Source organism: Algiphilus sp., from assembly GCF_965216485.1.
GTDB lineage: Bacteria > Pseudomonadota > Gammaproteobacteria > Nevskiales > Nevskiaceae > Algiphilus.
The window spans coordinates 2,800,309-2,857,979 of record NZ_OZ244162.1 but is presented as its reverse complement, the minus strand read 5'-3'; the positions used below and the strand labels follow the sequence as shown (position 1 = coordinate 2,857,979).

41 protein-coding genes and 4 tRNA genes (2 of these 45 only partly in view) are annotated in these 57,671 nt (G+C 62.5%); 23 read left to right on the top strand and 22 right to left on the bottom strand.

Annotation, left to right across the window (positions count from 1 at the left end):
- Together ACOOFO_RS13170 and xseA are read right to left on the bottom strand one after the other, a co-directional pair.
- Positions 1 to 212, bottom strand: the 5' portion of a protein-coding gene (locus ACOOFO_RS13170) for an NAD(P)H-binding protein (protein ID WP_420427209.1). 652 nt of this gene lie to the left of the window's left edge; only the first 212 of its 864 coding nucleotides appear in the window; it begins with the start codon at positions 210 to 212; its stop codon lies off the left edge, out of view.
- A complete protein-coding gene (xseA, locus tag ACOOFO_RS13165; protein ID WP_420427208.1) occupies positions 209 to 1,789 on the bottom strand; it encodes an exodeoxyribonuclease VII large subunit in 1,581 nt (526 codons plus the stop codon). The genes ACOOFO_RS13170 and xseA overlap by 4 nt, the downstream gene beginning before the upstream one ends.
- Before the next feature lie 60 nt (positions 1,790 to 1,849).
- Here xseA and guaB point away from each other — a divergent pair, with 60 nt between their 5' ends.
- Positions 1,850 to 3,328 (top strand): IMP dehydrogenase, encoded by a 1,479-nt coding sequence (gene guaB, locus ACOOFO_RS13160; protein ID WP_420427207.1) that lies wholly within the window; start codon positions 1,850 to 1,852, stop codon positions 3,326 to 3,328.
- A gap of 45 nt (positions 3,329 to 3,373) precedes the next feature.
- Here guaB and ACOOFO_RS13155 read toward each other — a convergent pair whose 3' ends face one another.
- Both ACOOFO_RS13155 and ACOOFO_RS13150 read right to left on the bottom strand, forming a co-directional pair.
- Positions 3,374 to 3,637, bottom strand: coding sequence for a type II toxin-antitoxin system RelE family toxin (locus ACOOFO_RS13155; protein ID WP_420427206.1), 264 nt, complete (start codon positions 3,635 to 3,637; stop codon positions 3,374 to 3,376).
- Positions 3,624 to 3,857, bottom strand: coding sequence for a CopG family transcriptional regulator (locus ACOOFO_RS13150; protein WP_420427205.1), 234 nt, complete (start codon positions 3,855 to 3,857; stop codon positions 3,624 to 3,626). The genes ACOOFO_RS13155 and ACOOFO_RS13150 overlap by 14 nt, the downstream gene beginning before the upstream one ends.
- Positions 3,858 to 4,239: 382 nt before the next feature.
- Between ACOOFO_RS13150 and guaA the strand changes: the two genes are divergently transcribed.
- The 11 genes from guaA (at position 4,240) to ACOOFO_RS13095 (ending at position 18,493) form a co-directional block, all read left to right on the top strand.
- Positions 4,240 to 5,814, top strand: a complete 1,575-nt coding sequence (gene guaA, locus ACOOFO_RS13145) for a glutamine-hydrolyzing GMP synthase (protein WP_420427204.1) — start codon at positions 4,240 to 4,242, stop codon at positions 5,812 to 5,814.
- A 339-nt stretch (positions 5,815 to 6,153) separates the two neighbouring features.
- Entirely contained in the window at positions 6,154 to 6,603 is a 450-nt protein-coding gene (locus ACOOFO_RS13140) for a pilin (RefSeq protein ID WP_420427203.1), read from the top strand.
- 125 nt (positions 6,604 to 6,728) lie between these two features.
- The gene (locus ACOOFO_RS13135) at positions 6,729 to 8,618 is read left to right on the top strand and encodes a tetratricopeptide repeat protein (protein ID WP_420427202.1); all 1,890 of its coding nucleotides are present in this window, start codon (positions 6,729 to 6,731) and stop codon (positions 8,616 to 8,618) included.
- A gap of 43 nt (positions 8,619 to 8,661) precedes the next feature.
- Positions 8,662 to 9,555, top strand: a complete 894-nt coding sequence (locus ACOOFO_RS13130) for a glycosyltransferase family 2 protein (RefSeq protein WP_420427201.1) — start codon at positions 8,662 to 8,664, stop codon at positions 9,553 to 9,555.
- Between the two features lie 117 nt (positions 9,556 to 9,672).
- Positions 9,673 to 10,824 (top strand): glycosyltransferase family 4 protein, encoded by a 1,152-nt coding sequence (locus ACOOFO_RS13125; RefSeq protein WP_420427200.1) that lies wholly within the window; start codon positions 9,673 to 9,675, stop codon positions 10,822 to 10,824.
- A gap of 1 nt (position 10,825) precedes the next feature.
- Positions 10,826 to 12,691, top strand: a complete 1,866-nt coding sequence (asnB, locus tag ACOOFO_RS13120; protein ID WP_420427199.1) for an asparagine synthase (glutamine-hydrolyzing) — start codon at positions 10,826 to 10,828, stop codon at positions 12,689 to 12,691.
- Positions 12,692 to 12,897: 206 nt separating this feature from the next.
- Positions 12,898 to 13,797 (top strand): glycosyltransferase family 4 protein, encoded by a 900-nt coding sequence (locus tag ACOOFO_RS13115; RefSeq protein ID WP_420427198.1) that lies wholly within the window; start codon positions 12,898 to 12,900, stop codon positions 13,795 to 13,797.
- Positions 13,798 to 13,923: 126 nt separating this feature from the next.
- Positions 13,924 to 15,258, top strand: a complete 1,335-nt coding sequence (locus ACOOFO_RS13110; RefSeq protein ID WP_420427197.1) for a lipopolysaccharide biosynthesis protein — start codon at positions 13,924 to 13,926, stop codon at positions 15,256 to 15,258.
- Positions 15,258 to 16,265 carry a hypothetical protein gene (locus ACOOFO_RS13105; RefSeq protein WP_420427196.1) on the top strand — a complete coding sequence of 336 codons (1,008 nt, stop codon included), beginning with the start codon at positions 15,258 to 15,260 and terminating at the stop codon, positions 16,263 to 16,265. The genes ACOOFO_RS13110 and ACOOFO_RS13105 overlap by 1 nt, the downstream gene beginning before the upstream one ends.
- Complete coding sequence (locus ACOOFO_RS13100) at positions 16,265 to 17,563, top strand: alpha/beta hydrolase (protein WP_420427195.1); 1,299 nt, start codon at positions 16,265 to 16,267, stop codon at positions 17,561 to 17,563. Before ACOOFO_RS13105 ends, ACOOFO_RS13100 begins: the two co-directional genes overlap by 1 nt.
- A gap of 90 nt (positions 17,564 to 17,653) precedes the next feature.
- Positions 17,654 to 18,493 carry a class I SAM-dependent methyltransferase gene (locus ACOOFO_RS13095; protein ID WP_420429780.1) on the top strand — a complete coding sequence of 280 codons (840 nt, stop codon included), beginning with the start codon at positions 17,654 to 17,656 and terminating at the stop codon, positions 18,491 to 18,493.
- 31 nt (positions 18,494 to 18,524) lie between these two features.
- Here the strand turns inward: ACOOFO_RS13095 and ACOOFO_RS13090 are convergent, their stop codons facing one another.
- The 4 genes from ACOOFO_RS13090 to ACOOFO_RS13075 form a co-directional block, all read right to left on the bottom strand.
- On the bottom strand, positions 18,525 to 19,241 hold the full coding sequence (locus ACOOFO_RS13090) for a class I SAM-dependent methyltransferase (protein ID WP_420427194.1): 717 nt from the start codon (positions 19,239 to 19,241) through the stop codon (positions 18,525 to 18,527).
- A 38-nt stretch (positions 19,242 to 19,279) separates the two neighbouring features.
- Positions 19,280 to 20,254, bottom strand: coding sequence for a class I SAM-dependent methyltransferase (locus ACOOFO_RS13085; protein WP_420427193.1), 975 nt, complete (start codon positions 20,252 to 20,254; stop codon positions 19,280 to 19,282).
- Positions 20,217 to 21,317, bottom strand: coding sequence for a glycosyltransferase family 4 protein (locus ACOOFO_RS13080; RefSeq protein ID WP_420427192.1), 1,101 nt, complete (start codon positions 21,315 to 21,317; stop codon positions 20,217 to 20,219). Before ACOOFO_RS13080 ends, ACOOFO_RS13085 begins: the two co-directional genes overlap by 38 nt.
- A 328-nt stretch (positions 21,318 to 21,645) precedes the next feature.
- Positions 21,646 to 23,583 (bottom strand): hypothetical protein, encoded by a 1,938-nt coding sequence (locus ACOOFO_RS13075; protein ID WP_420427191.1) that lies wholly within the window; start codon positions 23,581 to 23,583, stop codon positions 21,646 to 21,648.
- Between the two features lie 407 nt (positions 23,584 to 23,990).
- Between ACOOFO_RS13075 and ACOOFO_RS13070 the strand changes: the two genes are divergently transcribed.
- Positions 23,991 to 26,462, top strand: a complete 2,472-nt coding sequence (locus tag ACOOFO_RS13070; RefSeq protein ID WP_420427190.1) for an efflux RND transporter permease subunit — start codon at positions 23,991 to 23,993, stop codon at positions 26,460 to 26,462.
- 6 nt (positions 26,463 to 26,468) lie between these two features.
- Here ACOOFO_RS13070 and ACOOFO_RS13065 read toward each other — a convergent pair whose 3' ends face one another.
- Positions 26,469 to 27,071 (bottom strand): 2-hydroxychromene-2-carboxylate isomerase, encoded by a 603-nt coding sequence (locus tag ACOOFO_RS13065; RefSeq protein WP_420427189.1) that lies wholly within the window; start codon positions 27,069 to 27,071, stop codon positions 26,469 to 26,471.
- 29 nt (positions 27,072 to 27,100) lie between these two features.
- Entirely contained in the window at positions 27,101 to 29,197 is a 2,097-nt protein-coding gene (locus ACOOFO_RS13060; protein ID WP_420427188.1) for a beta-propeller domain-containing protein, read from the bottom strand.
- A gap of 359 nt (positions 29,198 to 29,556) precedes the next feature.
- On the opposite strand from ACOOFO_RS13060, the gene ACOOFO_RS13055 reads away from it, so the two are divergent.
- Genes ACOOFO_RS13055 through ACOOFO_RS13045 form a run of 3 tightly spaced genes read left to right on the top strand, consistent with a single transcriptional unit; the run spans position 29,557 to position 36,174 of the window.
- Positions 29,557 to 32,880, top strand: a complete 3,324-nt coding sequence (locus tag ACOOFO_RS13055; protein ID WP_420427187.1) for a DUF2126 domain-containing protein — start codon at positions 29,557 to 29,559, stop codon at positions 32,878 to 32,880.
- Positions 32,881 to 32,883: 3 nt separating this feature from the next.
- The gene (locus ACOOFO_RS13050) at positions 32,884 to 35,286 is read left to right on the top strand and encodes a circularly permuted type 2 ATP-grasp protein (RefSeq protein WP_420427186.1); all 2,403 of its coding nucleotides are present in this window, start codon (positions 32,884 to 32,886) and stop codon (positions 35,284 to 35,286) included.
- A 6-nt stretch (positions 35,287 to 35,292) separates the two neighbouring features.
- Positions 35,293 to 36,174, top strand: a complete 882-nt coding sequence (locus ACOOFO_RS13045) for a transglutaminase family protein (protein WP_420427185.1) — start codon at positions 35,293 to 35,295, stop codon at positions 36,172 to 36,174.
- A gap of 199 nt (positions 36,175 to 36,373) precedes the next feature.
- Here the strand turns inward: ACOOFO_RS13045 and ACOOFO_RS13040 are convergent.
- Together ACOOFO_RS13040 and ACOOFO_RS13035 are read right to left on the bottom strand one after the other, a co-directional pair.
- Positions 36,374 to 36,448: transfer RNA gene (locus tag ACOOFO_RS13040), tRNA-Lys, on the bottom strand.
- A 15-nt stretch (positions 36,449 to 36,463) separates the two neighbouring features.
- Positions 36,464 to 36,539: transfer RNA gene (locus tag ACOOFO_RS13035), tRNA-His, on the bottom strand.
- Between the two features lie 214 nt (positions 36,540 to 36,753).
- Here ACOOFO_RS13035 and ACOOFO_RS13030 point away from each other — a divergent pair.
- From ACOOFO_RS13030 to folD, 5 genes are all read left to right on the top strand, one after another.
- Positions 36,754 to 36,830 (top strand) — tRNA-Pro (locus tag ACOOFO_RS13030).
- A 522-nt stretch (positions 36,831 to 37,352) separates the two neighbouring features.
- Positions 37,353 to 38,411 (top strand): OmpA family protein, encoded by a 1,059-nt coding sequence (locus ACOOFO_RS13025; RefSeq protein ID WP_420427184.1) that lies wholly within the window; start codon positions 37,353 to 37,355, stop codon positions 38,409 to 38,411.
- Between the two features lie 42 nt (positions 38,412 to 38,453).
- Entirely contained in the window at positions 38,454 to 40,805 is a 2,352-nt protein-coding gene (locus ACOOFO_RS13020; RefSeq protein ID WP_420427183.1) for a thrombospondin type 3 repeat-containing protein, read from the top strand.
- A 232-nt stretch (positions 40,806 to 41,037) separates the two neighbouring features.
- Positions 41,038 to 41,114, top strand: a tRNA-Arg gene (locus tag ACOOFO_RS13015).
- A 51-nt stretch (positions 41,115 to 41,165) separates the two neighbouring features.
- Positions 41,166 to 42,032: a bifunctional methylenetetrahydrofolate dehydrogenase/methenyltetrahydrofolate cyclohydrolase FolD gene (gene folD / locus ACOOFO_RS13010; protein ID WP_420427182.1), complete on the top strand. Its 867-nt coding sequence runs from the start codon at positions 41,166 to 41,168 to the stop codon at positions 42,030 to 42,032.
- A gap of 42 nt (positions 42,033 to 42,074) precedes the next feature.
- On the opposite strand, the gene ACOOFO_RS13005 is transcribed toward folD, so the two are convergent.
- Positions 42,075 to 43,757, bottom strand: coding sequence for an AMP-binding protein (locus ACOOFO_RS13005; RefSeq protein ID WP_420427181.1), 1,683 nt, complete (start codon positions 43,755 to 43,757; stop codon positions 42,075 to 42,077).
- 95 nt (positions 43,758 to 43,852) lie between these two features.
- Between ACOOFO_RS13005 and ACOOFO_RS13000 the strand changes: the two genes are divergently transcribed.
- Entirely contained in the window at positions 43,853 to 44,998 is a 1,146-nt protein-coding gene (locus tag ACOOFO_RS13000) for an acyl-CoA dehydrogenase family protein (RefSeq protein WP_420427180.1), read from the top strand.
- Between the two features lie 69 nt (positions 44,999 to 45,067).
- On the opposite strand, the gene ACOOFO_RS12995 is transcribed toward ACOOFO_RS13000, so the two are convergent.
- A complete protein-coding gene (locus tag ACOOFO_RS12995) occupies positions 45,068 to 47,578 on the bottom strand; it encodes a hypothetical protein (protein ID WP_420427179.1) in 2,511 nt (836 codons plus the stop codon).
- Between the two features lie 427 nt (positions 47,579 to 48,005).
- Between ACOOFO_RS12995 and ACOOFO_RS12990 the strand changes: the two genes are divergently transcribed.
- Positions 48,006 to 49,460: an OmpA family protein gene (locus ACOOFO_RS12990; RefSeq protein ID WP_420429778.1), complete on the top strand. Its 1,455-nt coding sequence runs from the start codon at positions 48,006 to 48,008 to the stop codon at positions 49,458 to 49,460.
- 382 nt (positions 49,461 to 49,842) lie between these two features.
- Here the strand turns inward: ACOOFO_RS12990 and ACOOFO_RS12985 are convergent, their stop codons facing one another.
- The 8 genes from ACOOFO_RS12985 to ACOOFO_RS12950 all read right to left on the bottom strand — a co-directional run.
- Positions 49,843 to 50,820 carry an alpha/beta hydrolase gene (locus ACOOFO_RS12985; protein ID WP_420427178.1) on the bottom strand — a complete coding sequence of 326 codons (978 nt, stop codon included), beginning with the start codon at positions 50,818 to 50,820 and terminating at the stop codon, positions 49,843 to 49,845.
- 11 nt (positions 50,821 to 50,831) lie between these two features.
- On the bottom strand, positions 50,832 to 52,439 hold the full coding sequence (locus tag ACOOFO_RS12980) for an acyl-CoA carboxylase subunit beta (protein WP_420427177.1): 1,608 nt from the start codon (positions 52,437 to 52,439) through the stop codon (positions 50,832 to 50,834).
- Positions 52,436 to 52,933: an acetyl-CoA carboxylase biotin carboxyl carrier protein subunit gene (locus tag ACOOFO_RS12975; protein ID WP_420427176.1), complete on the bottom strand. Its 498-nt coding sequence runs from the start codon at positions 52,931 to 52,933 to the stop codon at positions 52,436 to 52,438. The genes ACOOFO_RS12980 and ACOOFO_RS12975 overlap by 4 nt, the downstream gene beginning before the upstream one ends.
- Positions 52,934 to 53,027: 94 nt before the next feature.
- Positions 53,028 to 54,509, bottom strand: coding sequence for an acetyl-CoA carboxylase biotin carboxylase subunit (locus tag ACOOFO_RS12970; RefSeq protein ID WP_420429776.1), 1,482 nt, complete (start codon positions 54,507 to 54,509; stop codon positions 53,028 to 53,030).
- Positions 54,510 to 54,546: 37 nt separating this feature from the next.
- Positions 54,547 to 55,146, bottom strand: coding sequence for a TetR/AcrR family transcriptional regulator (locus ACOOFO_RS12965; RefSeq protein ID WP_420427175.1), 600 nt, complete (start codon positions 55,144 to 55,146; stop codon positions 54,547 to 54,549).
- A 26-nt stretch (positions 55,147 to 55,172) separates the two neighbouring features.
- On the bottom strand, positions 55,173 to 55,952 hold the full coding sequence (locus ACOOFO_RS12960) for an enoyl-CoA hydratase-related protein (protein ID WP_420427174.1): 780 nt from the start codon (positions 55,950 to 55,952) through the stop codon (positions 55,173 to 55,175).
- Between the two features lie 110 nt (positions 55,953 to 56,062).
- On the bottom strand, positions 56,063 to 56,869 hold the full coding sequence (locus ACOOFO_RS12955) for an SDR family NAD(P)-dependent oxidoreductase (protein ID WP_420427173.1): 807 nt from the start codon (positions 56,867 to 56,869) through the stop codon (positions 56,063 to 56,065).
- An 82-nt stretch (positions 56,870 to 56,951) separates the two neighbouring features.
- A protein-coding gene (locus ACOOFO_RS12950; protein WP_420427172.1) for an ABC transporter permease crosses the window boundary here: on the bottom strand, positions 56,952 to 57,671 show its 3' portion. 42 nt of this gene lie beyond the right edge of the window; the window shows 720 of its 762 coding nt (coding positions 43-762); its start codon lies beyond the right edge, outside the window — the gene reads right to left on this strand; the stop codon is at positions 56,952 to 56,954.

Genomic DNA, 57,671 nt, shown 5'->3' with positions numbered 1-57,671 from the left:
GTCAGCAGGAAGAGCCGGTCGATGTCCTCCATGGCGGCGCGGAGGGTCTGCGGCCGTGCGAGATCGACTTCCACCGCATCCATATCCTCTTCCAGGGCCGCTTCGAGCTTCTCCAACGAATAATACGCAGCGCGAAACTCCACGTCGCGCGCTTCCAGCTCGCGGCACAGATGGCCACCCACGGTACCGCCTGCCCCTAGAACGAGAATCATGCGTTGGTATCGCCTCCCTCGGGCTCTTGTTTGTCCGTTATGGCTTGCAGACTGCCCTGCGCGAGCTGGAGGCGCAATCGGTCGCCATGCTGCGTCTGGGATGGATCGCGGAGGATGACACCGTCGCTGCGCTGCACGATGGCATAGCCGCGCGCCAGTGTGGCCGGGGGCCCGAGGTGGGTGAGATGCTCCTGTACCCGTTGCAGCGCCTGTTGATGGCCGGCCAGAGCCACGCGGGTGGCGTGATGCAGGCGGCGTTTCAGTTGGATCAAGCCCTGCTGCTCGTGGTGCAAGCGGCGCAATGGCGCCTGGGCTCGCCAGCGCTGCTCGCGATCATGCGCGCGGTACTGCGCCTGCGCCAGCGTGGACTGGACCGTGCGGGCCATGGCGCTACGCAGCCGCTGGAGCTGTGCAGGGGCGTCGATAGCGATGCGCTTGTGCGGATGCTGCGCGCGCAGGAGGCTGCGCTGGGTCTGCAGTCGTCGGCTTTCGTGCTCCAGTGCGGCGCGCGCAGCGCGCGCAAGCCGGGCGCGCTGTTGTGTGACCGCCTGCCACGCAGGCCCTTGCGGCGCCAGCAGGCGGCGGGCCATCCCACTCAGACGTGTCTGCAGTTCGTCGTTGCGCTGTGTCAGGGTTTCGATGCGTTGCGATGGAGACACGCGCTGCAGTCTGCGCTGCAGCGCATCCAGCTGTTGCAGTCGCGCCTGCTGCACGGCGGACTCGGCACGGGACAGCCGCTCGCGCAGCTCGGCAAGCCGCTGTGCGACGGCCGCCTGGTCCGGCGCAACACGCTCGGCAGCCCCAGTAGGCGTGGGCGCGCGCAGGTCTGCCGCAAAGTCGGCGATGGTGGTATCGGATTCGTGCCCGACGCCCGTGATGACCGGAACGGTACAGGCGCGGATGGCGCGCGCGACGATTTCTTCGTTGAAGGCCCAGAGATCTTCGATCGAGCCCCCGCCGCGGGCGAGAACGATGACCTCGACATCAGGTGCGCGCTGCGGGAGCTGGCGCAGCGCTTCCGCAATCTGTGGCGCGGCCTGATCGCCTTGCACCAGGACTGGCAGAAGGTAGATCGGCGGCATGGGCCAGCGCCGTTCCAGCGTGGTCAGAATATCGCGCAGGGCTGCGGCATCGCTGGAGGTGACGAGGCCGATGGCCCGCGGGAAGCGGGGCAGGGGGCGTTTCAGCGCTTCGTCGAACAGGCCTTCGCCCGCCAGCTTCTTCTTGAGCTGTTCGAAGGCGGCCAGCAAACGGCCTTCTCCGGCGCGCTGCATCAGTCGGCACTTCAGCTGCAGCTTGCCGCCGGGCACGTAGTAGTCAAGCTGGCCGGTGATCTCGACCTCGTCACCGTCCGCGGGCGCGAAGGCCACGCCGCGCGCATCGGCGGCGAACATGGCGCACTCGATCTGCGCCTTGTCGTCCTTCAGGCGGAAATACCAGTGGCCCGAGCGGGCCCGGAAGAAATTCGAGATTTCCCCGACCACGCGCATGGTGGGAAAGGTGCTGCGCAGGGTGTCCGACAGCAGCTGGGCCACTTCGCTGACGGTATAGCTGCGTGATTGACGCGTGCTGCTCACGATGCGGCGGAGTCCGGGGTGGAGCCGTTATACTACGTCACGCTCAGTCAGCCGCTAGAAATGACTCAGGACGATCGCTCGCGCATCCTGCTGGAAGCCCTTACCTTTGACGATGTGCTGTTGGTCCCGGCCTATTCGCGCATTCTGCCGCGCAAGGCCGACATCAGCACCCGCCTCACGCGTGACATAGAGCTCCGCGTGCCGCTGCTCTCCGCGGCCATGGACACCGTCACGGAATCCCGCCTGGCCATCGCCATCGCGCAGGAAGGCGGCGTCGGCATCGTGCACAAGAACCTGTCGATCGAGGCGCAGGCCAGTGAGGTGCGCCGGGTCAAGAAATACGAGTCCGGCATCATCGTCGACCCGATCACAGTATCGCCCGAGCTCACCATTGGCGAAGTGCTCGAGCTGACGCGCAAGCATCAGATTTCCGGCGTGCCGGTGGTCGACGGCGAGGAGCTGGTCGGCATCGTCACCAGCCGCGATCTGCGCTTCGAGACCCGCTTCTCCGAGCCGGTGTCGGTGGTCATGACGCCCAAGGAGCGGCTGGTCACGGTGCGCGAGGACGCTTCGCGCGAAGAGATCATGCACAAGCTGCACGAGCACCGCATCGAGAAGGTGCTGGTGGTGGGTGACGGCTTCGCGCTGCGCGGCCTGGTCACCGTCAAGGACATCCAGAAGTCCACTGACTTCCCCTTTGCCTGCAAGGATGAGCATGGCCGCCTGCGCGTCGGCGCAGCCGTCGGCACGGCGGGGGATACCGAGGACCGTGTCGCCGCCCTGGTCGAGGCTGGCGCGGACGTGGTGGTGGTGGATACCGCCCATGGCCATAGCGCCGGCGTGCTGGAGCGCGTCGCCTGGGTCAAGAAGGCCTATCCCTCCGTGCAGGTCATCGGCGGCAATATCGCGACGGCCGAGGCTGCCACGGCACTGGTCGAAGCCGGTGCCGATGCCGTCAAGGTGGGCATCGGGCCCGGTTCCATCTGCACGACGCGCGTCGTTGCCGGCGTTGGCGTGCCGCAGGTGACGGCCATCATGCAGGTGGCCTCCGCGCTCAAGGGCAGTGATGTGCCGCTCATCGCCGACGGGGGTATCCGCTATTCCGGTGATCTTGCCAAGGCCATTGCCGCCGGCGCGCACTCGGTGATGATCGGCTCGATGCTCGCCGGCACGGAGGAGGCCCCGGGTGAGGTGGAGCTCTATCAGGGCCGCTCCTACAAGTCCTATCGCGGCATGGGCTCCATGGGCGCCATGGCCCAGGGCAGCAAGGACCGCTACTTCCAGGACACCACGGTCGACCCCGACAAGCTGGTGCCCGAGGGTATCGAAGGCCGCGTGCCCTACAAGGGCCCGATGGCGGCCATCGTGCACCAGCTCGTGGGCGGCCTGCGCAGTTCCATGGGCTATACCGGCTGCCACGACATCGAGTGCATGCGGACGCAGACCCGCTTTGTGAAGATCAGCGCCGCGGGCATGCGCGAGAGCCATGTGCACGATGTGTCCATCGTCAAGGAAGCGCCGAACTATCGGGTGGAGTGAAGACCATTCCCGCGCCTGCGCCGAAGCAGGTTCTGTAGCGTGTCTTCAGAGGCGGCGGTACACGTTTCGGCGGTGAGCGATTCGCACGATCGTTACGATGAGCTTGTCATCGGTAACTTCGTAGACGATCCGGTACGCGCCTTGCCGTACTCGGTATAGGTCGTATCCAGTCAGCTTCTCGGCTTCGGCGGGGCGGAGATTGCCGATAAGGCCCTCAATTCGCCTCAGGATGCGTTGAAGATCAACTTTTGGGACACGGCGAAGCTCCTTGGAAGCCGACTTCCGAAAGACCAGCTCATAAGCGGCCATGCGCCTTCAGGTCCGCGAGCAGTTGTTCGTAGCTTAGGGTTGACTCCGAAGCGCGCGCTCTGGCGGTGTCAATGTCCTCGTGATCCTCCGCCAATGCAGCACGAACCGCATCGTTGACCAGTTCAGAAAGGCTGCGGTCGTCCTGTGCGGCTTTGAGGCGCAGTGCGGCGTGAAGTTGGGGCTCGAAATAGATGGTGGATCGTTTGGCAGGTTCGGACATGGTGCAGTCCTGATGAGAGCGTTAAGTCATCATAACGCCAAAACGTTTTGATGCTTGAGATGTACCGGTGGTATCGCCGTATTCGTCGTGGCTGGCCGTGTTGAGGTACCTTGCGCATCCCGCCGTGATCCGAGCCTAGCGACTGCGGCCGTTGATGGCGCGACTGATCTATTGCAGCGATCGAAACTATGACTGATATTCACGCCCACCGCATCCTCATTCTTGACTTTGGGCGAGCCGTGACCGACATGCCGGTGGCATGTCGCAGCGCGGGGAGCGCCCGGACATGGAAGTCCGGGCCGGGTCACTTGGTGAGGCAGGAGCCGAGCCTAGTGACTGCGGCCGTTGATGGCGCGACTGATCTATTGCAGCGATCGAAACTATGACTGATATTCACGCCCACCGCATCCTCATTCTTGACTTTGGTTCCCAATACACCCAGCTGATCGCACGACGCGTGCGCGAGGCGGGGGTGTACTGCGAACTGCACCCCTGGGATACGACGGCCGAGGAGATTTGCGCCTTCGCACCCAGCGGCATCATTCTCTCGGGCGGTCCGGAGACGGTGGCGGCTGAGAATGCGCCACGCGCCGGTGAGGCGGTCTGGGGACTGGGTGTGCCGGTCCTCGGCATCTGCTACGGCATGCAGACCATGGCCGCCGAACTAGGCGGCAAAGTGGCGCCCGGCGCGGTGCAGGAATTCGGCTATGCCCGCGTGCGGCAAGTCGGCGAAACCACGCTGCTGCGCGATATCGACGACGCCATCGACGACGACGGAACGCCGCTGCTGGATGTCTGGATGAGTCACGGTGACCAGGTCACCAAGCTGCCGGATGGTTTCACGCGGGTTGCTGCCACCGACGATGTACCGGTCGCCGCCATCGCCGATACCGCGCGCCGCTACTACGGACTCCAGTTCCACCCCGAGGTTACGCACACCCCGCAGGGCAAGCGCATCCTGGAGCGCTTCGTGCACGACATCTGCGGCTGTGGGCGCGACTGGACGCCGGCCAATATCGTTGAGGACCTCACTGCACGCGTGAAGGCCCAGGTCGGTGATCGCCACGTGCTCCTGGGGCTTTCCGGTGGGGTGGACTCCTCGGTGGTCGCGGCGCTGCTGCACAAGGCCATCGGAGACCAACTCACCTGTGTCTTTGTCGATAACGGCCTGCTGCGCCTGCACGAGGGCGACCAGGTCATGAAGGTCTTTGAGCAGCATCTGGGCGTGCGCGTGATTCGCGTCGATGCCGAGGCGCGCTTTCTGGAGGCCCTGTCCGACGAGGCCGATCCCGAGGCCAAGCGCAAGATCATCGGCCGCACCTTCATCGAGGTCTTCGACGAGGAGGCGGCGAAGCTCACGGACGTGGAGTTCCTCGCGCAGGGGACGATCTACCCCGACGTGATCGAGTCCGCCGGCGGCAAGACCGGCAAGGCGCATGTCATCAAGTCGCACCACAACGTGGGCGGCTTGCCGGAGCACATGAAGCTGAAGCTGGTCGAGCCGCTGCGCGAGCTGTTCAAGGACGAAGTCCGCGCCATCGGGCTCGAACTCGGTCTGCCGCGCGAGATGATCATGCGTCACCCCTTCCCGGGGCCGGGCCTGGGCGTTCGCATTCTCGGCGCGGTCAGCAAGGCCGCCGCCGATACCTTGCGCCGCGCCGATGCCATCTTCATCGAGGAGCTCTGGAAGGCCGAGTGGTACGACCGCGTCAGCCAGGCCTTTGCCGTGTTCATCCCAGTGAACAGTGTGGGCGTCACCGGCGATGGCCGGCGCTACGCCCCCATCATTGGCTTGCGTGCCGTTCAGACGGTGGATTTCATGACCGCGCGCTGGGCGCCGCTGCCGTCCGAACTGCTAGACACCTGCGCCCGCCGCATCGTCAACGAGGTGCCCAACGTCTCGCGCGTGGTCTACGACATCTCCGGCAAACCGCCTGCGACCATCGAGTGGGAGTAGCGCGCAGCGGCTCGGGGCGCAGGCCTTTGCGCACCCCCTTGGAACGCCTTTTGCAGGAAGGGGTTAAGCCCCGCGCAAGTGGATCAACGCTCGCTACAAGCAGGACACGGTCGCCGAATGACGGCTAGCCGGACGGCAGGAACTGACAATTTGCGTCACTTATTGACAGCTGTCTGCGAAGAATTGTCAGCGCAAGGGCGTCGGACACCGACAAATGGCCGCAGAAGCCCCTGCGAACGGCTCTTCTGCAACTGGCACATGCCTTGCACAATGGAGTTCGGTCGACCGGACCATCACTGCCGGCTTCCTCAATGCATTGAAGTACACAAGGAGATTCCTATGACACATGTGAAGAAGGGCCAACAGGGCTTTACCCTGATCGAGCTGATGATCGTGGTTGCGATCATCGGTATTCTCGCCGCGATCGCGATCCCGGCCTATCAGGACTACACGATCCGTTCGAAGGTGAGCGAGGTCTTGGTTCTCGCTAGCGCTGCTCGCACAAATGTAGGCGAGTACTATCTATCGACAGGTAGCATGCCCGCCACCACTAATGAAGCTGGTATCAATACTGATGCGGGTCAGAGCGAATATGTCAAGTCTATTGCGTTTGCTACCAGCAGCACCGGCACTTTGTTGACCTACACGCTCACCAATCTTGGAACTGATGTTGAGGATGATACTTTCGAGTATTTGGTAGAAGGTGACGGTAACGGCGTCCGTGTAATTTGTACGGGTGGAACGCTGGACGACAAGTATCGCCCGGCTAATTGTCGCGGCGGCAATTAAATCGCAGTGTCCGATTGCCTAAAGGCCCCCGCTACGGGGGCCTTTGTTTTTGCTTACCTATTTCCACAGCCAAAGCTTTGAATCGCTTGCCGCAATTTTTTAGCAGCACATCACTGTGGTCTAGTGTGGGCCTGGCACTTGCGCTGATCGGCACATGGCTGGCCTATCAGCCAGCAATTCCTGGATTCTTCCTTCTCGACGATTTCGACAATCTATCGGCGTTAAAAGGGGGCGTCACAGACTGGGGCGAGTACACCCAGTACCTTCGCACCGGCAACGCAGGGCCACTGGGCCGGCCGGTGGCGAAGACGAGTTTCCTCATCAATGATTTTGCGTGGCCTTCGAATCCAGGAGGATTCAAGCACGTGAATCTGATGATTCACCTGCTCTGCGGGCTGTTGGCGTTCCTGTTGGCTCGCCTTCTCCTGCGGCAGCGCTGTTCCGAAGCGGCAGCCAACGGGATGGCCCTCTTCGTTGCCGCACTATGGCTACTGCATCCGGCGCAGGTTTCCACGGTCATGTACGTGGTCCAACGGATGACGCAGCTCTCCGCACTCTTTGTATTGATGGGTGTTGCAGTCCATGTCGCTCTGAGGCTGAACCGATCATTGAGCGAGGGGCGGCGTCTTGCGCTGATGAGTCTCTCGCTGCTGCTGTTCGCTGCCCTCGCCAGCTACAGCAAGGAGTCTGGCATTCTCCTGCCGGTCTATCTTCTCGTGACCGAGGTGACGCTATTGGCGGCTGTTCCGGCCAGCCGTTCTCTCCATTTCTGGAAGTGGGTGGCGCTGCATCTGCCTACGTTCTGTCTGCTGGCTTACCTGGCCTATATTCCCAGGTGGGCGCCCTCCTATGAGTCTCGGGACTTCACGCTCTACGAGCGCCTGCTGACGCAGCCGGTTGCGCTCTTCGACTATCTGTGGAATTTGGTATCGATGCAGGTCCATGGGATGGGTCTGTTTCACGACGATTTCCCCATCTATTCATCGCTGCTCAACCCGGTCGCAGCATTGGCGATGATAGGGGTGCTGGCCGCAGCAGCAATCGCGCTAATCTACCGTCGACGCTGCCCAGTACTCGCCTTTTCGGTACTGTGGTTTCTCGGTGGGCACTTGCTGGAATCCACCACGGTGGCGCTGGAGCTTTATTTCGAGCACCGCAACTATCTGCCCTTTGTCGGTCCCATTTTCGGCTTCGTCGTGCTTGGGCATGGGCTACTGGTGCGCGTGGGGGAAGATCTCAGGAAGTTCGGTCCCATCTTCGGCGTCCTACTTGCTTTGATATCCGGGACCATTACTTACGGCCATGCGCACGAGTGGGGGGACAGGGGGCGTCTGATTCCGATTTGGGCCGCTGAGCATCCGGACTCACCGCGCGCGCAACGGACGTACGCGCAATTTCTGGCAGGGGAGGGATTGCCGTTGGTGGCGCTGGAAGAGCTGAACCAGGCGTACGAGCGTTTTCCCCGCGATCTCAGTATCCCGGTGATGTCGATCGATATCGCCTGTAGCTTCGGGTTGCAACCCCGTTTCGAGATACCAGAGCTGGTCCGGCGGATATCCGAGCACAGCTGGACCGATGGGTTGCGGCCGGCAATGGAGAGCCTGGTCGGACGTCTGCTTTCCACAGAGTGCGTGCAGCATGCCGATGCGGTTCACGACCTGATCCGTGCGATACCTGAGCTCGGCAATAGTGAGCATCACAAGAATGGCGTTGCCTCCATGTTCGTTCTTGATGGAGAGCTTTATCTGAAGCAGGGGAAGCCTCTTGGTGCCCTGGAATCCTTTCAGAAGGTCGACAATATGAAGCCTTCGGCGAGTTCCGCACTGCGGCTCAGCAATCTCTTCCTGATTACTGGCAACTTCGACATTGCGCGGCGCGCGCTCGAGGTGGCGAAGGAACGAGACACGACGGATGATGGTCTGCTCGGCGGCGAGAGAGAGGCTCTCTACGAAGAGAAGTTCCGTCTCATCGATGACCTGAAGCAACGGTCGGCAACGCGTTCCGCCGAAGAGTGACGTGTTGAATCGGCACCATGATGACGTCGAAGTGGGAGTACCAGTGACGTACGAGCGTGTTTCCGTAATCATCCCGGCGAAGAACGAAGCCCTCGGCTTGCAGTCGTTGCTGCCGGCCTTGCGTGCCCAGCTCCCGAATGCGCAAATCCTTGTTGTGGATGACGGCTCGACGGATGACACGGCTCGCATTGCGCGGGCGGAGGGGGCCGATGTCATTCGTCATCCTTATTCCAAAGGCAATGGCGCGGCGATCAAGACCGGCGCACGCTCGGCAAAAGGCACTCTTCTGGTTCTCATGGATGCCGATGGCCAGCACCAGCCCTCGGAGATTCCCAAGCTCCTCGAGCAGCTTCACGCAGGTTACGACCTTGTGGTGGGCGCCCGGGGCAAAGATGCCCAAGCGAGCTGGGGCCGATGGCTTGCCAACGCGGTCTACAACCGCTTTGCCAGTCTCTTCGTCGGGCAGCCGGTTGCTGATCTGACGTCCGGCTTTCGGGCTGTGCGTGCCGAGTTGTTTCGCGAATTCCTGCACATGCTGCCCAACGGTTTCTCGTATCCGACAACCAGCACCATGGCCTTTTTCCGCGCTGGATATAGTGTGGGCTTCGTCCCAGTCGACGTTGCAGCGCGTAAGGCTGGGGGAAAAAGCCATATCCGGGTCCTGCGCGACGGGGCGCGCTTTCTGCTCATCATTTTTCGTGTTGGGACCCTGTATTCACCGCTGAAGCTGTTTCTGCCGATCAGTGCATTGTTCTTTGCGGGCGGTGTCGGTTATTACCTCTATACCTTTTCCACTGTGGGGCGCTTTACCAACGGGACGGGGTTACTGCTCATCACCTCGGTACTGGTTTTTCTCATTGGGCTCGTTTCAGAACAAATCACGAATCTGCTGTACGCAACACGACGGTCACAGGATGGCAGCGGTCGTTCTGAATGATCGGCTCGCGGGACGCATCCTTGGCTTGAGTCGAAGCGATATGCGCGCCATCACTTTGGCAGTGGTCCAACCTCTGTCTTGCGGCCGGGATTCTGAGCCCACACAGGAACGAGCTCATTGCGCATCCTCAGCGTGACAACGTCGTACCCGTTGACGAGGGACAGCGCAAGCGGAATCTTTGTTGCGCGCTTGCTACGTGAGCTCGCGCGGCAGCACGAGGTCACCGTGGTAACGCCAGCCGCGACCTTGCCTGCTGAAGTGTTGGGACCGGAGCATGTCGTTACCGTCCGCTACGCGCCAATGTCCTTGCAGGTGCTGGCCCACAAGCCTGGCGGCATACCGGTACAGCTGCGGCAGTCTCCGGCGGCTTGGCTATTGGTGCCACTGCTGCTAGGCGGGCTTGTATGGAAGTTGCTTCAGCAGGGCCGCCGGGCGGATGTCCTTCACGCAAACTGGGCCATTGCGGCCCTGCCGGCTGCTTTTGCCGGTCGGTTGTGGGGGCTCCCAGTTGTGACCACGTTGCGCGGCGATGATGTGACGGGTGCAGCACAACGCCGGATTTCGCGCTGGATTATGGCGATGGCATTGAAGGTCAGCAAAAAGGTGGTCGTGGTCAGCGCATCAATGCAGGAGCAGTTGACCGCGACTTTCCCTGATGTACGGAACAAGCTGGTATTCATTCCCAATGGGGTGGCCGTCACGCGCCAAACGGAATCAAGTCGGCTGCACGGCCGGCGCCTGCTCGCCGTCGGTAGCCTGATTGAGCGCAAACAGATCGACGTGATCTTGCGCGCCCTGGTCCAATTGCCGGAGGGGTACACACTGACCGTCGTCGGAGAAGGTCCGGAAGAAGTGGCGCTGCTTCGACTGGCTGATCGCCTGGGAGTTACAGCGCGCATCACGTGGACGGGTTCCCGCGCGCCCGAGAGCATGGGCGAACTCTATGCGGGGCACGATCTTCTCGTGCACGCCGCTCGCTCTGAGGGACGTCCGAATGTGGTGGTCGAGGCGTTGGCAGCAGGTGTTCCCGTCGCGGGTTCCGATATTCCCGGAGTGCGAGAGATTCTTGAACATTCAGCTGGGGGCGTGCTCTTCCCAGTGGGGAATGAAAAAGAGCTGGCGGCTTCCATTCGTGACCTGCTCGAATCTCCCGAGAAGTGGAAAGCCTGTTCCGCAGCCGGTCCACGCTGGGTCGAGCGGGAGCGGCTGAGCTGGAGTGGCTGTGCGCAGCGATACACCGCGTTGTTCGAGATGGTGAGGGCGCACTGAGATGTGTGGTGTGGGCTTTCTCCATGCACCGGCGCTGGAGCCTGCTGAACAGTGCCGGCGTATCAAGGCGGGTATGAACGCACTGCAGCATCGTGGGCCGGACGGCGAAGGCGTGCAGTCAGTCGATGGGGCCGTTTTGGGACATCGCCGTCTCTCGATCATCGACCTTGCTGGTAGCCCACAGCCGATGGCTAGCACGGATGGCCGCTATCACCTGACGTATAACGGTGAGATCTACAACTACCGCGAGCTCCGCAGGCAGCTTGCAGATCATTGGGCTTTCCGGAGCGACGGCGATACCGAGGTTCTGCTCGCGGGACTGGTGCTTCATGGGGCGGCCTTCCTTCATCGCATGGAAGGCATGTGGGGGTTTTGCTTCTGGGACGCATCCGAAGGGCGATTGTTGGCTGCGCGTGACCGGATGGGGAAGAAACCCCTGTTCTACACACAATGGGGCGACGTCTTCGCTGCGGCCTCCGAACTCAGTGCATTGGAGCAAATTGCGCCGGATGCCGACTGGTCGGAGGATCTTGACAGCACGGCGGACTACTTTCGCTACGGCTTCACGCTACCAGGCTGGACCTTCTACCGCGGGATTCGAGAAATCCCTCCGGGACACTTTCTGGAATGGCACAGCGGCGACCACACACCTAGCGTGCGGCAATGGTGGACCTTGAAGGTCGGTGGCTGGTCTGGCTCTATTTCGCATGCGCGCGATCAGATCGCGAACACCTTCAATGAAGCCGTCGACCGTCGCCTGGTGGCAGATGTGGAGGTCGGCGCCTTCCTGTCCGGCGGCGTGGACTCCTCGCTCGTCTGTGCGTCCGCGAGCCAGCGTCATGGAGGTGCGCTCAAGTCCTTCACGATAGCCTTCTCCGATCCTCGCTATGATGAAAGCGGCTATGCCGCGAGCGTCGCGGGTGCGTTGGGCACGGATCACCACTGCCAAGAGTTCCCCGGCTGGGATCTCCAGACATTGACAGCGCTGGTGTTGGGGCATGTCGGCCAGCCCTTTGCGGACCCGTCGCTGTTGCCCACAGGACTCGTGTCGCAGGTCGCTGCTGAGTACGTCAAAGTCGCGTTGTCAGGGGACGGTGGCGACGAATTGTTCTGTGGTTATGAGCGCTATCACGCGCGTACGTTGCTGCGGTGGTACACATCCCTCCCTGCCACAGCGCGCCGCGGTGTGGGCCGGGTGATACGTTCGCTTCCAGAACCCATGACACATCACAGTCGCAGTCTGCTCAAAAAGGCACATCTCTTCCAGGACGTCGTCGACAGGCACGGCGCCGAAACGCCCTACATCGCCAACCACCTCTTTCCACCTGCACACGCGCGACGACTCTTCCCGCAATTGCAGGATCATGGCCACAAGCCTCCACCTTTCGAGCGCGCAGCCTGTGCTGATGATCTGCTCGAACTGATGTACGCCGATGCGCTCGTCTACCTGCCGCAGGACATCCTCGTGAAGGTCGACCGTACGTCAATGGCCCATTCCCTCGAGGTACGCTGTCCTTTCTTGGATAGTCATCTCGTCGAGATGGCTTTTTCCGTACCCGCAACCTGGCACCGTCGAGGCATGAAAGGTAAGCAGCTGCTGCGGGCTGCGCTGGGAAGCACGATTCCTCCGTCGATCTGGGAGAGACGCAAGCAGGGGTTCGGCGTACCGATTCACGAATGGTTTCGATCCGACTTGGGAGCCCATTTGAGCGATCTACTGAGCACGTGTGACGCGCCGGTCGAGTCGGCTGGCTTCGACGCATATCTTCGAGATCATCGATCGGGCAAGCGCGATCACGGGTTCCGCCTCTGGAACGTCTACAACTACCTGCTGTGGAAGAGCAACGGCGCCCGCCCGCGGTCCTGACCGCCTATTACATGCCCAAGCCCGGCGGCTTGTGCAAGCGGCTGTTTCGGGCCATCGAGGCTTTGCTGGCGCGCGGCTGCACCGTGCACTATGCCGCCGTGCGTCGCTTTCCCATCGAGCACCCCAACTGTCATTGGCATCGCTTCTGGTGGCCTGAGAACTGGCCTGAACGAGGCGCTCTCTTCTGGGCATGGCTGCACTTGGCCATGCCTTGGCAATTGCTCTATCTGGGGCTTCGCTACCGGGTGACGCACGCCTTTGCCTTCAGCATCAACTACGGCGCCATGTTGCTGCCGCTTCGACTGATCCTTCGCCTGCCTTATACGCTGTTTCTGCGAGCGGATACTCGGCGCAACAATCAGATCAACGGTGTGCCGTCACTGGTGCTGAGACTGGAGCGGGTGCTGGAGAGTGCTGCTCTGTGGCACGGGCGTGCTGTCGCAGTCTCAGAGACACTGCTGGGTCAGGTTCTTGCACGGAACCAGTGTGTGCGCCCGAGATTTGCCCTGGTCATGCCCAACGAGCCGCCACCGCAGAGTGTTGAGGGAGCCCCTTACTCGGGCGGCGCGATGGTGCTGGCGGTGGTTGGCGTCTTGGAAAGCCGCAAGCGCGTCGATCTTGCGGTCGAAGCCGTGCGATTGCTCCGTGATGCAGACCTTCGACTGAGGATTTTTGGTGCCGGTCCTAGCGAGGAGGCGCTTCGTTGCAAGGCGGCAGATCTGGTGGCATCCGGTCAGGTCGAGTTTGCGGGATGGTGTCCACCTGAAGCCATATGGAGCAGCGTCCACCTGCTGCTACACCCCTCGGAGCATGAAGGCCATTCGAACGCCATGCTCGAAGCCTTGAGCGCCGGACTGCCGCTGCTTGCCAGCGACCTTCCCGAGCATCGGGAATGGTTGCCCGACGAGTTTCTCGTAAAGGGGTCGGAGGCGTTCGCCTGGGCGGAGGCCATTTCCCGGATCGCCCATAGCCAAGAACGCTACCAGCGATTGGCGCTGCAGGCCCAGTCACTGGTGCAGCGGCTCGCTTTTGATTGGGAGGCGCGTGCCTGCGAGGAGATTCTGGACAGCCGGGAATATCAAAAGGGCGAGGTCATGGATGGTTAGAGGGCGGGGCACGCGCGCAGGCCAAAACCAACTTCGCATGGCTTGGCGTCCCGCAAAGTGTCCAGACTTGGCCGGCGAATCGGATAGCCGCTGCTGGGTCTTGCTAAGAGGATCGCTGAAGATTCAATGAACCTTGTGCATGCCAGTGCAGCCAGCGCGATGGTACGGGCCGCATTCCAGGGCCTGGGATTCGCGATCACGGTACTGCTGGCCCGTGAACTGGGCGCTGAGGCATTCGGCGCCTACACCTATACACTGGTGATCATCATGCTGCTGGCGCTGCCTTGTCGTGCGGGATTACCCCAGATTGTCACTCGCGAAACGGCGACTTCGATGGATCCCGCGCATTGGCCGGTGCAGGAAGGCGTGTGGCGCTGGGCAATTCGGCTTGCATTGATGATCTCGCTCCTCGTCGTCGGCATCACCGCTTGGGTGTTGTCAGCATTCGCAGGGTCTTTCACTACGGAGACACGGATCCTGTTGCTATGCGCGCTACCCCTAATACCCGCCATGGTGTTTGCTGAGATCAACGGCGGCGCATTGAGGGGCGCTGGCTACGTGATCCGCGGCCAGATTCCCGAGTCACTGATTCGACCTGCAAGCCAGCTGATGCTGCTCGCGATCATGACAATGGCCATCGCTTCCGGGCAGTTCACAGCCCTTCAAGCGATCGCGGTATTTGTTGCTGCCGCCTGCCTTGCTGCAGTGTCGAGTTTCGCATTGCTACGGGTGGCGCGCCCCTACGGGGCGCGCTGCGTGGTCCCCGAATCCCGTGGGCGGGAATGGCTAGCCGCCGTCGTTCCCATCAGCCTTATCAATTCGATGCACCTGATCAACACGCAGGCAGATACCTTTCTGGTCGGGCTGTTCGTAGGCACGCAGGAGGTTGGTTTCTATCGCGTCGCGGTGCAAGTGTCGCTTCTCGTGGCATTTGGGCTGCATGCCACGAAGCTCGTCGTGCAACCACGGTTTGCAGCCTTGTACCGTGATCAGGCTTTCGAAGCATTGCAGTGGAATGTCGTGTGGTTCGCTCGTATCAACCTGGTCTTTGCATGTGCTGTGCTGATAGCACTCGTCACGGCTGGGCAGCAGTTATTGCCACAGCTGTTTGGCTCGGGTTTTGGCGCCGCTTACTTGCCGCTCGTGGTTCTTGGTGCCGGTCATGTCTTGGGGGCTCTGTTCGGTGCCAGCGGAGTGTTACTTGTCATGGCAGGTTTTGAGCGACAGTTCGTCCGCTTTGGGGTGCTCGCCGCAGTGATCAATGTAGGGCTGAATATCGTCCTGATTCCGCAGTTCGGAATGAATGGCGCAGCCCTGGCCACGGCGGCAACCATGCCCATTCCCCATATGCTCGGGTGGTGGTTTGCTCGTCGGCACCTGCATTGCAATTGTTCACCGCTTGCGATGCCTTTGATTGGTCCAGCCACTTCCCGCGGTGGTGAAACCAATATCGATCCGTGATGAAGAGCGAACTAGAAGGCGGAGCCGCGCAGAAGGTGCTCCTGCATATTGGCTATCCGAAAACCGCCACAACCACGCTTCAGCAACAAGCCTTTCTTCCATGGCACAGTGCTGGCTGGGTCGATTACCTGGGTGTCTTTCAGACCCAGTCTCATCCATTCGATTTTGCTGGCCTCTCGGACAGCCTTCGAGACGCGGTGTATCTGGCCGATGATGACGCTGCCTTGGCGCAAGCCAAGCATTGCAACCAGCTGTTGCATTCCATGTCGACACGGGACAAGGCCGGGCATCCCATCGTGATCTCTAGTGAGCATTTCACAATGGGAGGGTATTCGACGCTGTGGCGCGACTTGGCCATCTGGCCACACAGGTCAGCGCAACGCCTCCGCAGCGTACTCGAGGGTTTCGACGTGCGCATTGTGGTTGTATTGAGGGACCACGCGGAGTTGGCGCAAGCGTACTTTCTGCAACACAAAGCCACCCCCGTGCACGCCAACGAGAGCCGCTACGCATCGATGGATAAATTCATTGAGGGGATTATCGGTGGAGTTGGCTGCCATGCTCAGATGTTCCAGTTCTCGAGCGTCCTGGATGCCTACGGCGATGCCTTCGGTTACCACAGGATTCACGCCTATGGTTTTCCTGATGTTTGTCGAGATATGAATGCATTCATCGGTGACCTTGGGCGGTTGACGGGAATCACTCACGAAGTGTCGCAGAGGACAATTTCGCGAAATAATGCAAGGCATCGCACCGAAAGCGGCTACCGTTCAGCCGGTCTTGGTCTGGGGGCTTATCTCGCAGCCGCGTCACGCCGCATTCCGGGGCTAACTTCATCGTTAAGGCAGGTCCCCGGTACTCGCACTTTGTATTCGCTTCTCGAACGGGTTCGAGTATCAGATGGAGTCGAAGTGGAGCGCTTGACACCTTTTCAATCACAGGCGATCGGAGAGGCATTCTCGGAGGATCGACAAATGGTCTGCGAAAGCTGGGGTATAAGGCTCTGATGTTCCCTGTGATCATTACATCCAAATTTACCAGTCGCTATTCGCCAATTGGACCGGTTGTTCTTGTCGTTCTTTTTTTGTATTCGTCGGCGACTGAGGGACGGACATCGATACCTGATCCTATCGCCGCACCTCAGGAGTTTGCGGAGTGGAAAACTGATGTACGTGTGAGGCTATCGAGTTTACTCGGTATTCCAGATCATGGAAGTCGCGTCAATCTCCACCCACAGGATCGTGGCTCCATTGAACGCGACGGGTTGGTAATCGAGAAGTGGGTTTACACCTTAGAGCAAGGCTCAAAAATGCCCGCATTGCTGTACCGACCAGCCAAGCCGCGCGGTCTAATGCCAGCAGTAGTACTAGCATATGGCCATGGAGCAAGCAAAAGCCATGCGTCATATCAATATATCGCGCAACTTTACGCAAGACTTGGAATCGCGGTGCTGGCAGGAGACCCCATTGGCGAGGAGGAGCGCCATATCCGCGGTTTGATTGGAACTCGTGACCACGATGGCGCGCAGGTTCACCGGCGGGCAGCTGACGCAGGCAGGTCAATAATGGGTAAACTGGTGTTGGACACAATGCGTGGTGTGGACTTCTTGAGCAGTCGTGAAGACATTGATCCTAGCCGCATTGGTGTTGTGGGCAATTCTCTGGGCGGCGCAGTAGCGGCGTGGTTGGCAGCGCTCGAGCCAAGGATTGGTTTCGCACTTATTAGCGGATGGGGGTACGGGGCACACTTTGAATCAATTGGCAAGCAATGCACGCGTGAACCAATTCGGCAGATGCGCGAACAAGTGAGTTGGATGCAATTCATTGCTCTTTCTGCCCCGCATAGCAACATACTCATCCTTAACGGAGAAGCTGACATTGTTATTGATAAGAAGGAAGAAAGGGCGGTGTGGCGAGACTTGCAAGGTTTAGTCGAGTCAGTTAAACCGATGCAAGCCGCGTTCAGTCGGTCTTGGAGTATCGATTCTTGGTTGATTAATGGGGGGGGGCATAGGCCTTATCCCGCCCATCCGAAGGGGGTTGCGTGGATTCTCGATCAGACTAAGCCTAGAGGTGATGGGGCGCGCGAGCTGCCGCTTTCCAAAACTGTGAATTTTGGTGACTGGGCTGATGGACAAGGAATACAGTTCGAGAGCCTATACGATACAGAGTTGCATCTCCGTGGAGCTGTTTTGGTTGCCGGAAAAATAAACTACCTTAGTCCCACCGTCTTGCAAGTATTGACAGAGAGCGAACAAGGATTACCGACGTTCACACTCGATGGTTGGCTCGATGTGATTGAGTAACATTGCGGATTAGCTTTGTTCTGCAAAATGGCATGCAATAATGCGTTTAAAACACAGCACGCCCGTACCCTATAGAATTAAAACTTGACGATGTCAAAGAATCGGCCTCTGACACCGGACGAACTAGACGCATTTACGCCGAACGAGCACGTTCTCACTAGGCTGACGAGTTTTGCACAGGCATGCGGAAAGTCACCGCATCAGATTCAGGTGCTCGATTGGGGCTGTGGTCGGGGGCGGATGGTCGCCGCGCTTCGTAGGCTCGGGTTCTCGGCCTTTGGGGTCGACCCTGACGAGGCTGCTGTATCGAATGGGATGCAGCTGCTCGGGAGAATGGGATATCCCGGAGATGTGCTGAACGTGATTGATCGCGACGCGCACACCCCGTTCGCCGAGAACCGCTTCGATTTCGTATTCTCCAATCAGGTGTTGGAGCATGTTCGAGACTTGCCAGCAATTGTTTCTGAAATCGCCCGACTGACGCGCAGCGGTGGCGCGGGCCTACATATCTTTCCGCCGCGTTGGCACATACGCGAGGCACACTTGCGGATGCCGGTCGTCCACTGGCTACCCAAGAACCGAATGCGACGGACGCTTATCTACCTGTGGTCTGCCCTCGGTATCGAGTCGAAGTGGCAGGAAATGGATGGGGCCGCGCTGAAGGCGCGCGTGGATACGTACTACCGATACAGTTGCGACAAAACCTTCTATCGGTCAAATGCGGAAATCGCCGCTGCCTTTCGTGCACATGGCATGAGTTGCGAGTTCTGCACTGCGGACAACCCGAAACTTGACCATATCGCGCCATTGCGTTGGTCACATGGTCGTCGCTACGCACGCGGGCTAATCAATGCGGGTCTTGCGACTTTCGTCAGCGCCGAGCTCGCGACTTCCGTTGACTCGGGGGCAAGGCTCGAATTCGATCATTGACCGGATCGGTTTTGCACTAGCGGGCATTCCGCTAGTTTGGGTGCAGGACGTGGACCTGGCTGGTACGCAGTGGCCTTCCCTTGCGAAGTCTTGCCAAGAGATAGTCGACGAACAGTGCGGAAGGCCTGGCGCGCATCGGGAGCTGCACCGCTGAGGACCGGACCACGAAACCCTGGGACTGCACAAAGGCCTGGAATTCGCTCTTGGTCCATTCGCGGACGTGCTCGGGATTCGGGCTGGTGCGGCACTCCGGCCCATGCATCAACTTTCGCTCAGGCGTAGAAATGACGATACAGCCTTGCGGTTTGGTGACCTGACGCAGGAATTGCAGAAGTCGCTCTGGATGCTCGAGGTGTTCGATGACATCGGCGCAGACCACGACATCACCGCGCAGCTCGCCGGCGCTTGTGGGGTCGTTCAGATCGGCAGCCACCCATTCGCCGAAGCGGTGCTTTTCGCGGCAGTACGTGGCGGTCGACGAACGATCTATTCCAACGATGCGCGCAGCGGGTCGCTTTTGTGCGATACGGGAGAGCTTCACCCCGGGTCCGCAACCGACATCAATCAGGCACACATCAGAGCCGTCCGGGAGCAGAGCCTGCGCAAGGTCATAGACCCCGGCTTGGTAGTCCCTGGCGTGACGCAGCCTTGAGCGCGTCCAGTAAAGGGATGCCGCCGTGGCTTCATCCTCCGGGCGTGCGGGGTTAGCCGCGTAGCCCTCTGGGAGGTAGTACATCTGCTCATCCATGGTGTGCTTGCCAGTCTGCGGTGGGCTCAGCTGAGACGCTAGACATTGCGGACGAAAAACACATGCGTGCTGATTGTTCGATTGAAGAGGTAAACCGCGACATCCTTGACGCCGAGGGTCTGCGGGGTGCGAAGGCCCGGGTAGGGAGGCGTAATCGATTGAAGGCCAAAGGCTCGGCCCATAGCAAGAAGAGCGCGACGGTTGAAACAGTTGATGTGCTCAAGCGGGTGAATGGCGTCATGGGAGGCTTGCCAATGCTTCGATGCCAGCTTTCGACGAATCCCCAATTGATTGGGTACATGGATATCCGCGATGCCACCAGGTGCGAGCAGGGCCGCAATGTCTTGCAGTGATGCACGCGGATCCGGGACGTGTTCCAGCACCTGGTTCGCGTAGATGTAATGGAAGCTGGCGGGTTCAAGTTCACAAAGGGTGCTTGCCACCCTCAGCCCATGTTCGCGTCCGTACGCCGCGCGCTGCTCAGAAAGTTCGAAACCGGTGGTCTGATAGCCGAACCCACGGGCCATCTGTAACCAATTGCCCCAGCCCATACCAAAGTCAAGCACTTGGGTGTCACGCGGAAGGCGAGAGGTAAGCCGCCTTATGCCCATGACCTCGTTGGCGATCTGCGCGTAGTAGGTGTGATCGGCGCCCCGTCTTTTCTCGAAGCTCTGCGCCGGGTCGATCCAGTGTTCGTACAGGTCCAGCATCCGTGGAGGTGAAAGGATGGCGGTCTGGTAGATCGTGCCGCACGCATCACATTCGGCAACATCGAAAGGCATATCTGCCAAATCGGAGAGTGGAATCCGCCCCTCGTAATAGCGCTCCAGAAAGCCTGCGACGGATGGGTGTCGCATCGGCACGGACTTCAGCGTTCGCCTCGTTGTTGCCGCGCACGCCGGGCAAGCGCTGCGATGCACGAAAGCGGTTGTACCCGCCGTTGATTCGGAGTGGCGCGAGGGCTGATCCACTGGATTACTCTGATCTTTCGACAATGCCTGATAACGCTTCATGGGCGCGTACAGCCCAGGTGTGGCGGCGCTCGACAAGTTCTCGACCTTGCCGGGAAAGCGATCTGCGCAGTCTCTCATCCGAATCGAGTCGTATGAGCGCTTCTGTCCACGCCGCTACATCATCTGGTGGAACCACCAGGGCTTCGTGGTCGGGTTGCAGCAACCCGCGCAAAGAGGGTACGTCAGAGGCGATGACGGCCAAGCCAGCTGCAAGGTACTCAAATAGCTTCAGGGGCGACGTCCAGCGACCGATGTCATTCCCGTCTCGGTCCGCAACCTTCGGGCTGATCGGAACGAGCCCGACGTCGAGTGAGGCGTAGATTCCCGCGAGGTCAGCATGCGGCAGATAGCCGTGGGCTTGAATATTTGCTGGAAGAGGCCTACCGAAGACGCGCATGCATTCCTCTTGGCTCCCCCCGACCAGATGAAAATCGAACTGGGGCAGCTCCGCCGCCAAGCGAAGTGTCATCTCGGCGCCTTTGCCGGGATAGAGATTGCCAACGTAACCAATCTGAAGAACGGCTCGCCTGTGTTTCAGGGCCGGCGGAGTCCGCCTGTCAGGTAGAACCGCCGCGTCATGAAGAGTGCGTACAGTGTCCGCGGACAGGAACGGGTACCGCGAGAGCAGGTCCCTACGTAGCGGTTCCGAGATGGCAATGACCCGCACCAGATTGGATGATCGCAGCGCCGCGGCTTCGAGCCAGCGTCCCAGTCTGCTTTTCTGCAGTGCGTGCAACTCAACAATCAGCGGGCGCTTGCCCCTGCCAAGGATGACTGCACTAGGAAGGTGGCGCGAAAGAATGACATCGGCTCGGGGCGCGACCTTGCTGTACCGCCAAGCAAGCAGCGGGACGCGTGCGGATGGCGGTAAACGCTTGATATGACGACCACCACATTGCCAATTGAGGCTTGAAGCGTTCCCTACATGCGCTTCAGGTTCTTCAGCGGCAACGACGCTGACTTCGTGGCCGAGTTCGCACAGGGCTCGTGTCATGTGCAATACGTGTACGGCGTTCGCATCGCGCGACTGAAGGTCGGAACGGCAGACGTAGAGAATCTTCATGAAGATGCGTGAGTGCCCGAACCTTTCAGCACGAACTGAGGGGGTGGCCCTTCATTTCGGTTGTGTCACCGAATTCGCATGCGAAACGCGCTGGTAGCGTGGTTGTTCAAGAATGGCGTGGTCGGCGAGGCACATGGTCATATCGACAATGGAATGGCCAATAGTCGGGCGTTGGGCAGTACGGGCACCAGAAGACGCGTCTCGTCGTCCTGGCTTCGACCGCGATCTTCGTGAAGATAACCGCAAACGGGCGGTGCATCCCCCACAACGAAAAAGGCTACGCACTCAGCGCGAGTGCGTAGCCCGTTAAAGGATGCCTGCGTGTTGCCTACGGCGCAAAATCCGCGAAGCCACCCACCACACTCTCCAGGGCAGTCGCGAGCTCGTCCACTTCCAGTTGTGGTTGCTGCGTGGAGAAATCACCGACCACGCCACTCACCAGGTTGGCGAGCGGGTTGCCGCTGAGGGCGGAGAGTAGGCCATTGACGACGTCGCTGAGCGCGCCAATCAGCGTGCCGAGAAGGCCGCCACTGCCGGCACCCTCGACTTCGCTGAGAACGGCACCCAGTGCCTCGGTGAGCTCGGCCGGCGTGTAGCTCGGTACAGTGTTGCCACCGAGGCGATCACGCAGTTGGTTCAGCAGGTCGGCGCCGGCATTGGCTTCGATACTGGACAGCAGGCCGTTCAGCGCGTCTCCATTGGTCGGGAAGCCGGCATCCGTGAGGTCAAAGCCTGCAGGAGCAATCGCAGTGAGTTGGCCGCCCACCGCTTGCAGGGTACTGAGAAGATCCTCGAAGCCGGACGGGCCGTTGCCGGAGAGCAGGCTGTCGAGAAGTGCCGTGCCGGCATTCTGGCTGCTGAAGTCGAAGGACCCACCACCAGCGGCGACAAGCATGCCGACCAGATCACCGAGGACGGGCACTTCCGCCAGCAGGCTGGAGAGGCTCTCGAAGCCGGGGAGATTGCCGCTGAGGAGCGTTTCCAGCGGGTTGGACCCACTGGGAAAACCGTCAATGCCTCCAGCCAGGAAGTCAGAGAAGGTGTCCGTTGACATGCTTCCGAGACCCTGCGCAATGGCATCGAACAGCGGCGTGAGGATGACCGCCAGGCCATTCGCGATTTGCGACTGACCCTCCGTCAGAGCCGATGTGACGGTGCCCGTGCTGTCGAAGCGGCCGGCGGTTCCCAGCAGGTCTGTCAGGGTGACGGCGATGGCATCTGCCGTTTGCTGGCCTTGAAGCGCACCGGCGGCATTGAGGGTGTCGCCGAGATTGGACAGCAGGTCGGCCGGGGCGCGTACCAGCGCCAGGTAGGCATCTTCCGGCAGTGCACTGGTTACGGGACCGAATTCAGCGGGGAGCAGCTCGGGGAAGCTCTCCAGCGTGCTGGCTATATTGGCCATGGTCTGGGCAATCGTCGCTAGTCGCCCGGTCAGGTCCTGCAGGCCGTTCAGGCCAATGGAATCAGGTCCCTGAAAAACCAGGGTCAGCTCGGCGAGCTGCCGAACCAGCGTGTCGGAAGAGACCGGGAAGGCCGCGGCCAAGGGGCTGTCGGTATAGGCGTCGGCCAGCGATTTGGCACCGCATTGCAGGGAGCGGGCGGTCCCGTCCAGGGCGTCACCGCCAGCGGCCGGGTCCTGCTCCACGAACAAGGTCTGCCCGGAGACAGCAAGGGCGTCGATCACGTCGAGGAAGCGTGCGGTCGCCACTACCAATTGCGTGGCGGAGGTGCCGACTTCCGGCACCGAGGCGAAGGCACTGCCCAGATTGTCGATGAGGGGGGTCTGTGCCGCATCCAAGGGCCCTGCGATGGGACCGGATGCAGCGATATTGCAGTCGAGGGAAGCGAAGGTGATGGGGTCGCCGCCTGCAGTGTCATCACCCGTGCCGCCGTCGCTGCCACCGTCGCCGGATCCTCCGTCGGAACCGCCGTCGCTGCCGGAGCCGTCGTCGGAGCACCCATCGTCAACGCCCGCCTGACCTTGGGCCGGTTGATCGCAGGGATCGTCGCTTCCGTCATCGCTACCACCGTTGCCGGCACTGCCGTCATCGGTGCCGCCATCGTCGCCGGAAGCATCGCCGGAGCCGGATCCAGAACCAGAACCGGAGCCGGAACCGCCGTTACCGTCCTGCGAGCTGCCACCGTTATTGCTTCCGGAACCGCCGTCGGCAACGGATTGGGTGCCGCCGCTAGAGCCGCTGCCACTGCCGCATGCGGTCAGTACCGCAACGGCAAATACTAGAATGAGTGAACGTATGAACTGCATTGTCTCGCTCCGAGCCCTGGGGATGAACGGACCATAAAGGGGCGGAACCTGATTCCGGCGTCATATCCGGCGAACGGTAGCGCGCGAGGGATGGAGCGTTCCGCGAGACTGAGCCGGCAAGCGTCATCGCCAGTGGCAACGCGGTGCGAGAAGATGGCGCGTCGACGACGCGTCCTCCTCGCCCTTACAGAACCATCACTACGCTGCTATCGTTGCCAAAAATGCGCGCCATTACGGCAATCACACCGGGCTGCGCACAAGGATCAAGAGGGAGACCTGCGTGATTGAGAGCAAGCTTGGTGGCACCACCAGTGGTGTGGAGTTTTGCGATTTGGTGGCGTTTTCCGCCAGATGCGGCATGAGTTGCGCGGAGCACGTACCGGCACCGCAGAGCGCGTGGTCCTGCCATGCATAGGCTTGCCGAACGGTTTCACCGCCTCACCCTGGGTTCGCCCTGGCTGGTCTGGCTGCTGCTCGCTGCATTGCTTGGCGTCGCCGCATGGCAGGCGCAGAACTTCCGCCTCGACGCCTCCACGGACTCCCTCATCATCGAGGGCGACAAGGATCTCGCCTATTACCGCACGATTGCCGAGCGGTATGGATCGCAGGATTTTCTGGTCGTTACTTATTCCCCGGCGGGCGATGCCGGGCTGTTTTCAGACGCGACCCTCCAGCATCTGAAGCGTCTTCGCGATGAGCTTGCCGATCTGCCTTTTGTGGATTCGGTGATGAGCATTCTGGATGTGCCCTTGATCCAGAGTCCGCCGGTCACCCTGCGCGAGATCCAGCAGGAGCAGCGCACGCTACTCGATGAGGACACCGACCGGGAGCTGGCCAAGAAGGAGTTCCGCACCAGCCCGCTCTACGAAGACCTCGTGATGAACGAGGAGGGGACCGTCACGGCGCTGCTGGTCAACCTGAAGCCGGACGAACGTGCCAATGCGTTGCTTGATCGCAGGCAGTCGCTCCGCCAGAAGCGGGACGCACCGGGTCAGCAGTTGAGCGAGGCGGAGCGCCAGGAATTGGCGCGCGTCGAGGCCGCCTACGATCAGCAGAAGGCGGAGAATCAGGCCGAGCTGCAGCAGCGCATCGACCGGGTGCGTGGCGTACTGGACAAGTATCGCGACGAGGCGTCGATCTTCCTCGGTGGCGTGCCGATGATGGCTTCCGACATGATCGACTTCGTGCGCAACGACATTGCCACCTTCGGCGTGGGCGTCGCGCTGTTCATTCTGCTGCTGCTGGCGATCTCTTTCCGGCGCCCACGCTGGGTGGTGGTGCCATCTGCCATCTGCGCCGCAGCCACCCTGGCAACCGTGGGCTACCTCGGCTTCATGGATTGGCGGGTGACGATCGTCTCCTCCAACTTCATTTCGCTGCTGCTGATATTGAGTCTCTCGCTCACCATCCATTTGGTGGTGCGCTACCGCGAGCTCCACGCGCAGCGGCCCGACGCGCTGCAGCAGGATCTGTTGCGCGGCACGGTGGAGAGCAAGTTCCTGCCCTCGGTATTCACGGTGCTGACCACGGTCGTGTCTTTCGCCTCGCTGGCCGTCAGCGGTATCCGCCCGGTTATCGATTTCGGCCTGATGATGACCGTCGGCGTCTGCTTCGCCTTTGTACTGACCTTTGTCATCTTCCCCACCGCGCTTGTACCGCTGCGCCCCGGAACGCCCGCCGTGGACGGTCGCGACATGACGGCCCATATCAATCGCGGCTTGGCCCGCTTCACGGAACGTGCGCCCACGGTGCTGGGCATCGGTTTTCTGCTGATCGCCGTGGTGGCAGCCGTCGGCATTTCACGGCTGAGTGTCGAGAACCGCTTCATCGACTATTTCCACGAATCCACCGAGATCTACCAGGGCATGGTGGTCATCGATCAGGAGCTTGGTGGTACTACGCCGCTGGACGTCATCATCGATGCCCCGCAATGGTTTGAGGAGGAGCAGCAGGCACTGGCCGAGATGGATCTGCCGGACCTCGGTGGCGGCGGACTGACGGCCGAGAGCTACTGGTACAACGCGCGCAATCTGAAGCAGGTGGTGGATATTCACGACTACATCGACGCCCAACCGGAAACCGGCAAGGTGCTGTCGATGGCCACGACGACGCGCATGTTCATGCTGCTCAATGCCGGGCAGTGGCCCGGCGACTTCGTGCTGGCGCTGCTGCACCGCATGATGCCGAAGGAATTGAAGGAGGTGCTGTTCGACCCGTACATGGCGGATGACGGCAATCAGGTCCGTTTCGCCGTGCGGGTCGTCGATTCCGACCCCGACCTTCGCCGCGACGAGTTCCTGGATCGCGTACGCAGTGACCTCATTGAGCGCTTCGAACTCGAACCCGAGCAGGTGCACCTGACCGGGCCCATGGTGCTCTACAACAACGTCATCCAGAGCCTGTACCAATCGCAGGCCCAGACGCTCGGCGTCGTCTTTGTGGCCATTGGGCTGATGTTCCTGCTGCTGTTCCGGTCCGTGAAGATGGCAGTCATCGGGGTCGCCCCCACCGTGCTGGCCGCTCTCACCGTGCTCGGTGTGATGGGCTGGTTTGCCATTCCGCTGGACATCATGACCATCACAATTGCCGCCATCACCATCGGCATCGGCGTGCACGACACGATTCACTACAGCTATCGCTATCGCGACGAGGTGCAGGAAAACGGCTACGAGGGTGCGACGCTGCGGTCCCACCTCAGCGTAGGCCGCGCCATGTTCTACACCACGCTGGTGGTGACCCTGGGCTTTTCCATTCTCACCCTGTCCAATTTTGTGCCGACGATTCTGTTCGGTCTGTTCACCGGCGTCGCCATGGTCTTTGCCTTGCTGGCCAACATGACGCTGTTGCCGCTGCTGCTGCAGCGCCTGAAACCTTTCTAAATCGCACTATTCGCCGTGGGGATGGTGCCGTGCCTGAATGCGCTCGAGAGCGAAAGGCATCGCATCCACCCCCCAGAACAGTTCGTCGTCGGCGAACAGGGTGGGAACGCCGAACACGCCGCGGGCAATGGCGGCGTTGGTGCTGTCATGCAGCGCCTGCTTGACGGAAGGGGCCTGCAGGCGGGCCTCGTCCACCGCCAGTGCATCCGCCAGCGTGCTCACCGTGCGTGCGTCTTCGGCATCCTCACCGCGAGTCCAGAGGGCATCGAAGATGGCCGCAACTGCTTCACGGCGGTTGTCCGCAGCCAAGCAGAGGCGGAGATAGGGCAGTGGCACGAAGGGATGGCGCGGCGGTGGCTGGAAGGGAATGCCCTGCCGGCTCGCCAGCCAGTGCAGCCAGCGGAAGGTCCATTCGCGCTTGGGCGGAATCTCCGCCGGACCCTTCTGCCCCCAGTGCTTCAGCAGCCCGGCAAAGAGCACGGGCTGGAAGCGCACCTCGATCCCCTGTGGCAAGCGGTCCAGGGCGTGAAAGGCCAGGTAGGCGAAGGGCGAGATGAAGTCGAAGTACCAGTCGACTGTTTCGATCTGCGCGGACCCATCCTGCGCCATGGCGCCCTTTCTCCCTAGTGTGTGGCGAGCTATTCCTCGTAGCGTAGCGTGGCCAGACCGACGGCGGTGTCACCGCTGGTATCAGTGACTTCGAGCTTGGCGGATGAGAAGGTAAACAGCAGCGTGCGGTCGGCCTGCTCACGCGCGATCACCGACCGCAGCGGTTCGTTGTAGATCACAGGGGCGAAGCTCTGGCAGCCGTCGGGTGGCAGTTCGTCACGCTGCGGGGGGCAACGGTCGCCGCCCTCGCTGGGCGCATCCTTGTGATCGATGCGCGCATATTCCTGGATGGCGTCGGCGCCCTGAGCGGCATCGATACGGTAGGCAACGAAGCCGCTGAAGGCGTCCTCGCGCTCCGCGGCGCTGATCTGTGCCGGAATGGAGAGCAAGCCCGCGTCCCTGCGGCCCGCCTGCGGCAGAAACTGGAATGCCAGCGGCTCGTATTCGGCAAGGCTGTAGGCATAGGCGCCTTCCGGCAGTGCAGGCACCGCTTCGGCCAGCGGAGTGGGCGCGGCAAGTGTGCTGACATCGAAGACACGCAGCTGATAGCGGTTGCCGACCCCCACGCCGTTCTCGCCTCCGGCACGGCCGATGGTCAGCAGAAAATCATCACCCAAGGCGTCAAAATAGGTCGCAAAGCCAGGAATCTCGACCTGCCCCTCCAGTGTCGGCGCGTTCGGATCCGAAAGATCAAAGGCGAAGAGCGGATCGGTGAATTCAAAAGTCACGACAAATCCGCGCGTACCGAGAAAGCGGGTCGCGCGAATGGTCTCCTGCGGCTTGTCACTGACAAAGTCACGAATGGCCGCAATCTCCTCCATGGAGGCCACGTCGAAGACCAGCAGGTGGTTGAGCTGCCGGAAGGGCAGGCCGGGGCCACCGAAGCGCCCTTCGGTGGCGGCGACGCGAAGCGCGCCGTCGAACTCACTCAACTGGTAGCTGTTTTCGACCCAGCCGTCGGCGACGGCTACGCCGCCCGGCACAGCACTACCGTCACCCACCGCGTAGCGATAGATGGCGGTCTGCTGGCGCTGGGCCTCGTCGAACCACCAGCCCCCGCTGGTTTGCAGCAGATAGATATTCTGTTGGCTGCCGTAGAGCTGCCATGCGTTATTGATCGTGCCAATGGTGGCCGGCGCGCTGCCGTCGCTGTCGATACTGGTGATCATCATCATGCCCAGCCGCGTGCCCACCTCGGGGCGTACGATGGCGCTGCAGGCTAGTGTTGACGGGGCGTCATTGCCGTTGCGCTCCTCGGGAAGCAGGTCGGCGATCGGCGTCTGAGCCACTGCGTTGCGAATGCGTTCACTGATCTCGCTTTCGATGCGCTGTACCGCGTCGTCATCACGCGCGGCGCGCGCCCGCGGATAATCCTCGGAGATGAGGCGCTGGAAATCCTGGTCTTCGCGCAGCGCGGACGGTGATGGGAACCCGTACTGCGTCACGACGTGCAGTCGATCCTGAACGCGCCGACTTCCGACGAGCTGGCCGTCCGTGACGAAGCGGTGGAGCAGGGACGGTGCATCGGCCGAGCTGACATCGTAGAACTGCAGCTCCGTTCCGGAAGCAAAGGGCTCCGCACCCGGCGGCGTGCCGATCGCTTCGTCCGTCGTCGCGATACCCGCGCTCACCGCGGGCGCTTCCGGATAGAAAAGGAACTGCGCCTCAAGCAGCACTAAAAGCCGGCGGTTGGGGACATCCAGATACATGCCCCGCGCGCGGCGCTCCGAATCCAGAGCGATGCGGCTGCGGATCACGGGAGCGGAAGGATCACTGCTGTCGATGATGACGACCTCGTTGGCATCCCGGCGAAGGAAGTACAGATCCGCGCTGCTCGGGTCGGCTTCGACGAGGTCGGCCTCATCCACGCCCGCTTCCTGCGTATTGGTTTCGGTGACCGTGCGATCCCCGCTGGGCGGAGCGGATACCGTCGGACCATCCGCGCCTGCCTCGGCGTCGGTGCCGTCATTGTCGCCGTCGTCAGCGCCGTTGCCACCGTCATCGACATCCGTCTCGCAGCCGAAACAGCCGCCGCCATAGGCATAGCCGGTCAGGTACTCCTGAGTGAGCTGATCCGCGTAGTAGCCTTTGAATGCGTCACAGTCTTCAAACGCCGACTGTGCCAATTGGTTCTTTGGCGTAACGCGTGACGTCGGATCGGCCGAATCGCTCGCCGCGCTTCCCCCGCCCGAACCCCCGCATCCCGAAATCAACCCGAGAACGAGGATGCCGAGCAGTGCGGGCGCAGGGAGTGCAGGACGTTGTAGACGCATGGGTAGTTCCGCAGGGTGCAGGAGTGTCTAATGTACGCCTACCGAACTGTCTTGCCCATGTCGCAGGCCAGCCGACGGCTGCAGCAAGGCGATCAAAGGGGCTCGATGGTGGTTGTCCGCGGGCTGCCCGCGCGTTGGTCGTATTGGACTAGCCTCATGGCACGAAGCGTGCAACGCTTGACGCCCTCTCCTCCATTGGAGCGTGGCGCAACGTGCCTATCCAAGCCAGCATCCATCACCTCACCCAGTATCGCTACGACCGTCCGGTTACGCTCGGGCCGCAGATCATTCGCCTGCGTCCGGCGCCGCACAGTCGCACGCGGGTGATCTCGCATTCGCTCAAGGTCAGTCCCCGCGACCACTTCGTCAACCACCAGCAGGACCCCTACGGCAACTGGCTGGCGCGCTTCGTTTTCCCCAAGCCGGTCACTGAACTGCGCATCGAGGTCGACCTGGTAGCGGACATGACGGTGTACGACCCCTTCGACTTCTTCGTGGAGGAGGGTGCCGAGTACTGGCCCTTCGAGTATCCCGAAGATGTGCGCGCCGATCTGCGTATCTATCGCGAGACCGAGCCGGCGGGCAAGCGCATGCAGGCGCTAGTGAACAGCATTCCGCGCGAACGTGAACGCAGTGTGGACTTCGTCGTCGCGCTCAATGCGCGTATCGCCAGGGAGACTGCCTACGTCATCCGCATGGAGCCCGGCGTGCAGACGCCTGAAGAAACGCTGGCACTGGGGTCGGGGTCCTGCCGGGACTCGAGCTGGCTGCTGGTGCAACTGCTACGGCATCTGGGATTCGCCGCGCGTTTCGTATCCGGCTATCTCATCCAGCTCAAACCGGATCTGAAGCCGATTGATGGCCCGGCAGGGACGGAAAAGGACTTCACCGATCTCCATGCCTGGGCCGAGGTCTATCTCCCCGGAGCGGGCTGGATCGGTTTGGATCCCACCTCCGGGTTGCTGACCGGCGAGAGCCATATCCCGCTCGCCGCGACGCCGCACTACCGGCTGGCGGCACCCATTGCGGGTTCGGCGAGCCATGCGGAGGTGGACTTCGACTTCGATATGCGCGTGACGCGGGTAGCCGAACATCCCCGCATCACCAAGCCGTTCTCGGACGAGGCCTGGCAGGACCTGCTGGCCCTGGGCGACAAGGTGGACGCAGCCCTTCGGGACGAGGATGTCCGTTTGACTATGGGTGGAGAACCCACCTTCGTCTCCATCGACGACTTCGAGTCCGAGGAATGGAACACCGCTGCCGTCGGCCCGAGCAAGCGTGTTTTTGCCGATCGTCTGATCCGTCGCCTGCAGGCATGCTTCGCGCCGGGCGGTTTCCTGCATTACGGCCAGGGCAAGTGGTACCCCGGCGAAAGCCTCCCGCGTTGGACCTACTCGCTCTACTGGAGACGGGACGAGCGGCCGATCTGGCGTGACCCGGCCCTGATCGCCCCCGAAGATGCCGATTGCGGTGCAACGCCAGAGCAGGCGGAGCGCCTGTTGCAGACGGTGGCCATCGAGCTCGGCCTGAAGCCGGATCTGGTGGTGCCTGCTTTCGAGGACCCGGCGGTGTGGTTGTTGCGCGAAGCGCAGCTCCCCGACAACGTCTCGCCCGACAACCCCGAGCTCGAGGATCCCGAAGCACGACGGCGCATGGCGGCGGTGTTCGCGCGCGGCCTGAACGAAGCCACCAGCTTCGTTCTGCCCGTACAGCGCTGGCAGGCGCGTTCGGGCGGGCATCGCTGGCAGTCGGAGCGCTGGAAGCTGCGGCGCGGACATCTCTTCCTGGTGCCGGGCGACAGCGCGGCGGGCTATCGACTGCCCCTATCCAGCCTGCCGCATGTGCCGCCAGCCCGATACCCCTATATCCATCCGCTCGATCCGACGGTGCCGCGCGGGCCTCTGCCGGAGTTCGCACCGCCGGAGAGGGGTGCTCGAGAGCAGCCTTTCCGGCGTGTGGAGAGTCCTCGCGGTGCACAGCGGCGCGTCGAGCAGCAGCAGAGCGAGCTGGAAGGCGTCGTCCGCACGGCGATGTCGGTGGAGCCGCGCGATGGCCGCCTCTGCGTCTTCATGCCGCCGGTGGAACGCATTGAGGACTATCTTGAGCTGGTGGCGGCTGCCGAGGCTGCCGCCGGCCGTCTGGGCCTGCGCGTGCATATCGAAGGGTACGCCCCCCCGTCCGATCCGCGCTTGAACGTCATCCGCGTGGCGCCGGACCCCGGCGTACTCGAAGTCAATATCCACCCGGCGCACGATTGGCGCGAATGCGTCGTCACCACGGAGGCGATCTACGAAGAAGCGCGCCAGACGCGGCTGGGGGCCGACAAATTCATGATCGATGGGCGTCATACCGGCACCGGCGGCGGCAACCATGTCGTGGTCGGCGGTGCGACCACCCTCGACAGCCCCTTTCTGCGCCGTCCCGATCTACTGCGCAGCCTGATTCTGCACTGGCAACGTCACCCGAGTCTGTCCTATCTGTTTTCCGGCTTGTTCATCGGGCCCACCAGTCAGGCGCCGCGAGTCGACGAGGCGCGCCACGACGGTCTCTACGAACTGGAGATCGCGCTGGCACAGATTCCGAATCCAGGGCAGGGGGAGGCGCCGTCGCCATGGCTGCTGGACCGGCTGCTGCGCAACCTATTGGTCGATGTCACTGGCAATACCCATCGCGCCGAAATCTGCATCGACAAGCTGTATTCACCCGACGGACCCACGGGGCGCCTTGGCCTCATTGAGTTCCGGGGTTTCGAGATGCCGCCGGATCCGCGCATGAGTCTGGCGCAGCAGCTCTTGATCCGGGCGCTGGTTGCGCGTCTGTGGCGCAACCCGGTCACGGGGCGCCTGGTGCGCTGGGGCACCAGCCTGCACGATCGCTTCATGCTGCCGCATTTCGTCTGGCAGGATTTTCTCGACGTGCTGAGCGACCTGCAGCAGCACGGCTATCCGATGCGCCCGGAGTGGTTCGAGGCGCAGGCCGAGTTCCGCTTTCCGTTCTGCGGCGAGATCACGGTGGAAGGCGTCCACATGGAGTTGCGCCAGGCGCTCGAGCCCTGGCACGTGCTTGGCGAGACCGGTGCCATCGGCGGGACGGTGCGCTACACCGACAGTTCCACCGAACGCCTGCAGGTCAAGCTCTCTGCGGCCGATCCGGAGCGCTACATCGTGACGTGCAATCGGCGCGCTGTGCCGCTCTCCGCTACCGGGATGCAGGGCGTGTACGTGGGCGGGGTACGGTACAAGGCCTGGCAACCGGCCATGGCGCTGCACCCCGCCGTCGCCGTGCACGCGCCGCTGACCTTCGACCTGTTCGATACCTGGAGTGGCCGTGCAATCGGTGGTTGCGTCTATCATGTGGCGCATCCCGGTGGCAGGAATTACGAGACCTTCCCGGTTAACAGCAATGAGGCCGAAGCACGGCGGCTGGCGCGCTTTGAAGCCCATGGACACAATCCGGGCCACTATCGTCCGGCCACGGAGGCCCGTCATGCCGAATTCCCGATGACGCTGGACCTCCGGCATCCGGTGGCGGTATAGCGCATGGCAGGACAGGCTGCCAAGCGCCATCCGCGGTTGGCCGAACTCCTCGCTCACTACCGCCCGCCCGCTGGCGTGTCGGACGAACTGGTCGACGCCAACGGCAGCATTCGGCCGGTCTGGCAGCCCTTCATCGACTACCTCGCAGGGTTGTCCGGGGAAGAGATTGCGCGCCGCTTTGCGCGCGGTGATCGCTACCTGCAGGATGCCGGTGTCTACTATCGCCAGTACAGTGAGGAAGGGGCCGCGGACCGGGACTGGCCGCTGAGCCATGTGCCGGTGCTCATCGACGAGAGCGAGTGGCAGACCATCGTCAAGGGCATCCGCCAGCGCGCCTCCCTGCTCGAGTCGGTGGTGGCGGATTTCTACAGCGCCAACCGACTGGTCGCCAACGGGCATCTACCCGCCTCGCTGGTCGCGCGCAATCCGGAATGGTTACGCCCCATGGTGGGCGTGCGCCCGCGCTCCGGACACTTTCTGCATTTTCTGGCCTTCGAGATCGGCCGTGGCCCGGACGGCGGGTGGTGGGTGCTCGGTGATCGCACGCAGGCGCCGTCGGGGGCTGGCTTTGCCCTGGAAAACCGCATGGCGACCTCGCGCGCCTTTTCAGAGCTGTTTCCGGAGGTCAATGTGCATCGTCTGGCCGGATTCTTCCGTGCCTTTCGCGATGCCCTGCAGCGCATGCGTGTAGAGGATGACAGCCCGGTGGGCATTCTTACGCCGGGTCCGCTCAACGATACCTACTTCGAGCACGCCTATATCGCGCGCTATCTCGGCTTCAGTCTCCTGGAGGGGGAGGATCTGACGGTGCGCGACGGTCGCGTGATGCTGCGTACGGTGTCCGGGTTGCGGCCGGTCTCGGTGCTGTGGCGCCGCCTGGATGCAGCCTGGTCCGACCCCTTGGAGTTGTTCGAAGGTTCCCGCATTGGTACCCCTGGCCTGGTGGGCGCTTTGCGACGCAACGGGCCCACCATGGTCAATGCCCTCGGCGCCGGCGTGCTGGAGATGCGTGCTCTGCTGGCTTTTCTGCCGCGCATCTGTGAGGCGTTACGCGGTGAGGCGCTGGCGCTTCCCAACATCGCGACCTGGTGGTGCGGTCAGACCGCGGAGCGTGGGCATGTCAAGACGCACGCGGAGCGCATGACCATTGGCCAGGCACTGGCAACGCAGCTTCCCTTCCGTGTTGACGAGAATGCGGTGATCGCGGGCAATCCGGTGGGCGATCTCGGGATGCCGCTGGAGCAATGGGTGGATGCCCACGGTGCCGACCTGGTGGGGCAGGAGGCTGTGACCCTGTCCACGACGCCGGCGCTGGTCGACGGTGCGCTGGTGCCGCGGCCCATGATTCTGCGCGTCTTCGCCGCGCGGACCCCGGACGGCTGGCAGGTCATGCCCGGCGGCTTCGCCCGAATTGGCCATTCCGGCGATCCCACCGCCGTGGCCATGCAGGCGGGCGGCTCGGTGGCGGATGTCTGGGTGATGAGCAAGGCGCCGGTCAGCGAGGAGTCGATGCTGGCCGACGGCGAGTCCTTGCCAGCGCGCAATCGCTTTGGGTCACTGCCTAGCCGCGCTGCGGACAATCTGTTCTGGCTTGGTCGTTATGTCGAGCGCTCGGAAGGATTCTTCCGCCTGCTACGGGCCTATCATGCCCGCTTCGCCGAAACCGCCGGCAAAGAAACGCCGCTGCTGAGCGCCATGCGGGAATATCTGGAAACAGCCGGTGTCGAGCCGGACCAAGGTATCCCCGATGGGTTGATGACCACGCTGCAATCGGCACTCGCCAGCGCGGGCCGCGTGCGCGATCGTTTCTCAGTGGATGGCTGGACGGCGCTGTCGGAACTGGCGCGCAATGTGCAGGCGCAGGTCGGCACGGTGGCACCAGGCGACGATGCGGCACGCGCCATGGGTGCCTTGCTGCGCGGCATCAGCGGATTCTCGGGCCTCATGCACGAGAATATGTACCGCTTTCTGGGCTGGCGTTTCATGAGCATCGGACGCGCACTCGAGCGCGCGCTGTCGATGAGCATTCTGCTGTCGGTCTTTGCCGATCCGGACAGCCCCGACGGCAGCCTCGATCTCGTGGTGGAGGCGGGTGACAGCGTGATGGCGCAGCGACGACGCCATTCCGTCAGCACCACGCGGGCGACCGTCATCGACCTGATGGCATTGGACGTGCTGAATCCGCGCTCCGTGCTGTATCAACTCGGTGAATTGCAGGATCACGTGCATACCTTGCCCGGAGCGGTGGAGGAAGGCCGGCCCTCGCCACTGTCGCGCGCCATTCTGCAAATCCACAGCACGCTGGCGGTAGCCAGCCCGGGTACGCTCGACACTGCGGTCCTGCGGCAGTTGAGTGCCGATATCGCGGCACTGTCGGAGCAGGTCTCCGCAGCCTATTTCGAGTGACGCCCCATGCTCTACGAAATCCGACTGCGCGTTGCCTACAACTACGAGAGCCTTGCCGAGGCAGGTCGGCAAACACTCTGCTTGATGCCGATGGATCTGCCCGGGGTGCAACGCGTGCTGGAGGCTGATCTGGAGATCAGCCCGGCACCGGATGAGCGTGTTGAACACAGGGATTTTTTCGGGAACCACCACATCGATCTCGCCTACCGCGCCGCCCATGCCGACGTGGTCTTTGCCCTTAGCGCGCGGGTCGAGCGCGAGTTGCTGCCGCCGGTGCTGGATATGTCGCCCCTTCCCGCCGCGCTTGCGGATGAATTGGCGGGCATCCGTTCGCTTGCGCCGGACGCCCCCGTGCATTTCATCGGGGCCTCACCGTTGGTGCCCGCCATTGCCGACATTGCCGACTATGCGCGCGCGTGTGTGCAGCCGGGAACGTCCGCATTTGAAGCAGTGCGAGCGGTGGGCGCGGCATTGCACGGCGACCTGCGCTACGACAGCGAAGCGACGGAGGTCGATACTCCGATCCGTGAGGCCTTTGCGCAGCGTCACGGCGTATGTCAGGACTTCTCCCACATCATGATCGCGGCGCTCCGATCCATTGGGATTCCTGCTGGCTATGTGAGCGGCTTTCTGCGCACCGAACCGCCGCCCGGGCAGCCGCGCCTGGAGGGGGCGGACGCAATGCACGCCTGGGTACGCGCCTGGTGTGGCTTTGAGATGGGGTGGGTGGAATACGACCCCACCAACGACCTGATGGTGAGTGCCGACCACGTCGTGATCGCCTACGGACGCGACTACTCCGATATTGCGCCGGTCCGCGGCAGTTTTCGGTCGTCGGGATCGCATACCAGCGAACAGGCCGTGGACGTGCTGCCCATCGAAGCATGACGCACTGCGGTGTGGGGCTTTAGCGCCTCGGCAAGGCACCTTATCGAGCTGGCGATCACAGCGGAATCGTCGAATCGGTGTCAGCCGAGGTGCAAGACATGCCCTCTGCGGAGGAGGCTTTGTGTGTGCTGGGTATATTCAAAACAAAAAAGAGCCCTCTGTGGTGAGGGCCCTTTTTGCTGCAGCTTATTGATTCATTTGGTGGGCCGCCAGGGACTCGAACCCCGAACCTACTGATTAAGAGTCAGCTGCTCTACCATTGAGCTAGCGGCCCGCGCAACGTCAAAACTGGGGTGGACGATGGGACTCGAACCCACGACAGCCGGAATCACAATCCGGGACTCTACCAACTGAGCTACGCCCACCATATGCCGCCGGCGGAGGTGACCTCCGGCGGGCCGCGGATAATAGCAGAACGTGCTCGCATCTCAAAGCGTAGGTGTGCACCGCAGGCCGCCGTGTGGGGCGGTATCAAGGCCTGCCACGCCCGTGCAGCACGTCGATTCCGGACAATGGCCGCGATACTGCCACAGTCGACCTCCCGCGGAGCCTTGGCCTGTGCGAGAATGCGCAGCCCGTCGGGGCGTAGCGCAGCCTGGTAGCGCATCTGCTTTGGGAGCAGAGGGTCGCAGGTTCGAATCCTGCCGCCCCGACCATTTCCTCTGTGGCCCCTTTTCCGGCTCTGACCGGCCCGCCCCAGGCTATGTCTGCCATAGAGCGCGGCCTTCGCCCGCTCGCGAGCGGCGCTTGAAGGCACTCCCGGTTCCACTCCTGCCCCCTTCGCATTGCAGCACCGTCCGCTAGGTGGCTTTGCGCGAAATTGCTGTTGGCGCCGCTAGCATGTACCCGTGCGCTGCCCAGAACCTTCGCGCAACAGAATGGAACGCCTCACCCTTTTCTGACGTGTACGAAGGTAGGGCCAATTTCTCGCCAAGTGACGGGATGCAGGAGGGCGCGTGCTTTTTCTCAATGCCATGAATGGCTTAGCGGGTTGATGCTGCGCGTTGTGGTCCGTAGGGTGACAGCAAGCGCTTGCGTAATCGGTGGCCTTGAGGCGGTTCGTGCGTCCGTAGTCGCTCAGGCGTATCAGTGCGAGCGTCGCGCAATTGCAGCCCACGTTTGTGGCTGAGGCGGTGCGCAGCAGCACCACTAGAGATCATTGACTGGGGAGAAGTCAGATGAATAACAAAATTCTTTCGTTTGTGATTCTCGCGGGTTTTGTCGGCATGGCCGGCGCCAATGAACTGGGAACGAGTCCGCACTACCTCAATGTCATGGGGCACTACATCGTGACCGATGATGAGCGGGGCGCGGAAGGCGATGGCAGCGGTTTCCTCACGGGATATGGCTACCGCTTCAATCCGAACCTGTCCCTCGAACTCCAGTTCGTGGCGAATCAGCACGAAACGGACGCTGGCCCGTTCACGGACTTCTACCAGTACGGCGGCGGGGCCGACCTGATGTATCGCTTCATCGGGCACGACGGCGTAGACCCGTTCATCATCGCCGGCATCGGTGGCGTCTACGACGACGTACTGCCGGATAGTGAAGACAGCTTCAATTTTCAGGCCAACGCGGGCCTTGGCCTGCTCTCGCAGGCGCTGACTGAAGCAGGTCTGCGCCTGCGTCTTGAAGGGCGCTATCTCTACAACACCTTCGACTATCAGGGCTCGAGCACGCTGTCCGACTGGCGCATTGGCGCGGGCCTTCTGGTCCCCATCGGCTCGAAAGTCATCGAACGAGAGGTGGTACGCGAACGCGTGGTCACCGAGACGAAGACGGTTCAGGCCGATATCGTCGATAGCGACGGCGATGGCGTCCCGGATCGCAATGATCAGTGCCCCGATACGCTGCAGGGCCTTGCGACCGATAGCCGCGGCTGTGCTTCGCAGAAGCCGCAGGTCGTCCGACTCAAGGGTGTGCACTTCGAACTCGACTCAGCCCAGCTGAAGCCGGGCGCACGATCGATCCTCCGCGATGTGGCCGACTCGCTGAAGGGCGAGCCGAACATGCGTGTGGAGATCGCGGGTCACACGGACAGCCAGGGGTCTGCGGCCTACAACCTGAACCTCTCACAGCGGCGTGCCAGTGCTGTGAAGACCTTCCTGATCAACCAGGGCATCGACCCCACTCGGATGGACGCCAACGGGTACGGCGAGTCGCGCCCGGTGGCCAGCAATGAGACCGCGGCGGGCCGGCAGGAGAATCGCCGGGTTGAATTCAAGGTGCTGAACTAGCCCGTTCTGCACAGGCTCCAGATTTCATCAGGAGACATCAAAATGAGAAACAGAACATGGCTTTCGACAATGGCCCTCGCCGCCTTACTCGCTGTCAGCGGTACGGGGCTGGTCGGCTGCAAGGCGGATGAGAACGGGCAGGCACCGGGCACCGTCGAAGATCGCGATGGTGACCGCGTCGGTAATAGAGTAGATAACTGCCCGGCTACGCGGAACCCCGACCAGACCGATACCGACAATGACGGGATCGGCGATGCCTGCGACGATGATCGCGACGGCGATCAGATCGCCAATGCGCAGGACAATTGCCCCGATTCGGCCAATGCCGCGCAATCCGATCTGGACAATGATGGTCGCGGTGACGTATGCGATGCGGATCGCGATGGTGATGGCGTGGGCAACAGCGCTGACAATTGTCCGAACACCGCCAATCCTTCCCAACAGGATGCCGATAACGATGGGCAAGGTGACGCCTGCGACAGCGATCGCGATGGCGACGACTTGGCTAACGTCATCGACAACTGTCCAGATACCTCCAACCCTGATCAGAGCGACAGCGATGGGGATGGCGTAGGCGATGCCTGCGATAGCAGCAATGATGAGGACAACGATGGCGTTGTGGATGCGACCGACAATTGCCCGATGACGCCCAATCCTGCGCAGCAGGACACCGACGGTGATGGAGCGGGTGATGCCTGTGACAGTGACAACGACGGTGATGGTGTCGACGACGGGGCAGATAACTGCCCGCAGACGGCCAACCCCGACCAGGCGGATTCGGATGGTGATGGTCTGGGTGACGCCTGCGATACCGGCGATGACTCCGACAACGATGGCGTGGCCGACGCCGTCGACAACTGCCCGCTGACCCCCAATCCCAGCCAGGCCGACAATGACAACGACGGGGCCGGCGATGCCTGTGATCCGGACGACGACAATGACGGCGTGCTGGACGACGGCGATGGGTCGGGCACGATCGGCGACAGCGCCTGTCCTGCAGAAGGGACCTCAACGAGCCCCGGGATGGGCGGCTCCACACAGGGCTGCGATGACAACTGTCAGTTCACCAGCAATGCCTCGCAGCAGGACACCGACGACGACGGAAACGGCGATGCCTGCGACCCGGATGACGACGGCGACGGCATCGAGGACGGCAACGACAATTGCCCCCAGACCGCCAATCCGGACCAGAGCGATGCTGACAACGACGGTATTGGTGATGCCTGCGACGACATGAGCAATGTCGATACCGACGGCGATGGGGTCAACGACGACCAGGACAATTGTCCGCAGACCGCCAACCCCGCTCAAATCGATACTGATGGGGATGGCACCGGTGATGCCTGCGATTCCGATGCCGATGCCGACGGCGTGGATAACGATTCCGATAACTGTCCGTTGACCGCCAATAACGCGCAGACGGATACCGACCAGGACGGCATCGGCGATGCCTGCGATCCGGATGACGACAACGATGGTGTGCCGGACGAGCAGGACAACTGTCCCACCACGTCGAACCCTTCGCAGGCCGACGGAGATGGCGATGGCATCGGGGACGCCTGTGACCAAAATACCGACAGCGATGGCGATGGCGTCGAGGACAACCAGGACAATTGTCCGAATACTCCCAATCCGGAGCAGGAGAACGCGGACGGGGACAACTTCGGCGATGCCTGCGATGCGGACAGCGACAACGATGGCATCCTCGATGACGGTGATGGTTCCGGCACGGCGGGCGACAACCCCTGCACGGGGGGTGAAGTCGCGAACTGCGACGACAATTGTCCGCTGACACCGAATGCGCCGCAGAGCGATGCGGATGGGGACGGTATTGGCGACGCCTGCGACCCCTTCGAAATTGTGTCCTGCGGCGTCGGCGATAGCTTTGCGCTCAATCCCATCATCGCGCCCGATGCCACAGTCAACTCCGGTGCGGAGAACACCTGCGTGGGTTGCTCGGTCAGCAACGATGGCAACGTCATCGATGACACCCTGACCAATGTGGCCACCATGTCCACGCCCCTTGGCTTGATCGATGGCTCGACCTTCATCACTGTGGAGTCGACGGCCGCCAGCGCACCCTTCACCGGAAGCAACCGGGTTGGATTCATCGTTTCCGATCCCAACGATGCGCTGAGTCTGGATTTGCTCGAAGCCATCGAGATTCGCACTCTCCTCGACGGTACTGTGCAGGAGGTCAATACCGAGGCAGCAGGTGCCATGTTGAATCTCGATCTCGCAGAGGCCAGCCTTGCCGGCAATGCGGGGCTCGATTTCGTGAGCATCGACGCACAGGAGGATTTCGATACGGTGCGGATCGATTTCACGGCCACGGCTTCCGTGCTGACCAATCTGGAAGTCTTTGCCGCCTGCGTGGGCCCGACGACGAATTAGGTCCGCCACCCGCATCCAGCGTCACGCGACGCTGGGTGCGGCCGGTCCTACGGCAAGCATTTACCCGGTGGTCTTCAGGCCACCGGGTTTTCTTCTGTGTACTTCCGCGAACGCCTTTCGCAGCCTGTGCCGCCGCGCGCGTCTGAAAGGGCGGGGCGAGATCGTGTATTTTTGTCGCCGAAACGGCGTCTCCAACAGGTCCGGCGGACTCTGGATGCGACCGCATCACGCTGCGCCCATAGCTCAGCCGGATAGAGCAACGGCCTTCTAAGCCGTGGGTCGGTGGTTCGAATCCACCTGGGCGCGCCACGCGGCGTGCACTTTGCCACGCCTCAACGCGCAACAAGGAACGATTGGCCGATGTCGGCTGAAATTATTGACGGTAAAGCGTGTGCACGGGCGGTGCAGGAACGGGTGGCCGCGGCGATTGCCAGTCGTCGCGCGCGCGGATTGCGCGCTCCGAGTCTTGCCACAGTACTTGTCGGGGAAGACGCGGCCTCCCAGATTTACGTGCGCCGCAAGCGCGAAACCTGTGCGGCCCTGGGCATTGCTTCCAAGCCCATCCATTTCAGCGAAAGCGTGTCACAGGAGACCTTGATCGCGGCCATCGACGATCTGAACGCCGATGACAGTGTGGACGGGATTCTGGTACAGCTGCCGCTACCGGCGGGGATCGATCCGACGCGGGTGATCGAACGCATTCGGCCCGACAAGGATGTGGATGGCTTTCATCCCTATAACGTGGGACGCCTGGCGCAGCGCATCCCGCTGTTGCGCCCGTGTACGCCGGCGGGAATCATCGAATTGCTGCGTGCGCGCGGCGAGCCACTGCATGGCCGTCGTGCGTTGATCGTCGGTGCGTCCAATATCGTGGGGCGTCCGATGGCACTGGAACTGCTGCTGGCCGGTGCCACCATCACTGTGGCGCATCGCTTTACGGTGGATCTCCCGGAGCGGGTCAGCGAAGCGGAACTGCTGGTCGTCGCGGTCGGAAAGCCTGGCCTGGTGGAGGGCCATTGGGTGCGTGAGGGTGCGACGGTGATCGATGTGGGCATCAATCGGCAGCCCGATGGTTCTCTGGTGGGTGATGTGGGCTTTGACGCTGCATTCGAGCGCGCGGCCGCCATTACCCCTGTGCCAGGAGGTGTTGGACCGATGACCGTGGCCATGCTCATGCAGAACACGCTCCAAGCGGCCGATCTACGGGAGGCGGCGGCTACCGAGTAGCCGCCGCCGGATCCGGCGCTGTGCGCCGGCACGCCGCATTCGCTACTGAATCTGAGCTGCCCAGACCACCGGTTGGCCTTTGGCGGCCCAGGTATCGGCATGGGGTACGTAGGCCTTTTCGACGACATCGCGCTTGACCTTCATCGTGGGCGTCACGAAGCCGGTTTCGGTGGTCCACTGGTCTTCGATCACGACGAGGAAGGCGAGCTGCTCGTGCTGATCCAGTTGCTGGTTGACCGCCTGTCGATAGTTGGTCAAATCCTGCATCAGCGCATCGCGTTCCGTTGTATCGCGGCACCGCTCCAGCGCTTCGGCGGACAGCATGAGAATGCCGAAGGGTTGCTCCCGGTCCGCCCCCGCCACGCAGCAGGCTTCGACCGCGTCGTGCGCCACCAACTTGTCCTCGATGGGGGCGGGTGCGACGTATTTGCCTTTCGAGGTCTTGAAGATATCCTTGACCCGCCCAGTGATCCGGAGGCGCCCCTGGCGATCTACTTCCCCGAGGTCGCCGGTGCGCAACCAGCCGTCCTCGGTGATCGCTTCCTTGGTTTTTTCCGGCTCCTTGAAATAGCCGACCATGACCGCGGGGCTGCGCATCTGTACCTCGCCGTCTTCGGCGATGCGGCATTCCACGCCTTCATAGGGGTAGCCGACGTAGCCTGGGTGCGTGTCTCCCGGGATATTGGAATGCGAAATGGCCATGTTCTCGGTCATGCCATAGACCTCGATGATCTCGAGGCCGAGCCGCTTGTACCAATCCAGCACGGAGCGCGGCATCGGCGCGGCGCCGCCGCCTGCAAACTTCACCTGGTCCAGACCGAGACCCGACAAAATCTTCTTCTTGATGAGGCCGCTTAGGATGGGGATGCGGAGCAGGCGCTTGAGTTTCTCGTCCGGCATCTTGGCGTTGACGCCCTGCTTGAACTTCACCCAGAGGCGCGGCACCGAGAAGAAGAAGGTCGGCCGCGCACGCTGCAGATCCTGCAGGAAGGTATCCAGCGAATCCGCAAAGAAAATGTGCATGCCGGTCTGCAAGGCCCCCGCTTCCACCGCGATGCGCTCAGCAATGTGCGAGAGCGGCAGATAGGAAAGCACCCGATCATCCGGGCCCATGCTGAAGCGCTTGTTGCCCGACTTGATGGCCCAGGCGAAGGCGCCGAAGGTATGCATCACTCCCTTGGGCATGCCCGTCGTGCCGGAGGTGTAGATGATGGTGGCCAGATCATCCGCCTTGCGCTCCGGGAACTGCTCAACCGGGGACTGCTCGGCAATGATGGCATCCCACTCGTGGAAATCATTGGGCGGGGACAGCGGGAAGGCAATGCACTGTACGCCGTCGGGGACGCCCGGCTTCATTGCATCCCAGTCGTCGAGCTTGCCGATGAAGGCCGCTTTCGCTTCGCTGTGTTCAAGAATCTTGCGGACGGAATCAGCGGTCAGTGTGGGGTAGAGGGGTACCGAAATGTGCCCCGCCATCCAGATGGCCCAGTCGCTGAGCAGCCAATGCGCGCAGTTCTTGGAGATGATCGCGATATTGCTGCCTTCGGGATAGCCCTGCGCCAACAGCCAATTTGCCATGCGTCGCGCTTCGCCGATGGCTTCTGCCCAGGTGTACTCGCGCAGTGCGCCGTTGCCCATGGGTTGTGTCATGCAGATCTTGTCGCCGCGCGTTTGCTCCAGGTGGGCCAGGCGGGCGAGCGCCAGATCTGCGGGCTGGATATCCATTCTTGCTTCTCCTCGTTGTGTGGCGCGAAAGCTTGCGCGAGTGTGTCATGGCGCGATAGCGTTCGCTAGTCTTTCATTCCCATACGGTAATTTCAATGACGGCACGCAACCCTTTCCTCAATGCGGACCATGAGAGCTTTCGAACGCAGATTGTGCGCTTTGTGGAAAAGGAAATTACCCCTCATATCGACCATTGGGAGCGAGAGGGGCAGTTGCCAAGAAGTCTGCACAGCCGGGCAGCTGAAGTAGGGCTTCTCCAAGTCGGCTTCCCCGAGGCCCACGGCGGGATCGAGGTGCCCGATCCCTTTTTTGAATTGATCGCGATGGAGGAACTGGCACGGGTGGGAAGCGGCGGCCTGATCGCGAGCCTCATGAGCCATGGCATTGGTTTGCCACCCATCGTCGCGGCAGGCACCGAGGAACAGAATGAACGCTTTGTCCGTCCGGTGCTGGAAGGCAGCAAGATCGCGGCGCTGGCCATTACGGAACCCTCAGGCGGTTCGGACGTGGCCTCGATTCATACCATCGCGCGGCGAGAGGGCGATGACTTCATCGTCAACGGCAGCAAGACCTTCATCACCTCCGGCATGCGCGCCGATGTCATCACGACGGCGGTGCGTACCGGGGGAGAGGGTATCGGCGGCATTTCGCTGCTGGTGCTGGAGGGCAATACGCCCGGTTTGTCCCGAACCCCACTCGACAAGATGGGTTGGCGTTGCTCGGACACGGCGACCCTCTACTTCGACGACGCCCGCGTGCCAGCGAGTCATCTCATCGGCCCGGAGAATGCAGGCTTCATGGCCATCATGCAGAACTTCAACAGCGAGCGACTCGGCCTGGCAGCCCAGGCTTGGGGGCTGGCGCAGGCCTGCTATCAGGAAGCGCTCGACTGGGCGCGCGACCGGGAAACCTTCGGGCGTCCGCTGATCACGCGCCAGGTCATTCGGCACAAGCTGGTCGACATGAAGATGATGATCGACGCCGTGGGGGCGCAGCTTTATCAACTGGCGTGGCGTCTGGGCCAGAAGCAGCAACCGGTGGCCGAACTCTGCATGCTGAAGAACCTGGCGACCTCCACGCTGGAGACCATTGCCGGCGAGGCCGTACAGATTCTCGGGGGTGCGGGCTATCTCACCGGCGCCAAATCCGAGCGGATCTTCCGTGAAACCAAGGTGCTATCGATTGGCGGCGGCGCATCGGAAATCATGAAGGACCTGGCATCGAGACAGCTCGGGTACTAGGTCAAAGATCACCCGGAAAGAGAAACGCCCGCTTCAAGCGGGCGTTTCTGTTATGACCTCGATTGTCGCCTAGGGCAATGGGATCGGGGAATCACTACCGCCGTCGCCAGCCTCGTCCTCACCATCGTCCGCGAACGGATCGCCAGGATCAGTGGGCTCTGGCGGCTGTTCGGCGCCCGTATTACCTGCAATCTGCTCGTTGAGGGCGTCCGTGATCTCGCCGAGTCCTTCCACCAAGGTCGGCAGCAAGGCAATCCCGGCCGGACTTTCTCCGCTGACACCAATGATGCCGAGCAGCGGATCGGTGAGCAGACCCAGCGCATCTTCGCCCAGTAGCGTCCCAAGCACGGTCTCGGACAGCGTATTGAGCGCGCCCTCCAGTGCTTCGCTCACAGGACCCTCGATCACTTCATTGTTGAGAATCGGGCCCAGGATGGTTTCCAGCAACAGGATGGTCTCATTGAGCAGGCCTGAGCCCTGCATGCCGGCAAGCTGACCGATAGGCAAGGTAAACAGCGTTCCGAGTTCGCCGCATAGGCCATCCACTTCCTCACCGGACAGGGCGCTTTCGCCCTGCAGAATGGCGTCATCGACAGGGAGCACGATCACCGTCGCCGCGCGCGTGGTCGGGCTGTCTTCAAAGCCCGGTGGCGCCACGGTCGGATTGAACTCCGCCGCGGCGCAGTTGTTGGCAAGACCGGTGGCACCGTCGGCGATGAGACGACCGCGCTCTTCCTCCAGGCCATTGGTGATCGTGATCGACGGATCCGTCGGCTCATCGTCATTGCGGCAGGCCTTTCCGTCGTTGGTGGCAGGGCCACCATTGACCCGGAAGTTGGTCGCCGGCTGCTGGTTCACGTTGATGACGATCTGCGAGACCGCTCCATCCGCCTCGGTCTCGAAAGTCAGTGCGCTCAGCAACTTGTCGCGACCGCGGATTTCCTCACCGTCCAGCAATTGCGAGGCGTTAGTGAAGCCGACGCAGGTGAAGTTCTTGCTGATGTTGAAGGTGGTCTTGGTGATGCTCTTGGGCTGACCCGCGTCATCCAGCAGACCGACACGGACATCCTGTTCGGCATCGGCCACCGCTTCGCCGGTCTGATTGGTGCGGCAGTTGATGCCGGCGCCGGTGTCGCTTGGGGCACCACCCAGGCGGGCGCGCACAGGGGCCGTGCCTTCGGTGAGGCCCTCGACCAGCGCGACCTTAATACCGGAAGCGGTGGTGATGGGCTCCATCGGCGGTGCCTCGTCGCCCTCGGCGGGTTCACCTGTCGGGCGCATGGTCTGAACATCGATGATGTCGTTGCTGCCGCCCACCTGCACCGGAATCACGCGACCATCGTCGCAGGCGGTGGCCAGATCAGGCAGCAGCGTGCCCTGGTTCTGCTCGGGATCATCCTGCTTGTAGGCGACCACTGCATAGGGCAGGGAGACGCTTGGCAGGGTTTGGTGGCGTTCAAGCGCGCCGTTAGGACACGGTGTTTCGCCGTCAGGATCACAAGTCGGCACCTGGCCGTCGGAATTCAGGCCGAAGAGCAGGGCATCCTCGCTAATACGGCTGCGGAATTCGGCCGCATCCGCTTCCTGCAGACCAGCGAACACACCGGCTTCCTCGAAGGCCGCCACGCCAATCGGGACCAGTTCAAGGGTCGAGAATTCCGGTGTGAGTACCGTGATGTTGGCAGTGTCGATCTGGCCCGAGAAAACACCCTCCACGGTTGCCGGACTTGCGGCTGGCGTAGCAGCGATGCCTCGCACCGGAATGCTGAGCGAATCCTCCGGCGTTTCCTCGATGGTGATGAAGCTCTCGCCTGCGGTGACGCTCAGCGCATCCAGCACCACCGGTAGCCGCACCGGCGTGTCGTCACCCGTATCAAACAGGGCAGTCGCGCTGACCACGGATGCGCCACCCACAATGATGCGCGGCGGCGTGGCGCTGATCTGCAGCGAATCGTCGACCACCGATGCCGGAGCGACGTTGATATTGGCGCTCGCGGTGCTGCGATTGTTCTGCGGGTTTTCGGTCTCTGGCGGTACCAGCTCGGCAGTGACCGAGTAGGTGGCATTGTCTTCCGTGCTGGTGTTCTGGCCCGAGAAGACACCGGTAACTGGTGATACAGCGGCGCTGCCGTCCGGATTGGTGGGTGTTGCAGTCCAGCTGAGTCCATCGCGTTCCGCGACGCACTCGTTCGGGATGGCGATCGGATCACCGTTGGCATCGACGAACTGCACCAGTGCGCGCAACTGCAATGCCTGACCGGCGGCCACCAGGCTGCCCTCGGCGGGCGTGCTGCAGCTGCCCGTCTGGTCGGGGTCCGCGAAAATGCGCGCGATGCGCGGAATACCGCCGACGATGGTCAGCGTATCGCTCACCGGTTCGGCGTCTGCGCTCGTGGCCGATGCGGTCACGATGACCGGGGTACCCTCGTTGGTGGGGGAGATGGCGCGCACGCGACCCGGATTGCCGGGCACGAAAGCGGCTTCACCCTGCGGCGCGTCCAGCCTGAAGGTAATCAGGTTGGTGTTGGTGATGTCCTGTTCCGATCCGTCCTCGAAGGTGCCGATGACGCGGAAGTTCACGGTGCCACCCACATTCACGCGCGGCGGATTACTGCACTGCCCACCGGTGCTGGTGAAGCACTGCAGCTCCAGGGAAAGGAGGTCACCGCTTCCGACAGAGGCGGGGCTTCGGACGGCACCATCTCCGCATGCGCTCAGTACCAGCGCGCACGCGACAGCGGCAATCCATGAATATAGCGAGGTTCGCATTACTTCCGCCCTCCAATGAGGCTCATTTTCGTAGTCAGTCCGAATGGCACCGCCGAGGAAAGGCGCAACGGTCCGCATCCGATGGTTGTTGCTGGCGATCTTTTCCAGCGACACTATAAGCAGTAGTATTGCAAATCGCTAGAAAGAAAAGCCATGCGTTGCGTGTCGGGAATAGGATGACATGACACGTCCGCATGGGATTGCACCGCACGGCTGAGCCAGGGAGTGACAAAACGTGATGGGTCGAATTTGGGTATCCGGGGCGCTCTGCCTTGGTTTGTTTGCGGGATCCGCAATAGCGCAATCCGGAGGCCCATCCGCCGCCTCCTATAACGATTTGCGCTGGTATCTCCAGGGTGAAGCCGGTTTTATCGCCAGTGACAGCTCCGAGATTGATAATGGTGTTGCTGGCTATCTATCGGTCGGTAAGCCGCTCAGCGAATGGTTTTCGCTGGAGCTGGACGTCGGGTTTGCCACTCTGGACGCCTCACCTGCGCCGGACTACGAGCGCCTGCTCGTCGGTGTGAAGGGCGTGGCCTATCTGCGTTCCGGTCCGGACGCGAACAGCCTCGGCGGTATCCGTCCGTTCCTGTCTGCCGGTCTGTACGGGCACTCCATCGATTTCATCGATGCGCAGAGCCTGGACGAGGTCTCCAGCGACAGCTTGAGCTACCAGGTCGGCGGTGGCTTCACGTACCCGTTGAGCCGTCTGCTCACGCTGGTCGGTTCGGCGCGCTACGGCATTGACGAATTCCAGGGCAATGTCCGCGACGACACCTACTACACCTGGACCGGCACGCTGGGTCTGCGCGTCAGCTTCGGTGAGTTCCCGCCCGACAGCGACAACGACTCCGTGCCGGATCATATCGATGAGTGCCCTGGCACCGCGCCGGGTGTGACCGTGGATCGCTTCGGTTGTCCGCTGGATTCCGACGGTGACGGTGTGCCGGATCCGCAGGATCGCTGCCCGGGCACCCCGGAAGGCGTGGCCGTGGACCGTAACGGCTGCCCGCTGGATTCGGACGGTGACGGTGTACCCGACTATATGGATCAGTGCCCGAACACGCCGAAGGGCGAGCGCGTGGACAAGCGCGGCTGCCCGTTCACGGATTCGGACGGTGATGGTGTACCCGATCATCTGGATCGCGACCCGAACACCCCTGCCGGTGTCGCGGTCGACCAGTACGGCCAGCCGCTGGATTCGGACGGCGATGGCGTGCCGGATCATCTGGACCGCTGCCCGAACTCTCCTCCGGGTGCCACGGTGCTGCCGAACGGCTGCGCCCTCGAGGGCGATCGTCGTCTGGCCTATCCGGGTGAACCGGCCGACGCCGACGGCTATGCCACCGAGCGGACCCAGAACTTTATTCTGCGCGGTGTGAACTTTGAGTTCGATTCCTCGCGTCTGAAGCCGGAGTCGCGCTCGATCCTGAACCAGGCGGCAGAAGTCCTGAAGGCCTACCCGAACGTCAATGTCGATGTGGAAGGTCATACCGACAGCATTGGCTCCGATGCCTACAACCTCGGTCTCTCCGAGCGGCGCGCCAATGCGGTCAAGGCCTACCTCGAGCAGCAGGGCATCGCGCCGCGTCGCATGACGGCGGTTGGCTACGGTGAAACGGTGCCGATTGACACCAACGAAACCGAGGAAGGTCGTGCCAACAATCGCCGCGTGGAGTTCCGCGTGCGCTGATTGCTGCCGATCGGCTGACAATGTGGCCCCGGCGACTCGCTCGCCGGGGCCTTTTTTGTGTCTGGCTTGCGCTTGCGCTATCCCCGTGAGTTGCTGGCTGTCGCTAGTAGCGGGTAATGCTGGAGTCGCTACCGGGGTGTTCCGCGCAGTTGGCATCGCGGAGGAGGGCCGCGCCGTAGAGCAGGGCGCGCATCGTTGCGCTGGTTTGGCCGGGATCGTGGACGAAGGAATCGGGCTACGGCCTTGACGTCACGCGCAACGCGGAGGCTTGGCAACGGTGTTGCTCAGTGGTGCAGGTGAGTCATCGACAAGCCTACGCAGCAGAAGGGCGCTCGACCGGACTGCTGAAGGGATCGCTATGGTGGAACCCTATGAGAGAACGCTATGCGTTCGCGCGATCCAGCATTTCGCGAAAGAAAGCGACGATGTCTCGGCGCGCTTCTCGTGCTTCGGGGAAAACCGCACCGAACAGCGGGAAGGCATGCGGCAGGGCGGGCCACAGATCCACGCGCAAGTCCACGCCCGCCTCGTGCATCCGCGCTGCCAGCAGCAGCGTGTCATCGGCGAGGATTTCGCCGTCGGTCGCCAGCAGATAGATCGGGGGCAGGTCATGGCAATCCATGTAGAGCGGGGACAGCTCGGGGTTGGATGCATCCTCGCCACCGGCATACAGCGGATCAATGCGGTGCAGCGCGGCAGCGGGCAGGATGGGATCGCGCAGCCGCAGCCGTGCCCGCGACGGCGGCGCATGAATCCGCCCCATTTCGGTAGCGGGGGAGAGTGCCGCTGCGCCACAGGGCATCGGCAGGCCGGCCTTGCGGATGCGCTGAAGCAGGCCTAGCAGGAGATTGGCGCCCGCGGACTCGCCCGCCAGCATGATGCGTTCGGCGGGAAAGCCGCGTTCGAGTAGCGCGCGGTAGGCCTGCTCGCAATCATCGAGTGCGGCCGGAAAGCGATTCAGGGGCGCCAATCGGTAATCCAGCAGGAAACCGGAGCTTCCGAGCGTGTGACAGAGATCCGCTAGCGCAGCGCCATGCACCGGGGGCGCGGCGGGCAGGACGAAGGCGCCGCCGTGCAGGTAGAGCAGCACCGGGCGGTCGGTATCCCTAAGATCACCAACGCAGTGTCCGGGCGCCTTGCCGATGACTCCGTACTCAAAGGGCAGGCCCTTGGTATCCCGGCATCGTTGCGCCGCCATGCGCAGCTGCACCTTGGCCAGACGCTGATGCGAACCGCTGAGCAGGCGCCCCAGCCACGGCCGCAGAAACCACCGCATCAGCAGCAGAATCATCCGGCTTCTCATCCGCAGTCGTGTGGTCTTGAAGCGCAGATACGGGGGCGCAGCCTGGGGTGCGGCCATGAAGGTTCTCCTTACATGCGGAACACGCCGTAGCGTGGTTCGGCAATCTCGGTATTCAGTGCGGCGGAAAGGGCGATGCCCAGCACGTTGCGGGTATCGGCTGGGTCGATCACACCGTCGTCCCACAGCTCGGAGGTCGACCAGTAGGCCGAGGATTTGCGCTTGAATTCCGCCAGTACCGGATCGCGGATGGCGGCGTAGTCCGCATCCGATAGCTGCTGGCCTTGACGTTCCAACTGCCGGAACTTGACGTCGGCCAGGGTATTGGCAGCTTGCTCCGCGCCCATGACCGAGATCTGGTGGTTGGGCCACGCAAACACAAAGCGGGAATCAAAGGCGCGTCCGGACATGCCGTAGTTGCCGGCGCCAAAGGAGCCGTGGCACATGACGGTGAACTTGGGCACTTCGCAGTTGGAGACGGCCATGATCATCTTGGCCCCATCCTTGGTGATGCCCTGCTCTTCGTAGGCCCGACCCACCATGAAGCCGGTGATGTTCTGCAGGAAGACGATAGGCGTCCGGTTCTGGTTGCAGAGTTCGATGAAGTGCGCGCCCTTGAGCGCACTGTCGTTGAACAACACGCCGTTATTGCCCAGGATGCCGACCTTGTAGCCCCAGATATGGGCGTAGCCACAGATAAGCGTCTTGCCGTAGTTGGGCTGGTACTCGTGAAAGCGCGAGCCGTCCACGATGCGGGCAATGACTTCGCGGACGTCGAACTGCGCCTTGATGTCCTTGGGAATGACGCCGTAGAGCTCCTCGGCCCGGTAGTAGGGCGCCTCGGGCGCCTGCCATTCGATCTGCGCCTTGGTCGGGCGCTTGAACTGGCCGACGATGTCGCGGGCGATGGCAATGCCTTCTTCCTCGCTGGACGCTGGATAGTCCGCGGTGCCCGAGGTCGAGGTGTGCATATCCGCGCCGCCCAGGTCCTCGACGCTGACCTCCTCGCCCGTGGCGGCTTTGACCAGCGGTGGCCCCGCCAGGAAGATGGCCCCCGTCCCGCGCACGATGACGTTGTAGTCCGACAGCCCCGGCACATAGGCACCACCGGCAGTGCAATGGCCCAGTACCACGGCCACCTGCTGGATACCCATCTTCGACAGCATGCACTGATTGCGGAAGATCCGCCCGGCGTAGTACTTGTCAGCGAAGAGCTCTGCCTGCAGCGGCAGGAAGCCGCCTGCCGAGTCGCAGAGATGCACGACGGGCAGTCGGTTCTCGATGGCGATATCGAGCGCGCGCACGGTCTTCTTCACGGTCAGCGGATACCAGGCGCCGCCCTTGACGCTGGCGTCGCCGGCGTTGATCACGACCTCTCTGCCCGCAACGATGCCGATGCCGGTGACGCAGGCCGCGCCGGGTACCTCGCCGTCGTAGGCCTCGGTGGCCGCAAGCGAGGAGAGTTCCAGGAAGGGCGTGCCCGCATCCAGCAGCAGTTCGAGCCGGCGGCGGACGAAGTGCTTGCCCTGCTTGTCCAGGCGGTCGAAGTCCCGCTGCGGACGGTCCTCGCGGGCCTGCCGTTGGCGTTCGCGAAAGGCTTCCACGAGGCTGCGGTTGTGTGCCGCATTGCTCTGAAAGTCCGGGCTGGCGGTATTGATGGCGGAAAGAAGGCGCTTCATTGGGCAGGCTCCAGGGTCAGCAGCACGCTGTCACGGTCGAAGCTCTGGCCCACGCTGTAGTGCACCTCAGCCACCGTTCCGTCGCGCGGCGCCGTCAGCGTGGTTTCCATCTTCATGCTTTCCATGGTCAACAGGGGCTGGCCGGTGGTCACGGTCTCACCGGCATCGACCTCAAGCCGGACGATGCTGCCCGGCATGGGGGCGCGCAGCACGTCCTCTTCGCTGCCTCGCAACTGCGCAGCAAGGCGCTCCAGCGGATGGGCATAGCGCAGGTGCCAGTTCTGCCCCCGGCAGTGGATGAAGACGTCGTCGCCATGGGTCGCCACGATGACGTGCTCACTGATGCCGTCGACCGTCAGCAAGGCGCTGCCGTCGTCCTCTAGGTGCAGATTCACCGGGATGACCTCGTCCTCCAGGTGCAGCCGGTAACCATGGGCGCTGCGCGACAGGGCCAGTGGCCATTCGGCATCGCATAGCTTGAAAGCGTGGTGCATGGGTCCTACTCGTGGTGGGCGCGACCCGCGTGAGCGGCGGGGTGCGATTGGTCGAGGCGTCGAGCGCCACACTGGGCTGGTCGTGGCAGGTGCATCAGTTGCGCCAGTCGCCGATTGCGGCGTGCAGCGACGGAGTGCTGTCAGCCACGTCGCGGATGGGGCGCGTGGAAAGCGCGGCGCCCGCCAGCAGCCGCGTCAGCGTGGCCTGGTCTGGCGGGGCCGCCTTGGCCACTTCGGGATGGGCGTCCAGATAGCCAGTGTGGATGGCCGCGGTGACAAAATCGGGGTGATCCATCAGCGCGCGCAGAAAGGCCACATTGGTCTGGCAGCCGAGCAGGACCGTGGCTTCCAGCGCAGCGCGTGCGCGCGCGATGGCCTGGTCGCGGTCCTCGCCCCAGACGATCAGCTTGGCGATCATCGGGTCGAAGGCCGCCGTGACCGCGCCACCTTCGGTGACACCGCCATCCCAGCGCACGTGCTCCCCCTGCGGTGGAATCAGGCGCAGGATCGGGCCGGTGGTCGGTAGATAGCCCGCGGCCGGGTCTTCGGCATAGATGCGCAATTCAATCGCGTGGCCACGGGTGGCGATGGCAGACTGCTCCAGAGCCAGCGGCTCGCCAGCGGCAATGGCCAGCTGCTGCGCCACCAGATCGATGCCGGTGACTTCCTCCGTGACCGGGTGCTCGACCTGCAGCCGGGTGTTCATCTCGAGGAAGAAGAATTCCCCCTTGCCATAGATGAATTCCACCGTGCCTGCACCGCGATAGCCGATGGCGCGGGCGATGCCGGCGGCGGTTTCGCTGATATGCAGGCGCTCGTCGGCGCTCAATACCGGAGCGGGAGACTCCTCGACGATCTTCTGGAAGCGACGCTGTACCGAGCATTCCCGTTCGAAGACGTGCACGACCTGACCATGGGCATCACCAAGCACCTGTACTTCGATGTGCCGCGGCTCGTCGATGAAGCGCTCCACGTAGAGGCGGCCGTCGCCGAAATAGCGCTGGCCCTCGCTGCGCGCTGTGGCGATCTCCGTCTCGAGCGTACTCAGGTCGCGCACGATGCGCATGCCCTTGCCGCCGCCGCCGGCGGAAGGTTTGATCAGCAGCGGTGCACCTACGGCGCGGGCGCGTTCCACGAAGCTGTCCGGATCGTCGTCCTCGATGGCCGACGGAGCCACGGGAAAGCCGCCCTTCTCGACGAAAGCACGCGCGCGCACCTTGTCGCCCATCAATTCGATCTGGTCGGGTTTCGGACCCACAAAGGCGATGCCGGCCGCCTCGACCGCGCGCGCGAAATCGGCATTCTCGGACAGAAAACCGTACCCCGGATGAATCGCACCGGCGCCGCAGGCCTGCGCCGCGGCGACGATCTGCGCGGCATCAAGATAGGCCGCCACTGGCGTGTCGCCAGTGATTTCCACGGCGCGATCGGCCTTCGCGACCGCCGGGCTGTCGCGGTCGGCGGCGTGATAGACCACCGCGGCGCGCAGGCCTAGGGCATGCACGGTGCGGATCACGCGCAGGGCGATCTCGCCGCGATTGGCGATCAGAACGGTATCGAAGGGCCAGCGGGTGATGGAGGGCGTCGTCGCCACAGGAAACTCCGGCTGAAAGTCAGTGAGAGACGGCAGGGCGGGAGGTCCCGATCCCTTGCTGCAAAAGATCCATGAGGGCGTCGGCTGTGGTTTCGACCTCCAGCGCGCCTCGACCGCTGAGGTAGTGCCAGCTGTGATGCTCGATGGCGCCGTAGATGGTGTCGCGCAGCAGCGCCACGGGCAGCCGGGCGCGGAAGCTGCCATCGTCCATGCCGTTTCGGATGACACGAGTCAGCAGGCTGGTGTAGCGGCGGTTGAGCTGGTGCAGGGTGGAACCCTCATAGTCCCCCGCACTTCGAAACTCCCGAAACATCAGATGGCAGAGCAGGGGCTCGTCGTGAATCGCCTGCAGATGCAGACGCACCAGCCCAGCCATGGTGTCGATGGGATTGCCATCCGGTGTGCAGAGCGCTTCGCCTTCGTCCAGCAGGCGCCGATACCATCGTGCCAGCACGGCCAGCAGCAGATCGCGCTTGCTGTCGAAGTACTTGTAGATCGTGCCCTCGACGACGTCGATGCGGGCGGCGATGGCGGCCACCGAGGTCTGCTCGAAGCCGCCCTGGGTGAAGGCGTCGTGGGCAGCGTCGAGAATCATCGCCACCCGATCGGCGCGCGCCATTCGCGGCGCGTGGGCGCGCAAAGCCGTCACCGGCCGGTCCAGGCGGGCGTGCGCTTCTCCTGGAAGGCCTGCATGCCCTCGGCCGCATCGTCGGTGCTCGACATGACGGGCACCATCACCTGGGCGTATTCCAGGGCCTGGGACAGACTCATATCGCGCATGGCGTGGAAAGCCTGCTTGCCCAGCCGGACTGCCGTCGGGGATTTGCCAACCGTGCGCGCGAGCAGCCAGTCGAGCTTGTCGTCGAGCTCCGCGCGCGGCACCACGTAGTTGAAGACCCCCCATTCCAGGCCTTCGGCGGCGCTGAACTGTTCGCCGGTGATGCACATCTCCTGCAGCTTGCGGGCCGGCAGCAGGCGCAGCATGTAGGGCAGGATCATCATCGGCGTCACGCCGATGCGTGATTCCGTGGTGCCGATGCGGATATCGTCGGCGGCTATCGCCATGTCGCAGGCGCAGAGCAGGCCGAAGCCGCCCGCCATGACATGTCCGTTAACGCGGGCAATCAGCGGTAGCGGGCATTCCTCGATGTATTTGAACAGCTGCACGATGTAGTGCTTGGGCTGCGAGAAGTCGACGGCGAAGGCGCCGCCCTTGACGTCCTTTGCGAGATCTGCGCCAGCGCAGAAGGCCTTCTCGCCGACACCGGTCAGCACGATGGCGCGGGCGTCCTGGGCCACGGCTTCGCGGATACCCTCGCCGATGCGGCCGATGACTTCCTGATTGATGGCGTTACGGCGTTCTTCGCGGTTAATGGTGATCCATTGCACCGCGTCGCGGCGCTCGATCAGGACGGAATCGCTCATGTCGGCTCCCTGCAGTTGATGCAGCGAGCCTAGGGATTGCTTAGTGAGTCGTCCTCACCCATTTGCGCGAGGACGTCGCACGGGCGAGGTCGAGGGGCGCAGCAGGCACCTCAGCCGCCGTAGAGATCGCGCGTCATGCGGCTGAAAAAGCGCGTACGCGCGCGGCTGCCGAAGCAGCGCATGATGGCGGCAACCAGACGGTTCATGCGGCCTGGGATGAAGAGCGGGCCACGACCGGCTGCCAACGCGCGAAGTGTGTCTTCCGCCACCGCCGCCGGCGCCATCGGCATGGCGCGCTTCTGCTTGTGCTGAGGCGTGTTGTGGCGGTAAGAGGGCGTGTCGATGGCGCCGGCCAGGCAGGCCATCACCGCCACGCCGTCTGAGCGCAATTCCTCCCACAGACTTTCGGCCAGCACGCTGTTGAAGGCCTTGCTCGCTGCGTAGCTGGCGATCAGTCCCGAGCCCTGCAGGCTGGACATGCTCGACATCAGCACGATGCCACCGCGACCGCGTGCGCGCAGGGGCGGGATCAGGGCGTGACACACGGTCAGTGGGCCGCGGCAATTGACGTCGACGATGCCCAGATGATGGGTCAGCTCCGCCTCCTCAAAAGGCGCGATGTGCGTACGTGCCGCGTCGTAGACAAGCAGTCCGATATCGCGATCGCCCAGGCACTCAGGGAGCTGGGCGGCCAGGTCCGGTGACGCAAGGTCCAGTGTGACGGTGACCACCTCGATCGGATAGGCCGCGCGCAGGCGGATGGCAACCTGATGCAGTAGCTCGCCGCGCCGTGCCAGTAGCACCAGGTGCATGCCGCGCTGGGCCAGCGCTTCGGCGTAGGCAAGGCCCAGGCCCTCGGAGGCGCCGGCAACCAGTGCCCAAGGGCCGAAGCGTGCGGTGAAATCGGTGGCGGACATGCGATGCTCCCATTCAAGGAGCGTGCATCCTCTCCCTGCACTGGCCCGCTGACTTCATCCGTTTCGGGGTGTCGGTCGCGGTTCAGGGCTTCAGGCGGTATCCGGTGCGGAAGATCCAGTAGATCGTCACCAGGCAGAGCAGCATGAAGAACAGCGTCATGCCCAGGCTCAGGCCGACCGCGACATCGGCGGTGCCGGTAAAGCTCCAGCGGAAGCCGCTGACCAAGTAGACCACCGGGTTGAACAGGGTCACGGTCTGCCAGAAGGGCGGCAGCATGCTGATGGAATAGAAGGTTCCACCAAGGAAGGTCAAGGGCATGACCACCATGAGCGGCACGATCTGCAGTTTTTCGAAGCCGTCCGCCCAGATGCCGATGATGAAGCCGAGCAGGCTGAAAGTGGTTGCCGTCAGAACCAGAAAGGCGGCCATCACCAGCGGGTGGGCGATCGGGTAATCCACGAATAGACGCGCGGTAATCAGGATCAGCGTGCCCAGAATCAGCGACTTGGTGGCCGCGGCTCCGACATAGCCCAACACGATTTCGACGGCGGAAATCGGCGCCGAGAGCACTTCGTAGATCGTGCCCGAGAAGCGCGGGAAATAGATGCCGAAGGAGGCATTGGAGATGCTCTCGGTCAGCATCGAGAGCATGATCAGGCCGGGCACGATGAAGGCGCCGTACTCCACGCCGTCGATGACGCCGATGCGCGAGCCAATGGCGGTGCCGAAGACAACAAAGTACAGCGTCGTCGACAGCACCGGCGAGGCCACACTCTGCAGCAGCGTACGCCCGGTGCGGGC

Excerpts from the sequence above, each read along its gene's own strand:
- ACOOFO_RS13005 (WP_420427181.1), bottom strand. The coding sequence starts at position 43,757 with ATGGATATCCAGCCCGCAGATCTGGCGCTCGCCCGCCTGGCCCACCTG.
- guaA (WP_420427204.1), top strand. The coding sequence starts at position 4,240 with ATGACTGATATTCACGCCCACCGCATCCTCATTCTTGACTTTGGTTCC.
- ACOOFO_RS13140 (WP_420427203.1), top strand. The coding sequence starts at position 6,154 with ATGACACATGTGAAGAAGGGCCAACAGGGCTTTACCCTGATCGAGCTG.
- ACOOFO_RS13045 (WP_420427185.1), top strand. The coding sequence starts at position 35,293 with ATGCTCTACGAAATCCGACTGCGCGTTGCCTACAACTACGAGAGCCTT.
- ACOOFO_RS13020 (WP_420427183.1), top strand. The coding sequence starts at position 38,454 with ATGAGAAACAGAACATGGCTTTCGACAATGGCCCTCGCCGCCTTACTC.
- ACOOFO_RS13100 (WP_420427195.1), top strand. The coding sequence starts at position 16,265 with ATGTTCCCTGTGATCATTACATCCAAATTTACCAGTCGCTATTCGCCA.
- folD (WP_420427182.1), top strand. The coding sequence starts at position 41,166 with ATGTCGGCTGAAATTATTGACGGTAAAGCGTGTGCACGGGCGGTGCAG.
- ACOOFO_RS12955 (WP_420427173.1), bottom strand. The coding sequence starts at position 56,869 with ATGTCCGCCACCGATTTCACCGCACGCTTCGGCCCTTGGGCACTGGTT.
- ACOOFO_RS12980 (WP_420427177.1), bottom strand. The coding sequence starts at position 52,439 with ATGAAGCGCCTTCTTTCCGCCATCAATACCGCCAGCCCGGACTTTCAG.
- guaB (WP_420427207.1), top strand. The coding sequence starts at position 1,850 with ATGACTCAGGACGATCGCTCGCGCATCCTGCTGGAAGCCCTTACCTTT.
- ACOOFO_RS13070 (WP_420427190.1), top strand. The coding sequence starts at position 23,991 with ATGCATAGGCTTGCCGAACGGTTTCACCGCCTCACCCTGGGTTCGCCC.
- ACOOFO_RS13110 (WP_420427197.1), top strand. The coding sequence starts at position 13,924 with ATGAACCTTGTGCATGCCAGTGCAGCCAGCGCGATGGTACGGGCCGCA.
- ACOOFO_RS12975 (WP_420427176.1), bottom strand. The coding sequence starts at position 52,933 with ATGCACCACGCTTTCAAGCTATGCGATGCCGAATGGCCACTGGCCCTG.
- ACOOFO_RS13080 (WP_420427192.1), bottom strand. The coding sequence starts at position 21,317 with ATGAAGATTCTCTACGTCTGCCGTTCCGACCTTCAGTCGCGCGATGCG.
- ACOOFO_RS12985 (WP_420427178.1), bottom strand. The coding sequence starts at position 50,820 with ATGGCCGCACCCCAGGCTGCGCCCCCGTATCTGCGCTTCAAGACCACA.
- ACOOFO_RS12960 (WP_420427174.1), bottom strand. The coding sequence starts at position 55,952 with ATGAGCGATTCCGTCCTGATCGAGCGCCGCGACGCGGTGCAATGGATC.
- ACOOFO_RS13150 (WP_420427205.1), bottom strand. The coding sequence starts at position 3,857 with ATGTCCGAACCTGCCAAACGATCCACCATCTATTTCGAGCCCCAACTT.
- asnB (WP_420427199.1), top strand. The coding sequence starts at position 10,826 with ATGTGTGGTGTGGGCTTTCTCCATGCACCGGCGCTGGAGCCTGCTGAA.
- ACOOFO_RS13065 (WP_420427189.1), bottom strand. The coding sequence starts at position 27,071 with ATGGCGCAGGATGGGTCCGCGCAGATCGAAACAGTCGACTGGTACTTC.
- ACOOFO_RS12990 (WP_420429778.1), top strand. The coding sequence starts at position 48,006 with ATGGGTCGAATTTGGGTATCCGGGGCGCTCTGCCTTGGTTTGTTTGCG.
- ACOOFO_RS13155 (WP_420427206.1), bottom strand. The coding sequence starts at position 3,637 with ATGGCCGCTTATGAGCTGGTCTTTCGGAAGTCGGCTTCCAAGGAGCTT.
- ACOOFO_RS13105 (WP_420427196.1), top strand. The coding sequence starts at position 15,258 with ATGAAGAGCGAACTAGAAGGCGGAGCCGCGCAGAAGGTGCTCCTGCAT.
- ACOOFO_RS13025 (WP_420427184.1), top strand. The coding sequence starts at position 37,353 with ATGAATAACAAAATTCTTTCGTTTGTGATTCTCGCGGGTTTTGTCGGC.
- ACOOFO_RS13050 (WP_420427186.1), top strand. The coding sequence starts at position 32,884 with ATGGCAGGACAGGCTGCCAAGCGCCATCCGCGGTTGGCCGAACTCCTC.
- ACOOFO_RS13000 (WP_420427180.1), top strand. The coding sequence starts at position 43,853 with ATGACGGCACGCAACCCTTTCCTCAATGCGGACCATGAGAGCTTTCGA.
- ACOOFO_RS13115 (WP_420427198.1), top strand. The coding sequence starts at position 12,898 with ATGCCTTGGCAATTGCTCTATCTGGGGCTTCGCTACCGGGTGACGCAC.
- ACOOFO_RS13095 (WP_420429780.1), top strand. The coding sequence starts at position 17,654 with ATGTCAAAGAATCGGCCTCTGACACCGGACGAACTAGACGCATTTACG.
- ACOOFO_RS13075 (WP_420427191.1), bottom strand. The coding sequence starts at position 23,583 with ATGCAGTTCATACGTTCACTCATTCTAGTATTTGCCGTTGCGGTACTG.
- ACOOFO_RS12965 (WP_420427175.1), bottom strand. The coding sequence starts at position 55,146 with ATGGCGCGCGCCGATCGGGTGGCGATGATTCTCGACGCTGCCCACGAC.
- ACOOFO_RS13090 (WP_420427194.1), bottom strand. The coding sequence starts at position 19,241 with ATGGATGAGCAGATGTACTACCTCCCAGAGGGCTACGCGGCTAACCCC.
- ACOOFO_RS13085 (WP_420427193.1), bottom strand. The coding sequence starts at position 20,254 with ATGAAGCGTTATCAGGCATTGTCGAAAGATCAGAGTAATCCAGTGGAT.